Source organism: Pseudomonas sp. 32A (assembly GCF_052682255.1).
Genome location: NZ_JBQYLY010000001.1, coordinates 4,793,977 through 4,851,647, shown reverse-complemented (window position 1 = coordinate 4,851,647; position 57,671 = coordinate 4,793,977). Strand labels below are relative to the sequence as shown.

Genomic DNA, 57,671 nt, shown 5'->3' with positions numbered 1-57,671 from the left:
CCCTCACTCCGGCTTTGGACCGTGGGCCGCCGTCATGGGCCATCCCTGGCCCAGGACGGCTAACCTGGCGTCCTGCCAGGTTACCCACGCTCCAAAGCCTGCGTTCGGCCAGCGTGGTTTAACGGGGCGCCTAAGATCAAGATCAAAAGCAGATCAAGAGCACAGCGGCCTCCCGGCCGGCTTGAGTGTTAAAAGCCAAAGCAAAGACCAGAGCGAAAACAGATCTGCTTTTCTGTGGGAGCGGGCTTGCTCGCGAAAAACCTGAGGTCGCCGCGCTGAATCAGAATGCCCGCGTCATCGTTAACGACCTTCGCGAGCAAGCCCGCTCCCACATTTGGACCGTGCCCGCTTTAGATTTTGCTTTTAACACTCAAGCCGGCCGGGAGGCCGCTGTGCTCTTGCTTTTGATTTTGATCTGCGGGCCCCGTCAACCACGATGGCCGCAAGTAGGCACGGTGGAGCGGGTAAATCGGCAGGGAAGCCGATTTAGCCGCGCCGGGCCATGGATGGCCCGTCGCGGCGGCCCGCGGAGGCGTGCCGGAGTGCGGGCATGCCGAGCCTAGGCGAGGCACCGAGTGGTGGGGCAAAGACCTTTTGGTTACTTTTGGGGCGTTTGCCAAAAGTGACCCGCTGTAAGAGCGGAACCATAAGCGGCCGTTACCTAAATAACGGATATGTACCCAAAACCAAACCCAAACCCAAACCCAAACCCAACCTTAAGGATTCCGAACACTCAAAAGACTCATCAACCCCGCCAACGGAAAATCCCCCTCCAACTCCGCCAAACTCGCCGTACTCATAGCCTGCGGCTGCCGAAAATGCCCATGCTGCAAATAACTGATCAGCCCCCCCACAAACGGCTGATGACTGACCAACAACACATCATCGTCATTATCCAGATGCTCGAGCACCTCCAGCGGATTACTCTCGGGCGTCAACCAAGGCACAGTGCGGATCTCAGGCTCAAACCCCAACGCCTCCCGCACCAACTGCGCCGTCTGCTGCGCCCGCACATACGGACTGGCAATAATCGCCCGCACAGGCTGCCCAATCAGATGCCCCGCACTGCGCAACACCTCATCACGCCCATGGGCCGTCAAATTACGCTCAGCATCCGTACGCGCATGCCCCTCGGCCTCACCGTGACGCAACACCCACACCTTCATAGCTTGGGTTCCTCATCACGCACAGGATGCGGCGCCGGCGGCACGCTGTGAGCAGCCTCACCTTCCGGTGCACGGGGCGTCGGCCAATCAGCAAACGGCCAAGGCTTCTGATCACTGTGAAAACTGCCAAACCGCCCAATCTGCGCCAGGAACTGACTCAGGCTGTCACCAAAATTCATCAGCCCCAGGTTCGGCGCGCCGTACACCAACCGGTAAACCAGTTGCACTACCACCAGCGCGCCCAGCAGGAACTGCGCCACTTGCCACACCAGGGCAAACACCAGCATCCACAGCACACGCAGGCCAATGGATTCGTACTTGGGAGCTGCTTTCGGATCGTTCATGACGCGTTCCTCAGTTGAAACCACTGGTGGAAATAAAGTCGACATCGGTCTTCGGCTCGGCCCGCATCAGCAACTCGATGACCTGGTTCAAGGTGCGCCCTTCAAACAGGATCGCGTGCAAACCGGCGACCAGCGGCATGTACACGCCGACTTCCTGAGCCTTGGCCTTCAGCACCTTCAGGGTGTTGACGCCTTCGGCCACTTCGCCCAAACGCGTGACCGCGTCTTCCAGGCTCAGGCCCTGGCCGAGGGCGAAACCCACCTGATAATTGCGGCTTTTCGGTGACGAGCAGGTGACGATCAGGTCGCCCACGCCAGCAAGTCCGAGGAAGGTCATCGGGTTGGCACCCTGGTTGACCGCAAACCGGGTCATCTCGGCCAAGGCACGGGTGATCAACATGCTCTTGGTGTTTTCACCCATGCCCAGCGCAACCGCCATGCCGGCGATGATCGCGTAGACGTTTTTCAACGCCCCGCCCAACTCGACGCCGAAGCGGTCGGCACTGGCGTAAACGCGGAAGGTGCGACCGTGCAGCACTGCCTGCACTCGTTCGCAGAGCTTTTCGTCTTCACTGGCGATCACGGTGGCGGTCAGGGCATGCTCAGCCACTTCCCGCGCCAGGTTCGGGCCGGATAACACGCCAATGCGTGCCTCGGGGGCGATCTCTTCAAGGATTTCGCTCATCAACTTGAAGGTGTGCGCCTCGATGCCCTTAGTCAGGCTGACCAGCAGCTTGCCCGCCAACCGCTCGGCGTGGGGTGCGAGCACCGAACGCAAGGCACTGGATGGCAACGCGACGAAGCACAGGTCGCACTCGGTCAACGTCGCCAGCAAATCTGTCACTGGCTCAACAGCCGGCAGAATCTTGATGCCTTTAAGGTAACGGGGGTTTTCCCGGTTGACCCGGATGGCCTCGGCTTGCTCGGGGTCACGCATCCATTGACGCACCCGGTGACCATTTTCAGCCAGCAGATTAGCCACGGCGGTACCAAAACTTCCGCCTCCCAGGACCGCAATAGGGCGCTGTTCAGTCATATGCAATCCGTTAATCCATAGCAGTGGCGATGGCCGCATTATACGGAGCGACCCGCTTGCGGCCAGCCCCCGCGTCAATTCAAACGCTGGTCGGAAAATGCGACATTTGTGCGAAGTAATTACGGGGCCGACGACTGGCAAAAGGCCCCACCTCAGTTAACATGGGCGGCTATCCGTAATTATCAAGGCCGTGCCGTGTATTTGGGCCCTCCTCCTCGCTCATCCCTGCTGTTGACGCTGTTGTGCATGCCATGGTGCAGTGCGCCGTTGCTGGCCGACGATCTGTTTCTCGACAGCCAACCGCTGCCGCAGGTGCTGACCGCTACCCGGCTCAAGCAATCGGCCGCCGCCGTGCCCGGCAGCATGACGGTGATCGACAGCGAGTTGATCAAGGCCAGCGGTGCGCGGGATATCCCGGAACTGCTGCGGTTGGTGCCCGGGATGATGGTCGGCTACACCACCGGCAACCAGGCTGCTGTGAATTACCACGGCACCCAGGCCGGCGACGCCCGGCGCATGCAGGTGCTGATCGATGGTCGTTCGGTGTACCGCGCAGGCCTGGCGACTGTGGACTGGAGCGATATTCCGGTGGCCCTGGAAGACATCGACCGCATCGAAGTCTTCCGCGGCCCCAACACCGTCAGCTACGGTGCCAACGCGCTGATGGCGGTGGTCAACATCCTTACCCGCTCGCCAGCCAACAGCCACGGCACCCGGATGAAGCTCACCCAGGGCGGCCGCGGAATCAACGACTGGTACGCCAGCCAGGGCATGGGCTGGGAAACCGGCGATTTGCGCCTGTCGCTTTCCGGTCAACAGGACGATGGTTTTGACAGCGACCGCGTGGGCGCCGACCGCCGCGACAGTCGCCGCCTGAGCCGCTTCAGCCTGGCCGTGAGCCAGACCCTGAACGCGCAACAAAGCATCGACTGGCAACTGGACGCCAAGGAAGGCACCAACCAACGCCCGTACACCTACCAACCGGTGTTCGACGGTATTACCGAAGGCGGTACAAATTCTGACGTCAGCGCCAAGGATTACGCCGGCTCCCTGCGCTGGAACTTCGACTTCAACCCCGATCACAGTCTGTATATCCAGGGTTCGGCCCAGCAGTGGGATCGTCGGCAGATCTGGCGCGCCTGCGATGCCAAGGTCTCCTTCAGCCCGGAGCTGACCCAACTGTGGCAGCTCAATCCCAACTATGCCGAGCGGCTGGCCCGGCACATGAACAACTTCAACCCCGACAACCTTCCACCCGGCAGCCCCGCCGAACAGGCGCTGGCCCGGCAGGTGCTCCAGCAGTGGGGTAACGGCGGCAAGGACCCGGTTTGCGGCAACATCGACCAAAGCACCAAGGAAAGCCGCTACGACCTGGAGATTCAGGACACCCTCAGCCTGTCCGACAGCCTGCGCCTGGTCAGCGGCATGAACTACCGCTACGACCGCGCCGACTCCGACACCTACTTCAACGGCACCCTGGACGACACCACCTGGCGCATGTTCGGCCATCTGGAATGGCGCGCCAGCGAACACTGGCTGCTGCAAGGCGGCGCAATGTATGAAGACACCCACCTGAGCGGCAACTCGCTGACGCCCCGGGTGGCCGTCAACTACCTGATCAACCCGCGCCACGGCCTGCGCGCGGTGTACTCCGAAGCCATCCGCTCGCCGGACATGTTCGAGAACAACGTCAACTGGAGCTACCGGGTCACCAACCTCAGCTCACCGGTCTACGGCCAGAATTCCGGTCAATATTTCGTGGTGACTCGCGGCCCGGGCAACCTCAATAAAGAGCTGATGCGCTCCCGGGAACTGGGCTACAACGGTTTTTTTGCGGATATCGGGCTGAACGTGGACGTGAAGCTGTTCTACGACGAAATCAGCGACATGGTCAGCGAGCCGCTACGCAACAACCAGTACATCGCCAGCAACACCAACAGCTCGCGCTTTACCGGCACTGAAACCCAGCTCGACTGGCACATGAGCACCGCCGACCGGCTACGGCTGACCTATGCTTACGTAGACGCCAGCGCCACCAACCCTCTGGACAGACAGCAAACCGCCCGCAACAGCGGCTCGGCCGGCTGGATGCGGGAATGGGGCCATGGCTGGTCCAGCGCGGTGTTCTACTATGGCGACGATGCGCTCAACCAGTATCGCTTCGAACGGGTCGACCTGCGGGTGGCCAAGCGCATTGCCCTGGGCAAAGCCAACGTGGAGCTGGCCGGCATGTTGCAACAACGGCTCGACAATCAGCCCACCACCTGGCCCGACAACAACTATGACCAACGCCACGTGCTCTACTTCAGTGCGGAGTTAGAGTTCTAGTGGACAGCGACTTGTCACGGATGACCCTCTCCTTTACCGCCCGACTCTGGCGGCGCTGTGTGTTGTTTGGGGTTTTACTGTTTGCCGCACCCACATGGGCGGCGGAAATCCTGCTGACCGCCGACGAAGACGGCCCGGGGGTACAAACATTCGTCCAGGCCCTGAGCGAACAGCGCCCCGAAGACCATGTGCAGTTCACCCCGCTCAAAGACCTTCCCGCCCCCGCGCACTTGCCGGCCAGTACCCGCCTGATCCTGCTGGACCTGCCCAGCCTCGACTGGCGCCTGCAGGACACCCAGGGCCCGCCGACCCTGGTGCTGCGCATCAGCCGCCTGCAAGCCCGGCAGCGCCTGGGGGACAGCGTGCCCTCGAAGATCAGCCTGTTGTGGAGCGACCCGCCACTGGACCGCCAACTGCGCCTGATCACCGGCATCCTGCCCCAGGCCCGGCGCATCGGTGTGCTCTATGGGATCGACAGCGAATTCCTGCTCCGCGAGCTGCGCCAGCATGCGGCGCCGATGGGGCTGGAGATCGTGCCCCAGCTCTGGGACAACACTAACGACAGTCGTCCGCTGCAAAACCTGTTCAAGAGCAGCGATGTCTTGCTGGGGCTGGATGATCCCCAGCTGTACAACCCGAAAACCGCGAAAAACCTGCTGCTCAGCAGCTACGCCAGGCAATTGCCACTGGTCGGGCCCAACGCCGGGTTCGTCAAGGCCGGCAGCCTGGCCAGCACCTACAGCGATCAGGCCGACTGGCTGGATGTACTCGACCGGCTACTGGACCATGCGCCCGCCAACTGGCCGCGCTCGTTGTACCCGGAACGTTTCAAAGTCGTGGGCAACCCGCAGGTTGCGCGCTCACTGGGGATCGAACAGGTGGACGAAACCAACGTCGCCGCCCGCCTGGCCGAAGGAGAAAAACGCCCATGACATTTCGTCGCCGTTGGGACATCAACACCCGAACCCAGCTCATCACCCTGGGCCCGGCACTCCTGTTGACGCTGCTGTTGATCAGCTTCTTTACCTTCGTGCGGATCCAGGACTTGCGCCAGGAACTGGACCACACCGGCCAATTGATCGCCAACCAACTGGCACCGGCCACCGAATACGGGGTTATTTCCGGCAACAACGACGTGCTCGAAAGCCTGTTGCGGGCCACCCTGGCCACGCCCCATGTGCGCTTTCTGGAGATACAGGACAGCACGGAAAACATTCTGGTGTATGTCGAACAACCGTCGGAAAAGCACGACCGTTCGCTGTCGGTGAAAGTGTTTCAGGCGCCGATTCGCCTGCAACATATCCAGCTGGGCAATGACTTCTTCCAGGACAACATCGCCGAGCCCAAGGCGCCCCGTGCGGATTACCTGGGCCGGGTGATTGTGGGTATGTCCAACGATGCGTTCAGCCAGCGCCAGCAGGAAATCCTGTTCAAGGCCGGGATTCTCGCGCTGTTCGCCCTGTTGTTTACCTTCTTATTGGCACGGCGCCTGGCCGCCAGCCTGTCGCAGCCGATCAGTGCCATGGGCAATGCGGTCAAGGCAATCCAACAGGGCGATTATCAGACGCCACTGCCCATTGTCGATGACTCGGAACTGGGCGACCTGTCGCGCCACATCAATAACCTCGCCGACGGCTTGAACCAGGCCAGTCGCGAACAGCACCAGGCCATGGCCCAGTTGATCCAGACCCGTGAAGAAGCCGAGCGGGCGAACAATGCCAAGTCGGATTTCCTGGCAATGATGAGCCATGAACTGCGCACGCCGATGAACGGGGTGCTGGGCATGCTGCAACTGCTGGAAACCACCGACATGACCGAGGAGCAGACCGAATACGCGGCGCTGGCTTCGGAGTCCACCGAACACCTGCTCAAAGTGATCAACGATATCCTCGACTTCTCACGCATCGAGCGCGCGGCCCTGGAGCTGGAGCACATTCCGTTCGACCTGATGGAGCTGATCAGCAGCTGCGCCCAGGCCTTCCAGCATGCCGCCCAGCAACGGGGGCTGGCGCTTGAAGTGCCGATCCCGCAGGGCCTGGACTCACTGCAGGTGCAGGGTGACCCGACGCGTATCCGGCAGATTCTGGTGAACCTGATCGGCAATGCCCTCAAGTTCACCGAGCACGGCACCGTCACCGTCGAACCGCACTGGCAGACCCTGGACCATGAACTGTTGTGGTTCACCTGCACCGTGCGCGACAGCGGGATTGGTATCTCGGCCGAGCGCCTGGAATTGATGTTCGATGCGTTCCAGCAAGCTGACAGTTCCATTTCAAGACGTTACGGCGGCACCGGGCTGGGCCTGCCTATTGCACGCACCCTGGCCGAACGCATGGGCGGCACCCTTCGCGCCCAGAGTGAAGAAGGCCAAGGCTCGGTATTCACCCTGGAAATTCCGCTGGCGATCTACCAGCAGAGCTTGCCGGTGATCGTGCCGAACACCGAAGGCAGTGCCAGTGCGGGCGAAGGCCGTAACGTGTTGCTGGTGGAGGACAACCCGGTCAATCGCACCGTGGTTGAAGCCATGCTGCGCAGCCTCGGATTTGAAGTCAGCATTGCCACCGACGGCGCCGAAGCGATTCGCAGTGCCGAGAGCCTGATTTTTACCGCGATCCTGATGGATTGCCGACTGCCGGGCATCGACGGTTACGAGGCCACCCGGCAGATTCGCCAGTTGCCCGGGTGCGCCGACCTTCCGATCATTGCCTTGACCGCCAATGCCTTACAGGGCGACCGCGAAGCCTGTCTGGCAGCCGGAATGAACGATTACCTGGCAAAGCCGTTCAAACGCACGGATTTACAGCAAATCCTGCAGCGATGGGTGCAGTAACAGGGTGCCATCGGCCAACTGCGACTGGCGTGAAAGACGAAAGTGCGGCAGTCTTAGGCACCCGAACGGGCCCGTAAACCGGCCCGGTTTATAATTTCAGTGCACAAGTGTACATTCATGACCTTGACGCTGTGACTTTCACTACAACGCAATAGTCTATGTGTAGGCTGCCGATATGAGGCATGAACGCTTCAGTCGGCCGGGAAGATTTGCCCTGCCCTGCCGCATGGGATTATTGAGGAGCTCGCATGACCAAACAAAACGCCTTTACTCGGGAAGACCTGCTGCGCTGCAGTCGCGGTGAGCTGTTCGGCCCAGGTAACGCGCAACTGCCCGCCCCGAACATGCTGATGGTGGATCGCATCACCCATATCAGTGAAGAGGGTGGCAAGTACGGCAAAGGTGAATTGGTCGCCGAGCTGGATATCACCCCTGACCTGTGGTTTTTCGCCTGCCATTTCGAAGGCGATCCGGTGATGCCGGGCTGCCTGGGCCTCGACGCCATGTGGCAGCTGGTCGGTTTCTACCTGGGCTGGCAAGGCCTGCCGGGCCGCGGTCGCGCCCTGGGTTCGGGCGAAGTGAAGTTCTTTGGCCAGGTCTTGCCGACCGCCAAGAAAGTCACCTACAACATTCAAATCAAGCGCGTCCTCAAGGGCAAGCTGAACCTGGCCATTGCCGATGGTTCGGTGACTGTCGACGGTCGCGAGATTTATACTGCCGAAGGCCTTCGGGTCGGCGTATTCACTTCCACTGACAACTTTTAAGGGTTATCCGCATGCGCCGCGTCGTTATCACTGGTCTGGGCATCGTTTCGTGCCTGGGCAATGACAAAGAGACCGTCTCCGCTAACCTGCGTGCAAGTCGCCCTGGCATCCGCTTCAACCCGGAATATGCCGAAATGGGTCTGCGTAGCCAGGTTTCCGGCTCCATCGACCTGCCCCTCGAAGAGCTGATTGATCGCAAGATCTATCGCTTCGTCGGCCACGCAGCCGCTTACGCCTACCTGGCCATGAAGGACGCGATCACCGATTCCGGCCTGAGCGAAGACCAGGTGTCCAACGTACGCACCGGCCTGATCGCCGGTTCCGGTGGCGCGTCAACCTTGAACCAGATGGAAGCGCTGGACATCCTGCGCGAGAAAGGCGTCAAGCGTGTTGGCCCGTACCGCGTCACGCGGACCATGGGCAGCACCGTTTCCGCCTGCCTGGCCACGCCGTTCAAGATCAAGGGCGTGAACTACTCGATCTCCTCCGCGTGCGCCACCAGTGCTCACTGCATCGGTACCGCTGTAGAGCAGATCCAGCTGGGCAAGCAAGACATCGTGTTTGCCGGTGGCGGTGAAGAAGAACATTGGAGCCAGTCGTTCCTGTTCGACGCCATGGGTGCCCTGTCGACCCAGTACAACGAAACCCCGGAAAAAGCCTCCCGCGCCTATGACAAAAACCGTGATGGTTTCGTCATTGCCGGCGGTGGCGGCATGGTGGTGGTCGAGGAGCTGGAACACGCCCTGGCCCGTGGCGCGAAGATCTACGCGGAAATCGTCGGCTACGGCGCGACGTCCGACGGCTACGACATGGTTGCGCCAAGCGGCGAAGGCGCCATCCGCTGCATGCAGATGGCCATGGCTACCGTTGATACCCCGATCGACTACCTGAACACCCACGGTACTTCGACTCCGGTCGGCGACTCCAAGGAAATGGAAGGCGTGCGTGCGGTATTCGGCGACAAAGCTCCGGCGATCAGCTCTACCAAGAGCCTGTCGGGTCACTCCCTGGGCGCCGCTGGCGTTCACGAAGCGATCTACTGCCTGCTGATGATGGAAGGCAACTTCATGGCAGGTTCTGCCAACATTGAGGAACTGGACCCGGACGTGGCTGACATGCCGATCCTGACCAAGACTCGTGAAGATGCGACCATCAACACTGTGATGAGCAACAGCTTTGGCTTTGGTGGCACTAACGCTACTTTGGTGCTGAAACGCTGGCAGGGTAAGTAAAAGCCCTCGCGGCTTGATCGTCTGAAACGCCCCGACTGGTTCGGGGCGTTTTTTTTGCGGTGGTTGTTGGGTGTATATCCATTATTTGGGTGATGGCCGCTTATGGTTCCGCTCTTACAGCGGCTCACTTTTGAACAGCGCAAAAGTAAGCAAAACGCTCTTGCCCCACCACTCGGCACCTCGCCTAGGCTCGGTGTGCCCTCACTCCGGCTTTGGACCGTGGGCCGCCGTCATGGGCCATCCCTGGCCCAGGACGGCTAACCTGGCGTCCTGCCAGGTTACCCACGCTCCAAAGCCTGCGTTCGGCCAGCGTGGTTTAACGGGGCGCCTAAGATCAAGATCAAAAGCAGATCAAGAGCACAGCGGCCTCCCGGCCGGCTTGAGTGTTGAAGAGCAAAATCAAAAGCTAAAGCGGGCACGGTCCAAAAAATGTGGGAGCGGGCTTGCTCGCGAAGGTCGTTAACGATGACGCGGGCATTCTGGATGAACGCGGCGCTCTCAGGTTTTTCGCGAGCAAGCCCGCTCCCACATAAAAGCAGCTCTGTTTTCGCTCTGGCTTTTGATCTGGCTTTTAACACTCAAGCCGGCCGGTAGGCCGCTGTGCTTTTGCTTTTGATTTTGATCTGACTGCCCCAATAAGCCCGAGGCCGAACGCAGGCAGTGCGGAGCGGGTAAACCGGCAGGACGCCGGTTTAGCCGCGCCGGGCCATGGATGGCCCGTCGCGGCGGCCCGCGGAGCAATGCCGGAGTGAGGGAACGCCGAGCCTAAGCGAGGTGCCGACAGGCGGGGCAGAGCCCTTTGCTTACTTTGGGGCTTTTCCAAAGTGAGCCGCTGTAAGAGCGGAACCATAAGCAGCCGTTACCGAAGAAACGGATATGTACACCGCCCAGCAACCTAAACCGAAAACCTAGCCACCATCGTGTTGAGATCCACCGCCAACCGCGACAACTCCTGGCTCGCCGCACTGGTCTGATTCGCCCCCGCCGACGTCTGCTGCGCCAAATCGCGAATATTCATCAAATTGCGATCCACCTCCCGCGCCACCGCCGCCTGCTCTTCCGAGGCACTGGCAATCACCAGGTTACGCTCGTTGATCAGCGTAAACGCCGAAGCAATCTCCTCCAACGCCGTCCCAGCCGACTTGGCGATATCCAGCGTCGACCGCGCCCGTGTATTGCTCTGCTGCATAGAGCTCACCGCCTGATCAGTCCCTTGCTGAATCCCACTGATCATCTGCTCGATTTCCTGGGTCGACTGCTGCGTGCGATGGGCCAGCGCCCGCACCTCATCCGCCACCACCGCAAACCCACGCCCGGCATCCCCAGCCCGCGCGGCTTCAATGGCAGCATTCAACGCAAGTAAATTGGTCTGCTCGGCAATCGAGCGAATCACATCCAGCACCTTGCTGATGCCATACACCTTCTGCGCCAGGTCCTCCACCTGCGTCGCATTGGCCGTCACATCATCCGCCAGGGACTCAATCGACAACACCGTCTGATGCACCTGCTCGCGACCATGCTGGGCAATACGGTCCGACTCGCGGGACGCCTGTGACGTGGCCACCGCATTGCTCGCCACCTCCTCCACCGCCGCCGTCATCTGGTTCACTGCAGTAGCCGCCTGCTCAATTTCCTGACTTTGCTGATGCAGCCCACGGGTGGCATCTTCCGTCACACAACTGAGTTCTTCCGACGCCGACGCCAACTGGCTCGACGAATCAGAAATACGCCGAATGGTTTCCCTCAGACTCTCCTGCATGCTTTTCAGCGCCTGCTGCAAACGCGCCGGTTCATCCTTGCCGTTGACGGTAATCACGCCGGTAAGATCGCCACTGGCCACGCCCTGGGCGACTTTCAGCGACTGGGATAACGGCAGCACGATGCTGCGGGTCAGCAGCAGCGCCAGGCCAATGGTGATCAGCGCCGTCACGGCTATCATGCCCACCACCCAACTGCGCGATTGGGTGAATACGCTTTGCGCCAGGCTCGCCGCCTGATTGGCGCTGAGCTTGTTCAGCGTCACCAGCTCACGCAGGGTGCCGGCCAACACATCGGCCAACTGGTTCATCTCGCCGTTGACTACCTTGATCGCGTCTTCCAGCTGATTGGCCCGGGAAAAGGCCAGCACTTGCTCTTGACGTTGCAGGTAGCGCGCTTCCTCGGTCTTGAAGCGATCAAACAGCACCCGCTCTTCCGGCAGCACAATCAAGCTTTCATAGAGCGACTGAGCCTTATGCAGGCCGTTTTTCAGTTCGGTGATTTTCTGTTCATTCTGCGTGATCGCCTGGGGGTCGCGGTTAAGCAGCAGGCGCAGCGTCAGGGCCCGCACCCGCAGCAGGTCCTGATTCATCTCGCCGACCGCCATCACGCTGGGCAGCCAGTTGTTTTCCACCTGGTCCGACTGCTGGCGCATATTGCCCATCTGCGACAAGGCAAACCCGCCCAGGGCAAACACCATCAGCGCCAGCAAACCAAACCCCAGGCCGGCGCGAGGGGCGATATTCAGACTTCTGATATTCATGTTCGGAATCCTTCCAAAAGCGCTGCATCCACCTGCAGCGGGCTCTTGAAAGGTATCGGCGAAGAATGAAGTTTGCCTAAGACGAAAACGCGATATCAAAACGCCTTATGATCGCCTCGCCCCTGCTATAGCGATTCAGCGAACGGTAAAGCTCTTTTGCGTGAGCAGACGATCACCCTGGAACACCATGAAACGCCATTCGCCCGGCACCACTTCGTGGTTTTCGGTGAACTCATAGGCCATCACGTCCTGTGGGGCACCGGGCACCAGCTTCTGGGTTACCTCGAATTTGTCATGACGCACGCCATCCGGCGTACGAACGCCTGGGGTGAAGTAGAGCAAGGTCAGCGGCGTACCTTCGGCGGCTTTGCCAAGCAGTTGATAACGCAGGCCGAATTTGGTGCCCAGCTTCGCCGGCACCAGGGTGGTGGACTGAATCTGTTCGTTGCTGCGGCGCAGCACGCGCTCTCCGGCCTGCAACTCGGCTTTCGGGCCATCAAACACGCCGTACTCCACCGGGCCTTCAATACGCACTTCGGCACTGGCCAGGCTGCTGATCATCATCAGCGCCGCCAAGGCGCCTGAACGGGTGAATTGCATGCTGCACTCCTTGTTTAAGAAGGCCGCAGCTTATGACGCAGGGATGACGACAGGATGACAAAAGCCATCACCTGGGCTTGGGCAGAATCGCCAGGAAATTGTCCCGTGCGACCTTTCTGGCCACGTCTTCAGGCAGCGCATCAAGGAACGGGTCAAAGCTGCGCATTTCCTTACCCAGCTTGTTGAAGCGTCCTACCACGTCTGAGCCAAGCATGAAGCGGTCCGGGAAGCGCTCTACCAGCTTTACCCATTCAGGGCGTGGCGTTCCCGCCTCATCCAGCAAGTAAGGTGTGAGCACGCTCCAGGACAGGTCTACGTACAGGTTCGGATAAGCCTCCAGCATGCGCGCCAGGGTCGGCAGCAAAAAATCCATCTGCGTCTGGTGCCGATGGATTTCCATGCTGCTGCCCGCGTGGGCCCAGATAAACCGAGTGTGCGGATGGTTGCGCAGTGGCTCTTCCATTTCCGCCAGGTACAGCGGATTTTTCTCACGCTTGGAGGTGATGTTGGAATGCACCATCACCGGCAGATCGTTCTCCGCCGCCAAGTGATAGATGCGCGTCATCGCCTCGTTGTTGGCTCTTGGGGTGTCGCCGGAGGTCAGTGCCGTCAGGTCGTCGTGACGGGTGAAGACTTCACCGATGCCTTGCCACAGCCCTGGATTGAGGTCGAGCATGCGCTGGATGTGGGACGCGGCGTTTTTATCGTTGGGGTTGAAACCGCTGAGGAACGGGTGAAAGCGCTGGCGTTGTTCCGGGGTGAGCTTATTCACCGCATCGGCGACAAACACGTCAGTGGCGCTGTACCAATACGCGTCGGCATCGTCGCCGGCGTAATAACGTGGGCGCTTGGGTTCGTCTTCATGCCATTTCTTTGCCACGGGGATGCCGGAAATCATCACGTGTTCAATCCGATTATCGGCCATGGCCTTGAGCAACTTGTCCATGCCCGCCGACTCCTGGAAGAAATCGACGTAATGCAGGTGCGCATCGCTGTAGGCATAGTCGCGGGCCTGCGCGGCAAGGCTCGCGGCGGCCAGTAACAGGGCAATACTCAGGCGGGTCCGGCGCACGGTGGCATCTCAAACAAGGGCTAATGAAGGTAGACCTCAGGCCGCGCCTGCGGGTTCAGCGGTAAACAATGGGGAACACCCAGGTGCCAGCATGCTCTATAACTGCATGAGCTTCTTCCTGCCACCCTGTGAGGTTTGCCATGCCTGTTACCGTGAATACGCTGAACGCCGAAAACTTTCGCCACAGCGTCAACATCAATAACCATGAGCTGTTTACCGACCTGCCCAAGAGCCTGGGCGGCGACGATTCGGCGCCCTCTCCCCACGATTACTTCGATGCCGCGCTGGCATCGTGCAAGGCGCTGACGGTCAAACTCTATGCGCAGAAAAAAGACATTCCGCTGACCGGCGTCACCGTCGAAGTCACCCACGACAGCACCGAAGAGCAAAAGGGCAAATACAAGCTCAGCGTCAAACTCACCCTCAAGGGCGTACTCACCGACGAGCAGCGCGAGGAACTGCACCGCGTGGCGGATCGCTGCCCGGTGCACAAGCTGATGACCACCGCCGAAGTCACCATCGAGACCAAACTCTCGGAAGGCGCCTTCAGCCAGTAGCGGCAACCTCCCGTCGAGCGGGTTATGCTCATTGCCATCTAACCCGCTCAGACTGGGATGCACCATGACCACAACCACCGTGATTCGCCCGCGTGCCGAAGATGTGGAAGGCCAACCGATCCTGCGCCCGCTGCCGTCCAGGCAATGTCGCAGTGTCGGGCCATTCGTGTTTTTCGACCATATGCTGCAAACCCGCTATGCCCCGGGCACCGGCATGAATATTCGCCAGCACCCGCATATCGGCCTATCCACCCTGACCTACCTGTTTGAAGGCGAACTCCTGCACAAGGACAGCCTCGGCTCCGATCAGGTGGTCAAGGCGGGGGACGTCAGTTGGATGACCGCCGGCAGCGCCATTGCCCACGTTGAACGCAGCCCTGAGGCGTTGAAGGCCAGTGGCTTCAGCCTGCACGGGTTGCAAGTGTGGCTGGCCTCGCCCAGGGATCATGAGCAAGGACCTGGGCATTACAGCCATCACCCCGCTGCCAGCTTGCCGGTGAGTGACAACCTGGGCGTGCAGATTCGCCTGATTGCCGGCAGCGGCTTTTGCCTGAAGTCGCCAGTGCCGGTGTTGTCGCCCACGCTGTATGCCGAGGTGCGGATGCAGACGGCTACGACGCTGCTGATCCCGGATGAGCATGCGGAACGGGCGGTGTATGTGCTGGAGGGTGAGGCGCAGTTGGATGGCGAGGTGCTGGAGGTGCATAGCCTGGTGGTGTTGCCGGCAGGCGAAAGCATGGCGCTGTTTGCCGAGACCGATTGCCATCTGGTGGTATTCGGCGGCGCGGCGCTGGATGGGCCGCGGCGGATTAACTGGAATTTTGTGGCGAGTGACCCGGCGTTGATCGAGCAGGCTCGGCAGCGTTGGGCGGCTGGGGATTGGCCGACAGTGCCGGGGGAAAGTGAGCGGATTGAGTTGCCTGGAGGCAAGGCTTAAGCGCTTTATTGCCGATGAAATAGCCTTCGCGAGCAAGCCCGCTCCCACATTTTGACCGCGTTCCTTCAAGGCGTACACGGTCAAAATGTGGGAGCGGGCTTGCTCGCGAAGGGGCCAGCTCAGGCAACCGAACTATCAGCCCTTGAACGCTTCATCCAGCAAGTTATGCATCGACTGGAAGGCCCGTGCAGCGGTCTTCGCGTCATACATCATCTTGCCCGGCACGTTCGCGTGCGGATCGGTAAACGAGTGCACCGCACCGCCGTAGCTCAGCAATTGCCAATCCACACCAGCGGCGTTCATTTCATCTTCAAACGCCGGCAGTTGCTCTTTCGGCACCAACGGGTCGGAAGCGCCGTGCAACACCAGCACGGAACCCTTGATGTTTTTCGCATCGGCCGGGTTCGGTGTGTCGAGGCTGCCGTGGAACGAAACCGCCGCTTTCAACGGCGCACCGGTACGCGCCAGCTCCAGGGAGCAGCAACCACCGAAGCAGAAACCGAAGGTTGCCAGCTTCGAGGTATCCACCGCGGCTTCGGTTTGAGTTTTCAAGTGATCAAGCGCGACCTGCATGCGCTTGTTCAGCAGCACCCGGTCATTCTTCAACGGCATCATCGCCGCACCCGCTTCATCGCCATTCGACGGGCGAACCGTTTGCCCGTACAGGTCGGCGAGCAGCACCACGTAGCCCTTGCTGGCCACGCTCTTGGCGATCTCTTCAGCGCCAGCACTGACACCCATCCAGTTCGGCGCCATCAACAACCCTGGCAGCGGGCCCTTATGACTGGCATCAAATGCCAGGCGACTTTCATAAGACTGGCCATCAATCTGATAGACCACGGAACGCACGGTGATTTGGCTCATCATTTACTCCAGGTGAAAGGCTCTAAAACGAAAAAACCCGCCGAAGCGGGTTTTTCTACAACGGTGTTAAACCGACAGTTCAACCAACAGCTTGTTCAGTCGGCGCACATAGGCGGCCGGGTCTTTCAGGCTGTCGCCGGCAGCCAGGGCTGCCTGGTCGAAGAGGATGTGCGACAGGTCGCCGAATCGCTCTTCGCTCTGCTCGCCGTCGAGTTTCTCGATCAGCGGGTGAGCCGGGTTGAATTCGAAGATCGGCTTGGAGTCCGGAACCTTCTGGCCGCTGGCTTCCAGGATCTGACGCATCTGCATGCCCAGGTCCTGCTCGCCGATGGCCAGGATCGCCGGGGAATCGGTCAGACGGTGGGAAACCCGCACTTCGCTGACAGCATCGCCCAAGGCGGTCTTGATTCGCTCAACCAGGCCCTCTTTGGACTTGGCCACTTCTTCAGCGGCTTTCTTGTCTTCTTCGGAATCCAGGTTGCCCAGGTCCAGGTCGCCACGGGCGACATCAACAAAGCTCTTGCCGTCGAAGTCGCTGAGGTAGCTCATCAGCCACTCGTCGATCCGGTCGGTCAGCAGCAGCACTTCGATGCCTTTCTTGCGGAAGACTTCCAGGTGCGGGCTGTTCTTGACCTGAGCGTAGGTTTCGCCGGTCAGGTAGTAGATCTTGTCCTGACCTTCCTTGGCGCGCGCCAGGTAGTCGGCCAGGGAAACGGTCTGCTCACCGTCGTCACCGTGGGTCGATGCGAAACGCAGCAGGCCGGCGATCTTTTCCTTGTTGGCGAAATCTTCTGCCGGGCCTTCTTTCATGACCTGGCCGAAGTTTTTCCAGAAGCCCTTGTATTGCTCAGGCTCGTTTTTCGCCAGCTTTTCCAGCATGTCGAGGACACGCTTGGTCAGCGCCGACTTCATCGAGTCGATGATCGGGTCTTTCTGCAGGATTTCCCGCGACACGTTCAGCGACAGGTCGTTGGAGTCGACCACGCCTTTGATAAAGCGCAGGTACAACGGCAGGAACGATTCCGCCTGGTCCATCACGAACACGCGCTGCACGTACAGCTTCAGGCCTTTCGGCGCTTCACGCTGGTACAGGTCGAACGGAGCACGGGCCGGTACGTAGAGCAGCGAGCTGTATTCCAGCTTGCCTTCGACCTTGTTGTGGCTCCAGCTCAGCGGGTTCTCGTAGTCATGGGCGATGTGCTTGTAGAACTCCTGGTATTCCTCGTCTTTGACTTCAGTACGAGGACGGGTCCACAGAGCGCTGGCACGGTTGACCACTTCCCATTCCTGGGCAGGCGCCTCTTCGCCTTCGGCCGCCACTTGTTCTTTCGGCAGTTCGATCGGCAACGCGATGTGGTCGGAGTACTTCTTGATGATATTGCGCAGGCGCCAGCCATCGGCGAACTCGTCTTCACCGGACTTCAGGTGCAGCACGATGCGGGTACCACGGTCAGCCTTGTCGACGGTGGCGATTTCAAATTCGCCCTCGCCCTTGGACGACCAGTGCACGCCTTCGCTGGCCGAAAGGCCGGCGCGGCGGCTGAATACTTCAACCTTGTCGGCAACGATGAAGGCCGAGTAGAAGCCCACGCCGAACTGGCCGATCAGGTGCGAATCTTTCTTCTGGTCGCCCGACAGGTTTTTCATGAAATCGGCGGTGCCGGATTTGGCGATGGTCCCCAGGTGGGTGATCGCATCGTCGCGGCTCATGCCGATACCGTTGTCTTCGAGGGTGACGGTTTTCGCGTCTTTGTCGAAGCTCACACGGATTTTCAGTTCCGCGCCGCCTTCCAGCAACTCAGGCTTGGACAGGGCTTCGAAACGTAATTTGTCGACAGCGTCAGAGGCGTTCGAGATCAATTCGCGAAGGAAAATTTCCTTGTTGGAATACAGCGAATGGATCATGAGGTGCAGCAGTTGCTTCACCTCGGTCTGGAAGCCCAGGGTTTCCTTTTGAGTTTCCACACTCATGGTCATCAAACTCCAATTGGATGGCAGTGGCCGCGCCCTTGAGGGTTGGCGGCGGGTTGTCATCAAAGTTGGGGGCTAAGACCAGGATTTCAAGGGCGGGCCGGTTCCTCAATCTTGAAATGCGCGCGGGCGGTGGCAATCGGTTCGGCCGGGGTGCTTTGCCAGGCGGTAATCGCCACATTGGCCACCCGTCGGCCCTGGCGCCACACCTGGCATTTGGCGTAGGTGTCGCGTAACTGGCCGGCGCGCAGGTAATCCAGGGAGAAGTCGATGATTTTGGGGACGCCAGGCGCACCGGTAAAAACCAGCAAATGCAAGGCTGCGGACAGCTCCATAAAGCCTGCGATCACCCCACCATGGATCGCCGGTAATATCGGGTTACCAATGTTGTCCTTGTTGGCCGGCATGCGAAACAGCAATTCATCCCCCAGCCGCGTGCACTCGATGCCAATCAGCTTGGCGTAGGGAATCAGGTTGAGCAGCGCCTCATAGTTGCCCCGTTCGTGGGCTTGCTGCAGACGGGTCTTGAACTGATGTTTCATGCCTGTTCTCCCTTGATTGCATTGCCCAGGCCCTGGCTGCCCTTGAGGCGCTTGCCCATGCGCATGAACGTGCCCACCACATGGGCAATCGGTTGCTGTGGATCGTCCTGGTAGGCGAAGCCGCGGGTGAAGATCACGTCGGTGGTCACCCGGTAGCACTGGGCAAAACCGAATACCGGCTTGTGGGGCTCGGCCGGGTGCATGTAGTCGACACGCAGGTCCAGGGTCGGGCAGACCTCGAACTCCGGCAACACACACAAGGTGGCCATGCCGCAGGCGGTGTCCATCAAGGACGTGAGCGCGCCGCCATGGATCACCCCGGTCAGCGGATCCCCCACGATATGCGGACCATAAGGCAGCATCAGGGTCATGCCGTCTTCACTGGCAGCATGGACCTGGATACCCAGCACCTGGCAGTGGCGCAAGGCTGAAACGAAGCGCGTGGCACGGGATAAAAGAGGATTTTCGGTCATTCAGTCTGGACTCTTATTAGTGTTGACCCGCGGTGTAGACAGTGCGGGTGAAAGTTCCTTGGCGGCTGTGGTTTATATATCTGTGTAATAAAAGGAACTAATGCTGAACCCCTATGCTCGAAAGGCCAGTAGATATCTTCAATAAGGAGAAACACCCCATGCGCAAGACTTTAGCTATTTCCATGATGCTGGCCGCTGCCCTCGGTCTGGCTGCCTGCGACAAGAAATCCGAAGACAAAGCCCAAGATGCCGCGGCACATTCTGAGCAAGCTCAGAAAGACATGGCGAAGGCTCAGGATAAAGTGAATGACGCTGCGAAAGAAAACGCCGATGCTGCCAAAGCTCAGGCCGAATCGAACGAAGCCGCTGCAAAAGAAGCAGCACCTGCAACCGGTTCTTGAGTCTGACGACTTGAACACCGTGGCTTGAAAAGCCAATGTTGCAAAGTAAAGCCCGCCAAGTGCGGGCTTTACTTTGCCTGCTGTTTTTATCCGCGTAGCAAAGTGCAAAAGGTTGGACTAAGCCTCAATTGGCCCGAGGAACCAGCCCCACACTTTGAATCACTCAATGGACGCCCCGAAGGTACGGAGCTCCGCCATCGTTGGAATAGAAGGGAACACCATGCTACTTCTGAGATAGAACCCTCATGCTCTCGCCCTCCAAACTCTCCAGCCCGGCCTCCACCCCACTCCTTGCCCCGCCGCCCACCCACAAACCAACGGCGCCCGCTCGGCCGCCAGCGCGACACATTACGCAGCCTCATACAGCGGGCTTGAATCACAATGATTTCGTCACCCCCACAGTGCGCGGCATAACGCCGGTCGTCGCGAATACCAACCGCCCCGCCTCCGTCACCGCCCAATCCCAATTGATTGATCAGCACCGGAAACTGAACAAACAAATCACTGACCTGCTAAGCCACCAGACAACATTTCATCGATTTATCCAGGTCCAGTTGAGAAAAGCCTTTCCCGAGCTCGACTCAATTGACCCGAATTCCATTCACGTCAAAACCTACGGTCAAAAGCCCGGCGCAGAGCGCATCCTGACGTCTACACAAACGCTGTCCCAGGCACTGTTTGACAAGATCATGGAAGTGAACCTGAACGCGCTCACCGGTTCGCCTGACAAAGAAGTTGAGGCCGCCTTTTACGTTGATGCGCCAGACGGTGGTGCTCAGCGCAAGCTCGAACCCCATTGTTCATTGCTCACGATCGCCCAAAATATTGCGACCCGGCTTCCAATCGCGCTCAGCAGCTACTGGAAAAAACCACCCTCAGGCACCGGGTCCCAAGCCCCACGACAAGAACAGTTGCTGGCCTTGCACCGGCAGATGCTCTCCACCGAGGCGGCGCTACGTGTTGAAGACGGGACACTCAGCCACCCCGGCAAACAGCTGATTGACGCGGCGTTTCAGTACCCCACCCTCGCAGCACGCGAAGCTGCATTTGCATCAGGCAGTCGCCCTGGGGTGTACCCCATCAGGATTGATGACAACACCCCCAATGGGGCCCTGCTAGCCGGCTGCTTCCTTATCACCAACAAAGACGGATCGTCGGCTGAAGCGCCCTACTCAGCAACGGACATCCGAAATATAGGGCTCGATGCGCCTAACGGGCCCGTTGTGCTTTACACCCCCTGCGACGGTTTCGAGGAGTTCGCGAGCCCGGCTGACGCCCGTGAAGCCTTGTTACGCAGGATCAACGGTGATGAGGAGAAAGCAAACGTACTGCTCAAAAGCTTGCCGCTGTCGGTGCAGCACAGTCGCAACCCACAATGGGGCGACGACTTGATGCTGGGGTTCGCGCCGGTATCGGGAGACGTGGTGGCCCAGGCATTGCCCTTGTTGCTGAAGCGCCAGGCAGATGAGGTCAAGGAAACACTACAGTTCGCCTTCACCGCCGAGCCCGGCAAGTATGGCACCGGGAATTTGCTGGCTCCCGCAATCGCCACGGGCATCAATGACGCCGCCGACCTGTCGCTGCAATTTGATGGCAGCAATGCGATGCTCGCACGCAACGAAAAGCTAATGGAACAACGCCAGCCGCAATGGCTAAAAGAACTGACCCCGGAGCAGGAAGCCCGCTACCGGGAGCTTGAGCAGGCGGAGCAGACCAGTTTCTCCCGCCTGCAACCGCTGCTGGAGAAACTGCCCTCCCTGGGAGATTTTGCAAAAAAACTGCTGCTCCAGGCACTGAAAGACAAACTGCAAAAGCGCTACCCGAAGGATGACGTCGACCCCGACAAACTGATGGTCCGGGTCACGACAGAAAAATCCATAAACCTTCGTCAAATTGTGCTGCCCCGTATCCCTTTGCCGCCTACCAGCGAAATGATATCGCTGACCGACCTGGCCCTGCGGAACACCTTGGCCTGGGATTCTGGCGTCTCACTGCTGTCCACCAAAACAACTTGGGAAGCACACTTGGTCGGCGCCGACGGAAAACGCGTAACGCTGGATACGCAATGGCTTGAAGAACTGATCAAGCCAGCCGATGTGGGTGGCAAATACCTGAGGCTGCTGGGTGAGAAGCTGGACCCGAGCGCCACATCGGGAGAGGCTGCGGCGTTGCGCAACGCTTGGAAGCATAACCAACAGGCGAGGCTGGCCAAGGACGCTTTTTTGACATCCCTCGATCCGGATGCCTATCTGAACAAACAAAAAATCGCCGAGCAGTGGATCAACGCAACGATAGCGCATGCCGACCCCACCACATGGCCGATTGTGAATGGGTCCTCCATCATCTCCCACCGTGTCGCAAGGGATGGAAAACCGGTTCAAGGCATGCTGGTCATCAAGCCGGTCGACCATCCATCGTTGGTGCTATACAGCCCCGACGCCCCCGACGGACGTCCCTTCAGGGAAATAGTCGGCCAGGGGCAACTGGACACTCTGCTGGCCAAACCTGAGTGGCAAACCTATATGGACCAGCGGGTTTCACCTGCAGATAAGTACTCGATTCACGACAAACTCTTCATACACCCGGTCAACATGATTCTGAAGCAGCTGGCAGTCGACCATGAACGCGGCATTGCGCTCAAACCGATCAAAGGCTCCATCGGCGAGCATCTCTATGCGCAAAATGTGGCCTTGATGGCCGCCAAAGCCGGTGCCCAATTCATCACGAGTACTGAAGTAGCGGCCCAAAGCGCCACCAACCAGCTGATATTTGCCGGTGAGGTGGCCATGTTGGTACTGGACTTGATCCCTGTCACCAAAGGACTGGCCGCCGTCAGCAGGCTCTCAAAGGCCGCCTTGAAGGCCTTGCGCGCTCCCGGGCGAAGCTTGCCTAAACTACTCACCCAGCCAGGCCAATGGGGCGCCGTCTATTCGGACTTTTCCATGGTCGCAGCAGGCCTTCCATTGCTTAGAAGAACACCGTTACGCCCGGTGTTCAGGGCGCCCGCGCGCACACCTCAACAGCGCCTGCCAATCGCGGCTGGCAAAGCTATTGGGCCAAACCGTCCCGTCTCGCCGGCTCCGAGTACGTCAGTCTCGGCGGGGCGCCCCTCCAGCCTCCCGTTGTCAAACCCGGCTCGCTCCCCACAGCCGTTGAACCGTGGGAATCTCGTCGCTCATGCGCTGGATAATCAACTACGGGCAGGAAAACCGCTGAACGCCATCGGGCCACAGCAAGTCGGTAAAAACGGGTTGATCCGTTACACCGATAACTCAGGCGCGAGCAGCACGTTCAACTCCGGTAGTGGGCAATCAACGCCGTCGGGGCAAAAACCACATCCCGTGCTGGTCAATACCAAAGCTCGTGACCTGAATGCCGAGAAACACCTGGCCGGCGCGGCATTGAACCCCAGGGCTCCTCGAGCGGAACTGGTGCCGATCACAAAGCCGGAGGACCTGAACGTGGTATCGAAACCCAATACCGTCAGCAAGTTCGTGTTCACCCAAGACAAGCAATTGATCGTCGGTAACATCGACAAAGATGCGCCGCCAAAATGGTTATCCCATCCTGCCATCGCGGAAATCGGTGCCGGCAGTGGTCAATCAGGACAGGTGGTCAGCGCAGGCTACATCAGGAAAGACATCATGGGGAAAATCCACCTTTCCAATGTATCTGGACACTATCTACCTAAACAAAACGATTTGAAGCCTGCCCAGGAATTTTTGAAGAACCTGGGCGTGGACTCGACGAAGAGCATGTTGCCGATGCCCTGAAACAGGGAGCTTTTCCTGAGACCGCGCATAAAAAAGCCCCGGAGCATTTGATCCGGGGCTTTTCGATTACCGCGTAGACCGAAAGCTTTAAGCGATCGCTTCGCTGCGCTTGCCCAGCACGCGGTCAACCACCACAGCCACCACCAGGGTCATCACCGAAGGCACCAGCCACGCCAGGCCCTGCTCGCTCAGCGGCAGGTGAGCCAGTTGCGATGGCATCCAGTCCGCCAGACCAGCGCCCTTCAGCGCGTCAATGCAGCCGAAGATGAACGACACCAGCATCACCGGGCCGACGATCCGGCCCTGTTCCTGCCAGAAGTCCTTACAGAAGCTCAGGCCCACCAGCACGATGCACGGCGGGTAGATCGCGGTCAGTACCGGGATCGAGAACGCGATCAACTTGGTCAGGCCCAGGTTGGACACAAACAGCGAGAACACCGCCAGGATCACTACCAGAGTCTTGTAGGACAGCGGCAACACACGGCTGAAGTACTCGGCGCAGGCGCAGGTCAGGCCTACGGCGGTCACCAGGCACGCCAGGGAAATCAGCACGGCGAGGAAGCCGCTGCCCAGGGAGCCGAAAGTGTGCTGGACGTAAGCGTGCAATACGGCCGCGCCGTTGGCAGCACCGGCGGCCACTTCATGGCTGCCCGAACCCAGGCGGAACAGGCTGATGTACACCAGCGCCAGGCCCACGCCGGCAATCAGCCCGGCAATGATCGCGTAGCGGGTAATCAGCTTCGGCGACTCGACGCCACGGGAACGAATCGCGTTGACGATCACGATGCCGAACACCAGAGCGCCGAGGGTATCCATGGTCAGGTAACCATTGATAAAGCCTTGGGAGAACGGTGCAGCCACGTATTCAGGAGTGGCGACACCCACATCACCTGCCGGCAAGGCAAAGGCGGCAATGCCCAATACGGCCAGGGCGATGATCTTCAACGGTGCCAGGAAGCGACCAACCGTATCCAGCAGGCGGCCTGGGTACAGGGAGATGAAGAACACCAACAGGAAGTACACCGAGCTGTAGAGGAACAGCGCCAGCGGGCTTTCACCGGTCAGGGGCGCCAGGCCCACTTCAAACGACACGGTCGCGGTTCGCGGGGTAGCGAACAACGGGCCAACTGCCAGGTAGGCCGCCGCTGCCAGCAAGCCACCGGCGATCTTGCCAATCGGGCTGCTCAACGCGTCCATGCCGCCACCGACTTTGGCCAGGGCGACAACGGTGATCACCGGCAAACCGACGGCGGTGATCAGGAAGCCCAGCGCCGCCATCCAGACATGAGGCCCGGACTGCAAACCGACGATAGGCGGGAAGATGATGTTGCCGGCGCCCACGAACAGGGCAAAGGTCATAAAGCCCAACGCCAGGATGTCCTGGCTTTTCAACACTTTCATTTGAGGAAATACCACACTACTGAATCGGAATTTAGAGAGGGCTTCCCTATGGATGAGGGAAATACTGCCGGTCCTGATGGGGACCGACCGGTCTGGCGCGAGGCTTCCTTTTGGGATGCGTACGCATAAAGAGGCGGCTAGCCTAACGAATTTGCGGGTCAAACGCACTGTTGCGGGGCGAACTGTCCGATAAGCGACATTTTTATGTCGCGTTTTTATATTTAAATTTTGAAATGCGATGGAATGTGGGAGCGGGCTTGCTCTCGAACGCGGTGTATCAGCCACTCATGAGCTGACTGACACACCGCTTTCGCGAGCAAGCCCGCTCCCACAAGTTGATCTCCACCCACCTGCAGAAAGCACAAAGGCCACCCGAAGGTGGCCTTTGTGGGGTGAAGCGTCAGTTAAGCGCGAGGCTTACTTGACAGCCCAACCAGTCAGCTCGGACAAAGCCTTGCCGATGTCTGCCAGCGAACGCACGGTTTTAACGCCTGCGTCTTCCAGGGCAGCAAACTTCTCGTCTGCAGTGCCCTTGCCGCCAGAGATGATTGCGCCAGCATGGCCCATGCGCTTGCCAGCAGGGGCAGTCACACCAGCGATGTAGGAAACAACCGGCTTGGTCACGTGTGCCTTGATGTAGGCAGCCGCTTCTTCTTCAGCCGAACCGCCGATCTCACCGATCATTACGATCGCTTCGGTCTTCGGGTCTTCCTGGAACAGCTTCAGGATGTCGATGAAGTTCGAACCCGGGATCGGGTCACCGCCGATGCCGACGCAAGTCGACTGACCGAAACCGGCGTCAGTAGTCTGCTTGACAGCTTCGTAGGTCAGGGTGCCGGAACGGGAAACGATACCGACTTTACCTGGCAAGTGAATGTGACCTGGCATGATGCCGATCTTGCATTCGCCTGGAGTGATCACGCCTGGGCAGTTAGGGCCGATCAGGACTACGCCCAGCTCGTCGCACTTAACTTTAGCGTCCAGCATGTCCAGGGTAGGAATGCCTTCGGTGATGCAAACGATCAGCTTGATGCCGCCGAATGCTGCTTCCAGGATGGAGTCCTTGCAGAAAGGAGCTGGAACGTAGATCACGCTGGCGGTGGCGCCAGTGGCAGCTACAGCATCTTTCACGGTGTTGAACACTGGCAGACCCAGGTGCTCGGTGCCGCCTTTACCAGGCGTAACGCCACCGACCATCTTGGTGCCGTATTCGATGGCTTGCTGGGTGTGGAAACTACCTTGCGAACCGGTAATACCCTGGCAGATAACCTTGGTGTCTTTATTGATCAGGACGCTCATTATTTGCCCTCCGCAGCTTTGACGACTTGTTGAGCAGCGTCGGTCAGGCTGGTAGCAGCGATGATGTTCAAACCGCTTTCTGCCAGTACTTTAGCGCCCAGTTCAGCGTTGTTACCTTCAAGGCGCACAACAACCGGGATTTTAACGCCGACTTCTTTCACTGCACCGATGATGCCTTCGGCAATCATGTCGCAACGAACGATGCCGCCGAAGATGTTGACCAGTACTGCAGCGACGTTGGAGTCGGACAGGATGATCTTGAACGCTTCGGTAACGCGTTCTTTGGTGGCACCGCCGCCTACGTCGAGGAAGTTGGCTGGTTTGCCGCCATGCAGGTTGACGATGTCCATGGTACCCATGGCCAGGCCAGCACCGTTGACCATGCAACCGATGTTGCCTTCCAGGGCTACGTAGTTCAGTTCGAACTTGGCAGCGTGCGCTTCGCGCGGATCGTCTTGCGACGGATCGTGGAAAGTCTTCAGCTTAGGCTGACGGTACATGGCGTTGGCGTCGATGTTGATCTTGGCGTCGAGGCAATGCAGATCGCCGTCAGCCTTGATCACCAGCGGGTTCACTTCCAGCAGGGCCAGATCGTGATCCTGGAACAGTTTGGCCAGACCTACGAAGATCTTGGCGAACTGGGCAACTTGCTTGCCTTCCAGACCCAACTGGAATGCCAGCTCGCGACCCTGGAATGGCTGAGCGCCAACCAGTGGATCGATAGTGGCTTTCAGAATTTTTTCTGGGGTTTCTTCGGCGATCTTCTCAATGTCCACGCCACCTTCGGTGGAGGCCATGAACACGATGCGACGGCTCGAACGGTCAACGACAGCGCCCAGGTACAGCTCTTTAGCGATATCAGTGCACGATTCAACCAGGATCTTGGTGACTGGCTGGCCATTGGCATCAGTCTGGTAAGTCACCAGACGCTTGCCCAGCCACTGCTGAGCGAAGGCCTTGGCGTCTTCTTTGCTGCGAACCAGCTTAACGCCGCCCGCTTTACCGCGACCACCAGCGTGAACCTGGGCTTTGACAACCCACTCGGTGCCGCCGATTTTGTCGCAAGCTTCTGCTGCTGCTTCCGGGGTGTCTACTGCGTAACCCTTGGATACTGGCAGGCCGTATTCAGCGAACAGCTGCTTACCCTGATACTCGTGAAGATTCATGCTTATTACCGTCTTCGTTAGGTACTGCGCATTCGGCGCTGCGCTCTTTATTGAGTGCCGCGCCACCTGTGACTGCTGCTTGCACAGTCAAACCACCAAAGGCCTGAACCCTGGGTGGTGAAACTGCGCAAGACTGCGTCCAGCGGATATTCCGCGGTGAGTCTTGCGCACAAGGCTCACGACGGGCAACCGCCGTGGTTTCTTATTATCTCGCTTAGCGCTTCTTCTTGTTGGCGATGTGGATGGCATGGCCATTCACTGCCAACGCGGCTTCGTGCAGCGCTTCAGACAGGGTTGGATGGGAGAAAACCATCATGCCGATGTCTTCGGCGCTGGTGCCGAATTCCATACCGATTGCGCCTTGCTGAACCAGTTCTGCTGCGCCTGGGCCAATCACGTGGACGCCCAATACGCGGTCAGTCTTGGCATCAGCGATGACTTTGACAAAACCACCGGTGTCGTTGGCTGCCATGGCACGGCCAGAAGCGGCAAACGGGAAGGTGCCGACGTTAACTTCAACGCCTTCAGCTTTCAACTGCTGTTCGTTCTTGCCGACCCATGCAATTTCCGGGTGGGTGTAGATAACCGACGGGATCAGGTCGTAGTTCATCTGGGTCTTGTGACCCTTGATGCGCTCGACAACCATGATGCCTTCTTCGGAAGCCTTGTGCGCCAGCATCATGCCGCGAACCACGTCGCCAATGGCGTAGACGCCCGGCACGGTGGTAGCGCAGTGATCGTCAACGTGGATGAAACCACGCTCGTCGATGTTCACGCCGCTGTCGGAAGCCAGCAGATCAGTGGTCACTGGACGGCGACCAACGGCTACGATCAGCTTGTCGAAAGTGATGGTCTTTTCGCCATCCTTGTCGGTGTAGGTCACGACGACTTCTTCGCCGTTAACCTTGGAACCGGTAACGCGAGCGCCCAGCTTGATGTCCAGACCTTGTTTGGTCAGGGTTTTCAACGCTTCTTTGGACACTGCGGTGTCGGCAGCCAGCAGGAACGTATCCAGGGCTTCCAGCACGGTCACTTCGGAACCCAGACGGGACCAGACCGAACCCAGTTCCAGGCCGATCACGCCAGCGCCGATCACGCCCAGACGTTTTGGAACCGATTGGAATTCCAGGGCACCGGTCGAATCGACGATCACCTTCTGGTCAACAGGAGCCGGTGGAATGTCGATTGGACGCGAACCTGGAGCCAGGATCACGTTCTCGGCTTCGATGACTTCTACCGAACCGTCAGGCTTGGTGATTTCAACTTTCTTGCCGGCCAGCAGTTTGCCGTGGCCCTGCAGGGAAGTAACGCCGTTGGCCTTGAACAGGGTTGCAACGCCGGAAGTCAGGCCTTTAACGATGTTGGCCTTGCGGCCGACCATTGCTGGCACGTCCATGGTCACGCCAGCGTGGTTGATGCCGTGGATGGCAAAACCGTCTTGCGCTTCGTGGAACTTCCAAGAGCTGTCCAGCAGCGCCTTGGAAGGAATGCAACCAACGTTCAGGCAAGTACCGCCCAGCGCCAGTTTGCCTTCCTTGTCGGTGTATTTTTCGATGCAAGCAGTCGAGAGGCCCAGTTGTGCGGCCTTGATGGCGGCAACGTAGCCGCCAGGGCCTGCGCCAATCACTACAACGTCAAATTTCTGCGACATGAAAAAAAATCCTCTTTAGCTAAAAGCTTCAAGCCGTGAGCCGCACTCCGGCCTGCCTCGCGGCAGACCGGGTGGTACGGCGCACCGCCGCTTTATCAGATATCCAGCAGCAGACGAGCCGGGTCTTCCAGCAGGTTCTTGATGGTCACCAGGAAAGTCACGGCTTCTTTACCATCGATCAGGCGGTGATCGTACGACAGCGCCAGGTACATCATCGGGCGGATAACCACTTGGCCGTTGATCGCCATAGGACGCTGCAGAATGTTGTGCATGCCCAGGATCGCAGCTTGTGGCGGGTTGACGATCGGAGTCGACATCATCGAACCGAAAGTACCACCGTTAGTGATCGTGAAGGTACCACCGGTCATCTCGTCGATGGTCAGCTTGCCGTCACGGGCTTTCTTGCCGAAGTTGGCGATGCCGCCTTCGATTTCAGCCAGGCTCATCAGCTCGGCGTTACGCAGAACCGGTACCACCAGGCCACGGTCGCTGGATACGGCAACGCCGACGTCAGCATAACCGTGGTAAACGATGTCGCCGCCGTCGATGGAAGCGTTGACTGCCGGGAAGCGCTTCAGCGCTTCGGTGGCCGCTTTCACGAAGAACGACATGAAGCCCAGGCGCACGCCGTTGTGGGACTTCTCGAACAGATCCTTGTACTTCGAACGCAGGGCCATGACTTCGGTCATGTCGACTTCGTTGAACGTGGTCAGCATCGCCATGTTCGACTGTGCTTCAACCAGGCGCTTGGCCACGGTGGCACGCACGCGGGTCATCGGTACGCGCTTCTCGGTGCGGTCGCCAGCGGCGAACACAGGAGCAGCGGCAGCCGGGGCAGCAGCCTTGGCAGGTGCGGCAGCTGGAGCGTTTTTCTTGGCTTCAACAGCGGCAACCACGTCTTCCTTGGTCACACGGCCGTCTTTGCCGGTGCCCTTGATGGAAGCCAGGTTGATGCCGTTTTCGTCAGCCAGCTGGCGTGCAGCCGGTGCAGCGATTGGATCTTCGCCGCCCGCAGCCGGTGCAGCAGCTGGAGCTGCGGCAGCAGCGGCCGGTGCAGGAGCGGCGGCAGCAGGAGCAGCGGCAGCAGCGCCGCCCTCTTCGATCGAGCCCAGAACCTGGTTCGACAGAACGGTAGCGCCTTCTTCGGCAACGATTGCGCCCAGCACGCCGTCAGCTTCAGCCAACACTTCGAGCACGACCTTGTCGGTTTCGATGTCGACGATCAGGTCGTCACGCTTGACGGCCTCGCCTGGTTTCTTGTGCCAGGTGGCAACGGTGCCATCGGCAACCGATTCCGGGAATGACGGGGCTTTGATTTCGATAGCCATTATCTGTGGGTCCTTAAAATTCGGTTTCAGTCAGCGCGAAGGCGTTAAACAGTGAAAGCATCTTGCAGCAGTTTTTCCTGCTGTTCGGCGTGCATCGACGCATAACCACACGCAGGTGCAGCAGAAGCATCACGACCGGCGTACTCCAGGCCCAGGGCCTGTTTGTGGTTGCCGATGCTGCGACGCAGATGATGCTGACTGCTGTACCAAGCGCCCTGGTTCATCGGTTCTTCCTGACACCACACCACGTTGGTGAGGTTGGTGTAAGGCGCGATGGCCTCCATCAGGTCGTCTTCCGGGAACGGGTAAAGCTGCTCGATCCGCACGATGGCGATGTCTTCGCGGCCTTCGGCACGGCGTTTTTCCAGCAAGTCGTAGTAAACCTTGCCGCTGCACAGGATTAGGCGAGTGACCTTGGCCGCGTCCAGGGTGTCGATTTCTGAAATAACGGTCTGGAACGAACCATCCGCCAGATCTTCCAGGGTCGAGATGGCCAATTTATGACGCAACAGCGATTTCGGGGTCAGCACTACCAGCGGCTTGCGCAGCGGGCGGATCACCTGGCGACGCAGCAAGTGGTAGATCTGGGCCGGGGTAGTCGGCACGCACACCTGGATGTTGTGCTCGGCGCACAATTGCAGGTAACGCTCCAGACGGGCCGAGGAGTGTTCCGGACCCTGACCTTCATAACCGTGTGGCAGCAGCATGGTCAGACCGCACAGACGGCCCCACTTGTGCTCGCCGCTGGTGATGAACTGGTCGATAACCACCTGGGCACCGTTGGCGAAGTCGCCGAACTGGGCTTCCCAGATCACCAGCGCCTGAGGCGTGGTGGTCGAGTAACCGTATTCGAACGCCAGTACGGCTTCTTCGGACAGGAACGAATCGTACAGGTCGAAACGTGGCTGGCCTTCGTACAGGTTCTGCAACGGGATGTAGGTGCCCGCGTCTTTCTGGTTGTGCAACACAGCGTGACGGTGCGAGAACGTACCGCGGCCGATGTCCTGGCCGGTCATGCGAATCGGGTGACCTTCGAACGCCAGGGTCGCGTACGCCATGGTTTCAGCGTAACCCCAGTTGATCGGCAGGCCGCCGGCTTGCATCTTCTGACGGTCTTCGTAGATCTTCGCAACCTGGCGCTGTACGACGAAACCGTCTGGGATTTCCAGCAGCTTGGCCGACAGTTCCTGCAGGGTTTTCAGATCGAACGAGGTGTCGTGACGCGCAGTCCAGGCGTGGCCCAGGTACGGACGCCAGTCAACGAACAGCTCTTTATTCGGCTCTTTAACCAGGCTTTTTACGACATGCAGGCCGTTGTCCAGCGCGTTGCGGTATTCATCGATCTTCGCCTGAACACGTGCATCGTCCACCACGCCGGCCTTGATCAGGCTATCGGCATACAGCTCACGGGTGGTGCGCTGCTTGGTGATTTGCTGGTACATCAACGGTTGGGTGCCGCTAGGCTCATCCGCTTCGTTGTGACCGCGACGACGGTAGCAGACCAGGTCGATGACCACGTCACGTTTGAACTGCATGCGGTAATCGATGGCCAACTGGGTCACGAACAACACGGCTTCCGGATCATCACCATTCACATGGAGGATCGGCGCCTGGATCATCTTGGCAACGTCGGTCGCGTACTCGGTAGAGCGCGCGTCCAGCGGGTTGCTGATGGTGAAGCCCACCTGGTTGTTGATGACGATGTGAACCGTACCGCCGGTCTTGAAGCCGCGAGTCTGCGACATCTGGAAGGTTTCCAGGACCACACCCTGACCGGCGAATGCCGCGTCACCGTGGATGGAAATCGGCAGGACCTTCTCACCGGTGGAATCGTTACGACGATCCTGGCGCGCACGTACCGACCCCTCGACCACTGGAGAAACGATTTCCAGGTGGGATGGGTTGAACGCCATGGCCAGGTGAACTTCACCGCCGGTGGTCATTACGTTGGACGAGAAGCCCTGGTGATATTTAACGTCACCGGAACCCAGCTCGACCTTCTTCTTGCCTTCGAACTCGTCGAACAGCTCGCGCGGGTTCTTGCCGAAGGTGTTGACCAGCACGTTCAAGCGGCCACGGTGGGCCATGCCGATCACGATTTCCTTGGTGCCGTAGGAACCGGAACGCTGGATCAGCTCGTCGAGCATCGGGATCAGGCTTTCGCCGCCTTCCAGGCCGAAACGCTTGGTGCCCGGGTATTTGGTGCCCAGGTATTTTTCCAGGCCTTCCGCTGCAGTGACGCGCTCGAGCAAGTGGCTCTTGACGTCCGCAGACAGCACCGGGCGACCACGCACGCCTTCAAGGCGGTGCTGGAACCAGTGGCGCTGCTCGGAATCAGTGATGTGCGTAAATTCGGCACCGATGGTGCGGCAATATGTCTGCTGCAACGCTTCGTGAATTTCGCGTAGGCTCGCTTCCTCTTTGCCGATGAACAGGTCGCCGGCACGGAAGGTCGTATCAAGATCGGCATTGGTCAAGCCGTAATGATTGATCGACAGGTCTGCAGGTGCAGGACGCTGCCACAGCCCCAGCGGGTCAAGCTGGGCTGCCTGGTGGCCACGCATACGGTAGGCCTGGATCAGTCGCAGTACTTCAACTTGCTTCTTCTCGTGCTCACTGCTCACGCTTGCGGCAGAAACCGGCTGGGCGCGGCGCTGGTTCTTTGCCAGCAGCACGAACTGATCGCGAATTGTTGCGTGCGATACATCGGTGGCAGCGTTGCCGTCTGAAGACAACGTCTGAAATTTGGTGCGCCATTCTTCTGGCACAGCGTTAGGGTCGTGCAGGTAGAGCTCATAAAGCTCTTCCACATAGGCAGCGTTACCACCTGAAAGATAGCCGCTGTTCCACATGCGCTGCATCACGCTTTCTTGCATGCTTGGTCACCCTCGATTTGGGGACACCACCGGCGAAAACACCGAGTTTGCTTGCAAAAGGCCAAGTGCAGCGACCAAAACAAGCCACTTAGGATCACGCTGATAGTTCGGGTACCAACCCGAATGCCCCTGCTTGTCTCATTTCTTCAAAATAAGAGCCGCGTCTTTGTAAGTCGCTGCTCAAGTTAAAACTACGGCGCCGGTTGAAGCCTGCGCCGTAGCATCTACGGGCACAACGGTCCTGCTTTTACTACAACGTCGGTTACACGCCGCTTTGCAGCAGCATGCTACGTACGTGACCAATGGCCTTAGTCGGGTTCAGGCCTTTGGGACATACGTTGACGCAGTTCATGATCCCGCGGCAGCGGAATACGCTGAACGGGTCATCCAGCGAAGCCAGACGCTCGGCAGTCTTGGTATCACGGCTGTCTGCCAGGAAGCGGTACGCTTGCAGCAGGGCAGCTGGGCCCAGGAACTTGTCGGGGTTCCACCAGAAAGACGGGCAGGAAGTCGAGCAGCAAGCGCACAGGATGCACTCGTACAGACCGTCCAGCTTCTCGCGCTCTTCCGGAGTCTGCAGACGCTCGATGGCCGGAGCCGGCGTGTCGTTCTGCAGGAATGGCTTAACCTTCTCGTATTGCTTGTAGAAGATGCTCATATCGACGACCAGGTCACGGATAACCGGCAAACCTGGCAGCGGACGAACAACCAACTTGTTGCCTTTCACCACGGAAGACAGCGGCGTGATGCACGCCAGGCCGTTCTTGCCGTTGATGTTCATGCCGTCGGAGCCGCAGACACCTTCACGGCAAGAGCGACGATAGGAGAAACCCTCGTCCTGCTCTTTAACCAGGGCCAGCACGTCCAGCACCATCAGGTCTTTACCACCGGTATCGACCTGGAATTCCTGCATGAACGGCGCAGCGTCCTGATCAGGGTTGTAGCGATAAACACTGACTTTCAACATGGCAGCCACCCTTAGTAAGTCCGAATCTTCGGTTCAAACGTCGGAACCGTCTTCGGCGAGAAGTTCACGGCACGCTTGGTTACGCGCTTGTCACCCGGGAAGTACAGGGTGTGGCACAACCAGTTTTCGTCGTCGCGGTCTTCATAGTCTTCACGAGCGTGAGCACCACGGGATTCTTTACGAACCTCGGCGGCGATCGCAGTCGCTTCAGCCACTTCCAGCAGGTTTTGCAGCTCAAGGGCTTCGATTCGAGCGGTGTTGAACGCCTGGCTCTTGTCGTTGATCTTGACGTTGGCGATGCGCGTACGCAGGTCAGCCAGCTGGGCGATACCTTTCTGCATGTATTCGCCGGTACGGAACACACCGAAGTAGTTCTGCATGCAGCTTTGCAGCTCTTTGCGCAGGGAGGCGACGTCTTCGCCATCGGTACGCGAGTTCAGGCCATCCAGACGTGCCAGGGCAGCGTCGATGTCGGACTGGCGTGGACGCGCGTAATCAACGCCTTCCTTCAGGGTCTGTTCCAGGAACAGGCCGGCGGCGCGACCGAATACCACCAGGTCGAGCAGCGAGTTGCCGCCCAGACGGTTGGCACCGTGAACCGATACGCAAGCCACTTCACCTACCGCGAACAGACCAGGGATGATCTGGTCAACGCCGTCGGCGTCCTGGGTGATCGCCTGACCATGAATGTTGGTGGCAACGCCGCCCATCATATAGTGGCAAGTTGGAACAACCGGGATCGGCGCAACAGCCGGGTCAACGTGGGCAAAGGTCTTGGACAGCTCCATGATGCCTGGCAGACGGCTGTGCAGCACTTCTTCACCGAGGTGATCGAGCTTCAGCATTACGTGGTCGCCATCGGGACCACAGCCGTTACCGGCGATGATCTCTTTAACCATGGAACGGGCTACAACGTCACGACCGGCAAGGTCTTTGGCGTTCGGAGCATAACGCTCCATGAAGCGCTCGCCGTTCTTGTTGATCAGGTAACCACCTTCACCACGGCAACCTTCTGTAACCAGTACACCGGCGCCGGCGATGCCGGTCGGGTGGAACTGCCACATTTCGATGTCTTGTACCGGGACGCCTGCACGCAGGGCCATGCCGATACCGTCACCGGTGTTGATCAGGGCATTGGTAGTCGAAGAGTAGATACGGCCTGCACCGCCGGTCGCCAATACGGTGGCGTTAGCCCGCACGTAAGAGGTTTCGCCGGTTTCGATGCAGATAACGATCATGCCTACAAAGGCACCGTCTTCGTTCTTCACCAGGTCGACACCGTAGTATTCGTTGAGGAATACGGTGCCGGCCTTCAGGTTGGCCTGGTACAGGGTGTGCAACAGCGCGTGACCGGTACGGTCGGCTGCGGCACAGGTACGAGCGGCCTGGCCACCCTTACCGAAGTCTTTCGACTGACCGCCGAACGGACGCTGGTAGATGCGGCCCTGTTCGGTACGGGAGAACGGCAGACCCATGTGTTCCAGCTCGAAGACCGCTTCCGGGCCTACGGAGCACATGTATTCGATAGCGTCCTGGTCACCGATATAGTCGGAACCCTTGACGGTATCGTACATGTGCCAGCGCCAGTCATCGTTTGGATCGGCGGAGGCGATGGCGCAGGTGATGCCACCCTGGGCCGAAACGGTGTGGGAACGGGTCGGGAACACCTTGGTGATCACGGCAGTCTTGTGACCGCCCTGGGCCAGTTGCAGCGCAGCGCGCATGCCGGCACCGCCGCCGCCAATGATGATGGCGTCGAATGAAAGCGTATTAACTGTGTTAGCCATGAATCAGATACCCCAAAGAATCTGCACACCCCAGACGAAGTAAGCGAACATCGCGACGCCGCATACTGCCTGGAAGAGAAACCGTACTGCTGTCGCGGACTTGCCCAACGCCATCGGCGTCAGGTAGTCGGTCGCGATGGTCCACATGCCAACCCAGGCGTGAGCGCCCAGGGCTACAAGGGCCAGCAGACTGAAGATGCGCATCCCGTTATGAGCGAACAGGCCGTGCCATTGGGCGTAGCCAATGCCAGGGTTCGCCGCGAGGTACCCGATCAGGAAGATGAAATAAGCCGCGAGAACAACCGCAGACACACGTTGCGCCATCCAGTCATAGAGGCCCGAACGCGACAGGTTCGTAACGCTGGTTACCATATCCAAACTCCCGCCAGAACGATCAGCACCACGGAAATGGCGATGACGATTTTCGAGCCCAGCTTGCCGCCTTCCAGCGTCTCACCGATACCCATGTCCATGATCAAGTGGCGAATACCGGCCACAAGGTGATAAAGCAGAGCGGACAGGAGGCCCCAGGCGACGAATTTGGCCAGCGGACTGGTCAAGCATGCCTTCACCTCGGCGTACCCTTCTTCCGAACCCAGGGATTTGCTCAATGCATAAAGCATGATGCCCAGGCCAAGAAACAGGATGATGCCGGATACACGGTGCAGGAATGACGTTACGCCGGTGATGGGGAGTTTGATGGTCCTTAGGTCTAGGTTTACAGGTCGTTGGCTATTCACGGCTTTTTTTCACACTGAAGAGCCCCTAACAATCAGGGCAAAGTTGTTGGGGAGTGCACTGGTCAGGTAACCACCACCCAGGGAGTGCGACCCCCATCAAAACGGGCCCAAAAGCCCCTGGCGGTCGGAGGCCGAGTATAGACAGTTAGGCAACTAATGACAACGCGCACTCCTCACCCTAATAGCGCATTGCGCTGGCGGCATAAAAGGCGTAAACGGCAGGTAATTTCGAGGAAAAAGTACGGTTAAAGCCTTCTGGAGCAAGACTTTAGGCAAATTGACATCTGAATTTATCTCACTATAGTGGTGCGGGCCCTGCGTGGGGGGTCTGTCTGATGATTTGAAGCATAAATAGGAGGCCACATGGCTGACAAAAAAGCGCAGTTGATCATCGAGGGCGCAGCCCCCGTCGAGCTGCCCATTTTAACCGGCACCGTTGGTCCCGATGTTATCGACGTACGGGGCCTGACGGCCACGGGCCGTTTTACATTTGACCCAGGCTTCATGTCGACCGCCTCTTGCGAGTCGAAGATCACCTATATCGACGGTGATAACGGTATCTTGCTGCACCGCGGCTACCCGATCGAACAGCTTGCTGAACAGTCGGACTACCTGGAAACCTGCTACCTGCTGCTTAATGGCGAATTGCCAACAGCTGAGCAAAAGGCCCAGTTTGTCAGCACCGTGAAGAACCACACCATGGTTCACGAGCAGTTGAAGACCTTCTTCAACGGCTTCCGTCGCGACGCCCACCCAATGGCCGTCATGTGCGGCGTAGTCGGCGCCCTGTCGGCCTTCTATCACGACTCCCTGGACATCAATAACCCGCAGCATCGCGAAATCTCCGCGATCCGCCTGGTTGCCAAGATGCCTACCCTGGCCGCAATGGTTTACAAGTACTCCATGGGTCAACCCATGATGTACCCGCGCAACGACCTGACGTACGCGGAAAACTTCCTGCACATGATGTTCAACACCCCGTGCGAGATCAAACCGATCAGCCCGGTGCTGGCCGCCGCGATGGACAAGATCTTCATCCTCCACGCCGACCACGAACAGAACGCCTCGACGTCTACCGTGCGCCTGGCGGGCTCTTCGGGTGCCAACCCGTTCGCCTGTATCGCCGCCGGCATCGCCGCACTGTGGGGCCCTGCCCACGGCGGTGCGAACGAAGCCGTATTGACCATGCTCGATGAAATCGGCGATGTGTCCAACATCGACAAGTTCATCGCCAAGGCCAAGGACAAGAACGATCCGTTCAAGTTGATGGGCTTCGGTCACCGGGTCTACAAGAACCGCGACCCGCGCGCCACCGTGATGAAGAAGACCTGCGACGAAGTGCTGAAGGAACTGGGGATCAAGAACGATCCGCAACTCGAACTGGCCATGCGCCTGGAAGAGATCGCCCTGACCGACCCGTACTTCATCGAGCGCTCGCTGTACCCGAACGTCGACTTCTACTCGGGGATCATCCTCAAGGCGATCGGCATTCCAACCAGCATGTTCACCGTGATCTTCGCCCTGGCGCGGACCGTGGGCTGGATCTCCCACTGGAAAGAAATGCTCTCCAGCCCGTACAAGATTGGCCGCCCGCGCCAGCTGTACACCGGCTACGAGTCGCGTGACATCACCAAGCTGGAAGACCGCAAGTAAGCTAACCGCTACTTGGCTACACCGAAAACGGCCTCCTTTGATAGGGAGGCCGTTTTTATTTGTGCCGGTTTTGAGAAACAGTTTTGTCGTATTCGTTACCAATATAAAGGCAAAAAAAGCCCCGATCTCACGACCGGGGCTGTTTTTGTAACGGTTACAAGCTTAGTGGCTTACCGCCCCACTCGCCCCCAGGCCAGTTTGCGAACGCACAAACTGCGGGAAGTACAGCGCACGTTCCTTCTCTGCCGCCGCCGATTTGTCGGTGATGGAGAAGAACCAGATACCGACAAACGCAATGATCATCGAGAACAGCGCCGGGTACTCGTAAGGGAAGATCGCCTTCTCATGGTGCAGGATCGAGACCCAGATGGTTGGGCCGAGGATCATCAAGCCAACGGCACTCACCAAGCCCAACCAGCCACCAATCATTGCGCCGCGGGTGGTGAGGTTTTTCCAGTACATGGAAAGCAGCAGCACCGGGAAGTTACAGCTCGCCGCAATGGAGAACGCCAGGCCCACCATGAACGCGATGTTCTGGCTTTCAAACAGGATGCCCAAGCCAATCGCCAGCACTGCCAGGGCGATGGTGGTGATCTTCGATACGCGAATCTCATCCTTCTCGTTGGCCTTGCCTTTCTTGATCACGCTGGCGTACAGGTCATGGGACACCGCCGAAGCACCCGCCAGGGTCAAACCGGCAACCACTGCCAGGATGGTGGCAAACGCCACGGCCGAGATGAAGCCCAGGAAGATACTGCCGCCCACCGCGTTGGCCAGATGCACCGCCGCCATGTTGTTACCGCCGAGCAAGGCACCTGCAGCATCCTTGAACGCCGGGTTGGTGCTGACCAGCAGGATCGCGCCGAAGCCGATGATGAAGGTCAGGATATAGAAGTAGCCGATGAAGCCAGTGGCATACAGCACGCTCTTGCGAGCTTCCTTCGCGTCACTCACGGTGAAGAAGCGCATCAGGATGTGCGGCAGGCCAGCGGTACCGAACATCAGTGCCAGACCGAGGGAGAACGCCGAAATCGGGTCTTTCACCAGGCCGCCCGGGCTCATGATCGCTTCACCTTTAGGGTGAACCTTGATCGCCTCGGCAAACAGCATGTTGAAGTCGAAGTTGACGTGTTTCATCACCATCAGCGCCATGAACGAGGCACCGGACAGCAGCAGCACTGCCTTGATGATCTGTACCCAGGTGGTCGCCAGCATGCCGCCGAACAACACATAGAGGCACATCAGGATGCCCACCAGGATCACCGCAACATGGTAATCAAGGCCGAACAGCAACTGGATCAGCTTGCCCGCGCCGACCATCTGCGCGATCAGGTAGAACGCCACCACCACCAAAGAGCCACAGGCCGACAGGCTGCGGATCTGGGTTTGCCCGAGGCGGTAGGACGCCACGTCGGCAAAGGTGTATTTGCCCAGGTTACGCAGGCGCTCGGCGATCAGGAACAGAATGATCGGCCAGCCCACCAGGAAGCCGATCGAGTAGATCAGGCCATCGTAGCCGGAGGTGAACACCAGCGCGGAAATCCCCAGGAAGGACGCCGCCGACATGTAGTCACCGGCAATCGCCAAACCGTTCTGGAACCCGGTGATCTTGCCGCCGGCCGCATAGTAGTCGGCCGCCGACTTGTTGCGCTTGGACGCCCAGTAGGTGATGCACAAGGTCGCGCCAACAAAGGCCACGAACATCAGGATCGCTGCGATATTCAGCGGTTGTTTATGCACTTCGCCGGTCAATGCATCGGCCGCCCAAACGGCAGGTGCAAAGGCCGAAGCGCCGAGTACAGCCAATAGACGACGGATCATTGCGCAGCCTCCTTGAGAATCGCATTGTTCAGGTCGTCGAATTCGCCGTTGGCGCGTCGTACATAGATGCCGGTGAGGACGAAGGCCGACACAATCAGCCCGACCCCGATAGGGATCCCCCACGTGATGGACGAACCGGGGCTGATCTTGGCCCCCAGTACTTGCGGCCCATAGGCAATCAGAAGAATGAAAGCGGAGTACAGCCCAAGCATGATTGCCGAGAGAATCCAGGCGAATCTTTCCCTTTTACTAACCAGCTCCTTGAAACGCGGGCTGTTTTGAATCGAGAGGTAAATGCTGTCGTTCATTGTTTTTATCCTCGCAGCACAGCTTTTTATTATTGGAACATATCCACTGTATGCGGCTGAGGAACAGGTTCCAGACGACCTTAGTAGTAGAAGGAGTGTAGCGAGGGATTGCGAAGGTGCAGAAACAATTGTAGGAGCGAGCTTGCTCGCGAAAAACGTCAACGGTAACGCGTTCATTCTGGATGATCGCGGTGCCCTTGCGTTCTTCGCGAGCAAGCTCGCTCCTACAGTTTTAACGCCTTATTTAGCGGTCCACTCGGCGACACGTTCAGGGTGCTTGGCCACCCAGTCCTTGGCCGCCGCTTCAGGCTTGGCGCCCTCTTGGATCGCCAGCATGACTTCGCCGATTTCATCCTTGGAGGCCCACTGGAATTTCTTCAGGAACGCCGCGACTTCCGGGGCTTTCTTTTCCAGGCCTTTGCTGCCGATGCTGTTGACGGTTTCAGCAGCACCATAAATTCCTTTTGGGTCGTCCAGGAAACGCAGTTTCCACTTGGCGAACATCCAGTGTGGCACCCAACCGGTCACCGCAATGGATTCCTGTTTGTCTTCGGCACGGGTCAGCTCGGCGATCATCGCCGCGCCCGAACTGGCTTGCAGCTTGTAGTCCAGGCCATAGGCCTTGATCGCTTCATCGGTCTTGAGCATCACGCCTGAACCGGCGTCGATGCCGACGATCTTGTTCTTGAAGGTGGTGTCGGTCTTGAGGTCTTCGATGGATTTGGCTTTCACGTACTCAGGCACGATCAGGCCGATCTTGGCGTCCTTGAAGTTGGGGCCGTAGTCGACCACCTTGTCCTTGTTCTTGGTCCAGTATTCACCGTGAGTCACCGGCAGCCAGGCGGAGAGCATGGCGTCGAGTTTGCCGGTGGCCACGCCTTGCCACATGATCCCGGTGGCGACCGCTTGCAGTTTCACGTCATAACCGAGCTTTTGCTTGATCACTTCTGCCGCCACGTGGGTGGTGGCGACACTGTCCGACCAGCCATCCACATAGCCGATGCTCAGGGTTTTGCTGTCGGCGCTGGCCAGTGTGGAGCTCATCGCAACTACCAGAGTGGCAGCTGCGCCCAAGAGTCGTCGCATCTTCATAGTGCTTCCCCGAAAGTGCTGCGCCCGACGGATGCCGAGCGACGTCAACCTGTTGTTATGTGGTGCACCGCGCCCCCTTCACGCGCATCGATCACGTGGGTGCCTCATCAGTGGAGGGCTGACACTTCGATCATCAACCTGCTGCCGCAAGCGACCTGCTCTGACTGCGACCTCAGGTAAGCAAGAAACGACATCACATCGCCAGCAGGACGATTTGTAGGATATTCACCGACGATCCCGCCCGAACTTTGCATGTCAAAACTATGCGGCTCCACTGGGACGGCACAAATCCGGGTAAGATGCGCGCCTTTGCCCCCAGACGGCCTGATCATGCCCGCGACTGCCCGCTTCCCGCTCCTGCCCTATTTATTTGCCCTGATCCTCGGTGTGTTGGCCCTCGGCGGCTATTGGTATGGCCTTGGCCAACCGATGGTGCTGCCGGACGTGGCGAGCGCCAGCCACAAGCTGCAATGTGCGTCCTACACGCCCTTCGACAAAGACCAATCGCCATTCGACCAGCCGTTCAAACTGCGCCCCGAGCGCATGGACGCTGACCTGGCGTTGCTGGCCACCCGTTTTGAGTGCATCCGCACCTACTCCCAGACCGGCCTTGAAGCTTTGCCGGAACTGGCGCGCAAACACGGCCTGAAGCTGATGAGCGGCGCGTGGGTCAGCAGTGATCCGGTGGCGACGGCCAAGGAGGTCGATGCGCTGATCGCTTCGGCCAACGCCAACCCCGACGTCATCACGTCGGTGATCGTGGGTAACGAAACCCTGCTGCGCAAGGAAGTTACCGCGGCGCAATTGGTCAGGCTGATCCAGCAGGTTAAAAGCCAGATCAAGCAGCCGGTCACTTATGCCGATGTCTGGGAGTTCTGGTTGCAACACCCGGAAATCGCCCCGGCGGTGGACTTCCTGACCATTCACTTGCTGCCGTACTGGGAAGATGACCCGTCGGGCATCGACCAGGCGCTCAAGCATGTGGGCGATGTTCGCCAGACCTTCGGCAACAAGTTTGCGCCCAAGGACGTGATGATCGGCGAGACCGGCTGGCCGAGCGAAGGCCGCCAGCGGGAAACCGCGGTGCCGAGCCGGGTCAACGAAGCCAAGTTCATGCGCGGGTTCGTGGCCATGGCTGAAGCCAATGGCTGGCACTACAACCTGATCGAAGCGTTTGACCAGCCGTGGAAACGCGCCAGCGAGGGTGCTGTGGGGGGTTACTGGGGTCTGTTCGATGCAGATCGCCAGGACAAAGGCGTGCTGGCAGGGCCGGTGAGCAATGTGCCGTACTGGCCGGTTTGGCTCGGGGTTGGCGGGATTATCCTGCTGGGTACGCTGCTGCTGGGCGGCCGCGTGCGCACCACCCGTGCGGCGTTGGTGTTGCCGTTGCTCGGCGCCGTGGCCGCCTGCTCGATCGGCACCTGGGCCGAATTGAACCGGGTTACAGCGCGCTTCGCCGATGAGTGGGTTTGGGCTGGATTGCTGGTGGCCTTGAACCTTGCGGTACTGGCTCACGCCGCCCTGGCATTGAGTGCACGTGAAGGCTGGCGTGAACGCGCCTTCAACTGGATCGAGCAACGCGCTGGCTGGCTGGTGGCACTCGCCGGGTTCGCCGGTGCGGTCATGATGCTGGCGCTGGTGTTTGACCCGCGTTATCGCAGCTTCCCGAGTGCCGCGCTGGTGTTGCCGGCGCTGGTGTACCTGGTGCGTCCGGTGAGCGGGCTGCGTCGGGAGATTGCGTTGCTGGCGTTCATCATTGGTGCCGGCATTGCGCCGCAGTTGTTCCGAGAAGGGTTGATGAACCAGCAGGCGTGGGGTTGGGCAGTGGTTAGCCTGCTCATGGTCGTAGCATTGTGGCGTTGCTTGCGGGTGCGCAAGGCTTAAGACCGCTTTCGCAGGCAAGCCAGCTCCCACATTTGGATCTGTGAACACGGTCAAATGTGGGAGCTGGCTTGCCTGCGATGGGGCCCTGTCAGGCTGCCCGAGGCGCCCTGACCAACCGCAACCCCGCAATCACCACCGCAAACACCGCAAAGGTCGTGTTGTACAACGCCAACGCCGGAAACCCGAACACCAGTGCCAACACCGCCAATCCCCACCCGGCCCGGCCCGGCACAAAAAACGCCAGCACCGACGTGATCAACGCCGCCCAGCCCAGCACCTTGAAGTGAATCATCAACCCCAGGTTGGAACGCACCTGGCATTCCCAGCGGCTGGCCTCATCAGCACAAATGCCCACCCAGCGGCCATCCTCCATGAATCCATAACGCGCGCCATAACTGGCGGCCAGCCAAAGCGGCAGGGCAATAAGCAACAGAATCAGCGGAAAACGGCGGGACATGGGGCACTCCGATAGGCGAAAACGGCGCCCAGCTTAATCCCCCGGTGGCCGTTAGCAAGTTTTGCACACAGATAAGTATTCATTAAGGCGTGGCAAAGTGTATCGTCTCGCTACTATTACCCCGATTCCGACGTTTTTTCCGACTTTTAGTGCCGAAGGCTGGCACTTCGGCAGCAACGCGGTGGTCATAGCCTGCGAACTCCACTTCAGCACGTTTTCCTCTTAGGGATTTAGTCATGCTCCGTTCCTTGCGCTGTGCGGCCCTGTTGGGCAGCCTTTTTCTGAGTGCGTCAGCACTGGCGGTCGATATCGACCAGGCCAGCTATGGCTACCCTTTGACCAACCCGTTTGAAGCGACCATCGCGACCACCCCGCCGAACCTGCGGCCGGAACTGCCGTCCGACGATGAAATCAATCAATCCGACTACACCCTGACGATGCGCCCCGAGCGCGAGTTCAGCCTGCCCGACAACTTCTGGGCGGTGAAGAAACTCACCTACCGCATCGCCAAGCAAGACCGTGCCGCACCGCTGATCTTCCTGATCGCCGGCACCGGCGCACGCTTTGACAGCACCATCAACGAATACCTGAAAAAGCTGTACTACAAGGCCGGTTACCACGTCGTCCAGCTGTCGTCCCCCACCAGCTTCGACTTCATCGCCGCCGCCTCGCGCTTCGCCACTCCCGGCATCAGCCAGGAAGACGCCGAAGACATGTACCGCGTGATGCAGGCCGTACGCGCGCAAAACCCGACGCTGCCCGTAACCGACTTCTACCTCACCGGCTACAGCCTCGGCGCCCTCGACGCAGCCTTCGTCAGCAAGCTGGACGAAACCCGTCGCAGCTTCAACTTCAAGAAAGTCCTGCTGCTGAACCCGCCGGTCAACCTCTATACCTCGATCACCAACCTCGACAAGCTGGTGCAGACCGAGGTCAAGGGCATCAACAACAGCACCACCTTCTATGAGCTGGTGTTGAACAAACTGACCCGCTACTTCCAGCAAAAGGGCTACATCGACCTGAACGATGCCCTGCTCTACGACTTCCAGAATTCCAAGGAACACCTGACCAACGAACAGATGGCGATGCTGATCGGCACCTCGTTCCGCTTCTCGGCGGCCGACATTGCCTTCACCTCGGACCTGATCAACCGCCGCGGCCTGATCATCCCGCCCAAGTACCCGATCAGCGAAGGCACCAGCCTCACCCCATTCCTCAAGCGTGCGCTGCAGTGCGACTTCGACTGCTACCTCACCGAACAGGTGATCCCGATGTGGCGCGCCCGTTCCGACGGTGGCAGCCTGTTGCAACTGGTTGACCAGGTCAGCCTGTATGCCCTCAAGGACTACCTGCACGACAGCCCGAAAATCGCCGTCATGCACAACGCCGACGACGTGATCCTGGGCCCGGGCGACCTTGGCTTCCTGCGTAAAACCTTCGGCGATCGCTTGACCGTCTACCCCCTGGGCGGCCATTGCGGCAACCTCAATTACCGCGTCAACGCCGACGCCATGCTGGAGTTCTTCCGTGGCTAAATATCTTCTGCTGCTCGCTGCCCTGATGTGCGCGGGCGTGGCCAATGCCGACAACAGCAAGGCTCACACGCCGACCGTAGTGGACTCCGACGGCTTCAAGGAGCCACTGAGCCATCTCAAGTTCAACCCCGGCCTGGACCAGCGTGAGTTTGAGCGTTCGTCGGTCAACGCCCTGAATGTCTACGACCCGCTGGAGTCGTGGAACCGCCGGGTCTACCACTTCAACTACCGCTTCGACCAGTGGGTGTTCCTGCCGGTGGTGGACGGTTACCGTTATGTCACCCCAAGCTTCCTGCGTACCGGCGTCAGCAACTTCTTCAACAACCTGGGGGACGTGCCCAACCTGTTGAACAGCCTGCTGCAACTCAAGGGCCATCGTTCCCTGGAAACCACCGGCCGCCTGCTGCTCAACACCACCATCGGCATCGCCGGTCTGTGGGACCCAGCCACCGCCATGGGCCTGCCGCGCCAAAGCGAAGACTTCGGCCAGACCCTGGGCTTCTACGGTGTACCGGGCGGCGCCTACCTGGTGCTGCCGCTGTTTGGTCCGTCGAACCTGCGGGACACCACCGGCCTGCTGGTGGACTACGGCGCCGAGACCGAGATCAACTTCCTGAACGTGTCCAAGGTCAGCGAAAACCACCCGGAAATCTGGGCCCTGCGCGCAGTCGACAAGCGCTACCAGACCAGCTTCCGCTACGGTCAGATGAACTCGCCGTTCGAGTATGAAAAGGTGCGCTACGTGTACACCGAGGCGCGCAAGTTGCAGATCGCCGAGTAATGCCTCCTGTAGGCGCTGGCTTGCCAGCGCCTACATCCCCCGCCGACACCACTTACGCCACGTAAACCGCAATTGCAGCACGGCCGCCCTGGCCATTTCCCGATCCTGTTCCGTCAATGCCGAGGGCTGCTCAAGCGCCTCAAGCATCGCAACGCTGGCCGCGTCCATCAGCGACTCATTCGCCACGCTCGGTCCACCCTCCTCCAGCGCCGCCTCCAACGCCCGCAAATAGCGATCCCGTTCAATCGCCAACGCGCCCCGGCTGCCCGCCAGGCAGGCACGCAATTCCAGCAACTCATCCCCCAGGTCCAGCCCGAGCAATCCATTGTCCCAATGCGCGCGGCGATCAGCAGGCAAGGTTTCGCTGTAGCGCGACAAGCGAATCAGCCGGTCCGCCATGCGCCCGCCAAACCAGCTTTCAGCCTGTTCCAGCGGGCGCGAGGTCAATTGCGCCAGGTCGAACAACGACGCCTTGAACATCCGCCGATAGTGATGCTCACCCGGATTGAGCTGGATCAGCCGAAACACCACCACGGCAATCCCGACACCCACCAGCGTCGCGATGGCCTTGTTGAGGAAGGCGGCGAAGTCGTAGGTCATCACATTGCTGGGCCCGACATTGTTGACGAAAAAGATGCAGAACGCCGAGGCCGTGGCCGCCAGTTTGAGGCGGCTCATGCACAGCGAGGCGAAAAACAGCGGTACCCCCAACGCCAGGCACAACAAGGGAAAGCCATCGAAGCCGGGCAACAGCACGAAGCACACAACCCCCGCCACCGGGATCGAAAGCGCAATGCCCTTGAGGAAATTCAGGCTTGAAGCCGACGGGTTTTCCCGTGCCGCAAACAGGCTCAGCACCACGCCACAAATGGACACCGCGCCCAAACCTGAAGGCCATGCTGTAAAGATCCAGAACGCCGCGACCGCCAGGAACGCCAAGGCACTGCGCAACCCACCGAGCACACCCTGCTCAATATCCCGATGCCAGGACATCGCCCCCGGCGCGCCGGGCGGTACCCTGCCCTGTTCGACCGCGTCCAGGGTCAATCCCCCCAGCTCAATCAGACGCAGTACTCGAGCCAGTTGCATCAGGCAAAAGTGCACCTCCTGGCCAAGATGCGGAGCCTGCAACGCCAGGCCAAGCCGCCGCGACAAGTCAGGCAGGTCATGGAGACGCTCCTGCTGCAACACAGCCGCCACCTCTTCAATCAATGGCACCACTGCAGCCGTCTCATCGAGCATCATCCGCTGGCGCGCCACACCCCGCGCCGTCCGCAGCAGGCTGAGCAGGTCACGGCTGAGCACGCGCAAGGCCTGGGAACGGCGTCGGCCCTTGGGCCCTTCAAACCAGGCGTGGTCGCGCTGGCTATCCACCGCCACCAGGCGGCTCAACGCTTCGAGCAACCCCTTACGCTGATCATTACCCAACAGCTCCGAAGCCGCGGCGCGCACCCCGGCCTGCCACGCGGCCCGCGCTTGAACCGCCAGCACCTGCTCGACCCGGCGTGGCCATAAAATCGTGCTAGCGATGGAAGCGCAGAGGATCCCCAGGCTGATCTCCTGACAGCGTGCCACCGCCTCATCGAACACTCCCAGCGGTGCCGCCGTAGCGGGCAGCGCAATAATCGCCGTGGTGTAACCCGCCAGCACAAAGCCATAGGACGCGTGATTGCGCAGCAACGAAGCCCCGGTGGTACAGAACGCCAGCCACAGCGCCATGCACAGCAGGAACAACAACGGCGCCTGGCCAAACACGCCGATCATCGCAATGGAAACCATGGCCCCGACAAACGTGCCCACCAGCCGATAGGCGCCTTTAGCCAGGACCATGCCGCTGGTGGACTGGCCCACGATAAATACGGTGGTCAGAGCCCATTGCGGCTGCTGCAAGTCGAAACAGAAGGCCAGGTACAACGCGACCCCGCCGGCGATCATGTTGCGCAAGGCAAACAGCAGATCGTTGCGGGAAGGGGTCAGCGTCGCTTGCCAGAAATCAGGGAGCTGAAAGGTGGAGGATTTCATGGAACCCGCATATAGATAGCAAGCTAATGATTAGCATCGTATCTATATTTCTCGCGAATGCCAATGTCGCGGTTATTTGACCAACCGCTTTTCCTTGGACGGCCTGTAGCCAAAGTAGGCGCTGTAGCACTTGCTGAAATGGCTCGGCGAGACAAACCCGCAAGCCACCAGCACATCGACCTGGGACAGCTCGGTGTGCTGCAGCAGCCGACGGGCCTCGGTGATGCGCAGTTCCAGGTAATAACGCTGGGGCGTGGTGCCAAGCTGCTCCTTGAACAAACGCTCCAGCTGGCGCCGGGAACGGCCCGCATAAACGGCCAGTTGCTCAAGTTCCAGAGGTTCTTCGAGGTTGGCGTCCATCAGGTTGACCACCTCACGCAACGGCGCGCTCAAGCAGATGTTCTCGGTCGGTTTCACCCGCCGGTAGCGCGACTCCTCAAACGCCAGGATGTCCTCGATCCCCTCCACCAACGCTTTGCCGTACAGCCCCTTGATCCAGTCCAGCGCCATATGAAACGCACCGGAAGGGCTCGATGCCGTCAGCCGGTCGCGATCAATCACATAGGGTTCGCTGCTGACCTGCGTCGCCTTGCAGAAGTCCGCCAGGGCCGGGCGATGTTCCGGGTGCACGGCGCAGCGGTAGCCCCCCAGCAAACCCGCACGCCCGAGGAACCAAGCACCATTCCACAAACCGGCGAAGTGCACACCCTGCTCCGCAGCGCTTTTCAGCAGATGGATGAATTCGTCCGAGGCCTTCAGTTCGGTGCGGTAACCACCGCAAATCACCAGCAGGTCCAACTCTTTAAGCACCGAAGACTCAAGCCGCGCATCGGGCCGAATCACCAGCCCCAGGTCGCTGGTCACCTCGCCTTCCTGCAAGCCGAAGGTCGAGGTAGAAAACGACGCAGGTCGCAGCAGGTTCGCGGTGATCAGCGTGTCCAGCGCCTGGGTAAACGCCGGCAGCGAGAAATGTTCGAGCAACACAAATCCCGCACGCACCGTCTGACGGGCCTCGCCGGGATTTTCATTCAGGTAACGGAGGTTCTTGCCTTTCATGCCCCCGCTGAACTGCCGTCGCTCGATCAATTGCCTACGCCCTCGCCCGCTTCCAGAGGTTACCCACCACGCTGACCACCGCCAACACCACGGCCCCGGCAATGATCCCCGCTACCGCATTGAGCAACGTCGGCATCAACCACGCCAGCCCGCCGGTGCTCTGGCTCACCGTCTCGATCCAGTGATGCACCACCGGCACACCGTGGGTCAGGATCCCCCCGCCGACCATGAACATCGCCGCCGTGCCGATCACCGACAGGCTTTTCATCATGTACGGTGCCGCCCGCAAGATCGCCCCACCAATGCTGCGCGCCGCCTGGCCGGGCTTCTGGGTGAGCCACAGGCCCAAGTCATCGAGTTTGACGATACCGGCCACCAGGCCGTAGACGCCGATGGTCATGACGATGGCGATACCCGACAACACGATCACTTGCTGCATCAGCGGCGCATCGGCCACGGTGCCGAGGGTGATGGCGATGATTTCGGCGGAGAGGATGAAATCGGTACGGATCGCGCCCTTGATCTTGTCCTTCTCGAAGGCCACCAGGTCCGTGGCCGGATCCGCCACGGCTTCCACCAGGTGCGCCTGCTCTTCGGTGCGCTTGTGGAAGAAGCTATGGGCGAGTTTTTCGAAGCCCTCAAAACACAAATAAGCGCCGCCCAGCATCAACAGCGGTGTCACCGCCCACGGCGCAAATGCGCTGATCAGCAAGGCAGCCGGCACCAAAATCAGCTTGTTGACGAACGAGCCCTTGGCCACCGCCCACACCACCGGGATTTCCCGCTCGGCGCGCACCCCGGAGACTTGCTGGGCATTCAACGCCAGGTCATCCCCCAACACGCCGGCGGTTTTCTTCGCGGCCATCTTGGTCATCAACGCTACATCGTCGAGCACCGCAGCGATGTCGTCGATCAATACCAGCAAACTGCTTCCTGCCATGGCTCAGGCTTCCCGTGATTCAAAGTGTGCCGAGAATAACGCGGCGCACACCGGGTTAGCGAGCCGTTCAGTGCTGAGGGGTTTGCCAACCACCACCCAGGCTCTGAATCAACGCCACACTCCCCTGGCTGAGCTGGCCCTGGGTGTCGCGAAGATTCTGCTCGGCTTGCAGCAACACCAGTTGCTGGGTCAGCACGGCCTCCTGGCTGACGGTGCCGGCGCGCAGCTGCGCTTCCTGGCTGCCGAACAGTTGCTGGTTGCGCTGATAGACCTGCTGGAACGCATCGGCCTGGGTTTGCAGATGGTTGATCGCCGAGAGGTTGTCTTCGACGTTCTGCAAGGCGCTGAGCACGGTGCCCCGGTAGTTGGCGGCGATCTGGTCGTAGCTGGCCTCGGCCTGCCTGACCGCCGCTTCACGGGCGCCGCCGTCGAACAGGGTTTCCGCCAGGGCCGGGCCCAGGGTCCAGATGCGATTGGGCAGCGAGAATAGCCCGCCAAGGGCACTGCCCCGATAGCCGGCCTCAGCGGTGAGGTCCAGGGTCGGGAAGAATGCGGCTTCAGCCACGCCGATTTTCGCGTTGGCCGCCGCTGCCGAACGCTCCGCCGCAACCACATCGGGACGCCGTTGCAGCAAGGTTGAAGGCAAGGTCAAAGGGGGGCGCGGCAGCACGAAGCGGTAGTCATCCCGCACAGCCACGGCAAACTCACTCGGCGCCACGCCCACCAGCACGGCCAGAGCATGTTCGTATTGCTCGCGGTCGCGCAGCGAGGTCTGCAAGTCGGCAATCGAAGTGGTCAGTTGATCCTGAGCCACCAGTAACTGGTCGTTGGTGGCGACGCCCTGGGTGAATTGCACCTGGATCATGTCCAGCAGTTGCTGGTTGATCTTCTGCTGTTGCTGCAACAGGCGCACGTCGATATCCATCTGCCGCAGGGCGAGGTAGTTACTCGCCACGCTGGCGCTGATGGACAGCCGCACCCCGGCCAGCAATGCGTCGGATTGCTGGGCCGTGGCCTGGCTGGACTCTATCCCGCGCCGCACCAGGCCCCACAGGTCCGGTTCCCAACTGGCGGTCAAGGTTGCGCTGACGCTGTTCGCGACGCCGCCCGTCGTGGTGCCGGTAGTCGACGTACCGCTGCCGCTGCCCGCCGTTCCCCGCGAACCCGACAACCCTACGCCCACCGTCGGCCACAAACCGGCCCGACTGGACGCCACCTGCGCCTGGGCCAGACGATAAGCCGCCTCCGCCGCGATGATCGACTGGTTGGCCTTGGCCGAGCGCGTCACCAAATCGTTCAGTACCGGATCCTGATAAGCCAGCCACCACTGACTGTCCATCGCCCCTTGGGGGTTGGCCGCCGCGCGCTGCCACTGCGCGCCTTCCTTGAACGACTGCGGCAGCTCCATGGTGGGCTTCTGGTAATCGGGCCCGACCATGCAGCCACCGAGCAGCAGGCTGATGCAAAGCACGCTGTGTTTCACGTTCATAACCTTGCTTCCTTACGCCGACCCAGGCGCTGTGACGCCCGGTCGAGCCACAGGTAGATCACCGGGGTGGTGTACAGCGTCAGCACCTGGCTGAACAGCAGGCCACCAATAATCGAAATCCCCAACGGCCGGCGCAACTCAGAGCCATAACCGGTGCCGAGCACCAGCGGCAGCGCGCCAAGGATCGCCGCCAGGGTGGTCATCATGATCGGCCGGAAACGGATCAGGCACGCCCGGCGAATCGCTTCCTTGGCCGTGAGGCCGAACTCCCGCCGCTCGGTGATCGCGAAGTCGATCATCATGATCGCGTTCTTCTTCACGATGCCAATCAACAGAATCACCCCCACCAGCGCGATGATCGACAGCTCGGTGCCCGTCAGCAACAAGGCGATCAACGCACCGACACCGGCCGAGGGCAAGGTCGAGAGAATGGTCAGCGGGTGCATCAGGTTTTCGTAGAGGATGCCCAGCACGATATACACCGAGAGCAGCGCGGCGACGATCAGCAACGGTTCGCTGGCCACCGACGACTGGAACACCTGGGCCGTACCGGCAAACTGGCCCACCACACTGGCGGGCATGCGCAGCTGCTTCACCGCGTCGTCCACCATCGCCGTGGCCTGGCCGATGGACGTGCCGGGAGCCAGATTGAACGAGATGGTCACCGCCGGGAACGTGCCCTGGTGGCTGATGGAAATCGCCGTGCGCGCCACCGTGTTATCCGCCAGGGCCGACAGCGGCACCAGGGTCTGTTCGGTGGTCAGGTTGGGCGCTGCCGTGGTGCCTTTGGTGGTCGTGGCCTGGGTGCCCGTCGGCACGTAAATGCCCTTGAGCGCTGAAGGGTCGGTCCAGTATTCCGGGGCGATTTCCATCACCACGTGGTACTGGTTGGCCGCGCGATACAGGGTGGCGACCTGACGCTGGCCAAAGGCGTCGTACAGCGCCTGGTCGACCGCCGAGATACTCACCCCGAGGCGTGCCGCCGTGTCGCGGTTGATCTGCACATTGGCCAGCAGGCTGTTGTCCTGCTGGTCGGTATTGAGGTCGGTGAGTTGCGGCAACTTGTGCAGCACCGCCACCACCTTGGGCACCCATTCATCCAGGGATGCCTGGTCATCGGCGGTCAGGGTGTATTGGTATTGCGCGCCACTTTGCCGGCCACCCACGGTGATGTCCTGGGCCGACTGCAAATACAGCTTGGTGCCGGGCAGGTCGCCGAGGCTGCGACGGATTTGCCCGATGACTTCGGTAGCGCTGTCCTTTCGCTCCCCCAGCGGCTTGAGCAAGACAAACATCTGCGCGCTGTTGACCGCCCCGCCGCCACCTCCTCCGCCACCAACAAAGCCGGCCACGGTTTCGATATTCGGGTTCTTCATCACCTTGCGGTTGATCTCGGTGAAGTCCTTCTGCATCGCCCCGTAGGAAATGCTCTGGTTCGCCAGGATGCTGCCCTGCAAGCGTCCGGTGTCTTCCTGGGGAAAAAAGCCCTTGGGCACCAGTACATACAGGACGCCAGCGAGGACGATCACCAACACCGTGACGAACCCCATCAGCACCGTATGCTCGATCACCCAGCCGAGGGTGCGATCGTAGAAGCGGTGAAATCGCGAATCCGGGTGTTCGTTGCCTTGGTGAATCTCCTTCGGCGCCCGCAGCAGCACGCTGGCGAGCATCGGCGTGACGGTCAGGGAGATCAGCATCGAGATCACGATGGCCACCGACAACGACACCGAAAACTCACGGAACAGCCGCCCGACAATCCCGCCCATCAGCAGCAGCGGAATAAACACCGCCACCAGGGACACACTGATGGTCAGTACCGTGAAGCCGACTTCCTGGGCCCCGGCCAGCGCGGCCTCCACCCGGGTCTTGCCGCGCTCCAGGTGGCGCATGATGTTTTCCACCACCACGATGGCATCGTCCACCACAAAGCCGGTGGAAATGGTCAGCGCCATGAGGGACAGGTTGTTCAGGCTGTATCCGAGGAAGTACATCGCGCCGAAGGTGCCAAGCAACGACAGCGGCACCACAATCGCCGGCACCAGGGTGCTGCGCCAGTCGCGGAAGAAGCCGAATGTCACCAGGGTCACCAGCAGGATCGACACCAGCAACGTGATCTCGACGTCATGCAACGAGGCGCGAATGGTGGTGGTGCGGTCCATCAGCAAGTCGAGCTTGATCGTCGCCGGAATCGAGCTTTGCAAAAACGGCAGCGAGGCTTTCACCGCGTCCACCGTTTCGATCACGTTGGCCCCCGGCTGCTTGAACACCACCAGCAGCACCGCCGGCTTGCCGTTGGACAGGCCGAAGTTGCGCAGGTCCTGCACGTCTTCACGCACGTAGCCCAGGTCGGAGATATGGATCAGGTCGCCGTTGTGCGCCTTGACTACCAGCGGCCCGTAGTCCTCTTCGTTGAGCAACTGGTCGTTCGCCGCAATGCCGTAGTTACGGTCGCCGATGGCCACGTTGCCCTTGGGCAGGTTGACGTTGGAGGCGTTGATCACCTGGCGCACCTGCTCCAGGCTGACGCCGTACTGGTTGAGCCGGTCGGGGTTCAACTCCACCCGCACCGCCGGCAGCGCGCCGCCGCCCACCGTCACGTCACCAACGCCGGTGGTCTGCAACAACTTCTGCTCCAGCAGGGTCGAAGCCACGTCATACATCTGCCCCGGCGTGGCGCTGTCGGAGGTCAGGCTGATGATCAAAATCGGCGAGTCGGCCGGGTTGACCTTGCGGTACGTCGGGTTGCCGGACAGGTCGCTGGGCAGGTTGCTGCGGGCGGCGTTGATCGCGGCCTGCACGTCCCGGGCGGCGCCGTCGATGTCGCGGTTCAGGTCGAACTGCAGGATGATCCGCGCCGAGCCGAGGCTGCTGGACGAAGTCATCTGCGTGACCCCGGCGATCTGCCCGAACTGGCGCTCCAGGGGCGTGGCCACTGAGCTGGCAACCGTGGTGGGATCGGCACCGGGCAACGAGGCGCTGACGCTGATGGTGGGGAAATCCACCTCCGGCAGCGGCGCCACCGGCAGCAGCATAAAGGCCAGCGCGCCAAACAGCGCGAGGCCGGCCGCCATCAAGGTGGTTGCAATGGGGCGGCGAACAAACGGCGCGCTGAGGTTCATCGCCATCAGACCGCTTCAGCCGGATGGCGGCTGAAGCGCTGCCCCAGGCTGTGCATGGCAAGGAAGATCACGGGTGTGGAAAACAGCGTCAGCAACTGACTGAGCAACAACCCGCCGATAATCGCGATGCCCAGCGGATGCCGCAGCTCCGAGCCAATCCCCGTCCCCAGCGCCAGCGGCACCGCACCGAACAGCGAGGCCATGCTGGTCATCAGGATCGGCCGGAACCGCAGCTCCGCCGCCTGACGGATCGCAGCCGCCGGGCTCAGGCCGCCCTCGCGTAATAACTCCAGGGCAAAGTCGACCATCATGATGCCGTTTTTCATCACGATGCCGATCAGCAGCACAATGCCGATCAATCCGATAATGTCGAACTGCGTGCCGGTCACCAGCAGCGCCAGCAAGGCCCCGAGCGCCGCCGAGAGCAGCGTCGAAAGGATCGTCACCGGGTGCACGAAGCTCTCGTACAGAATCCCCAGCATCAGGTACACCACCACAATCGCCGCCACCACCAGGAACACCTGGTTGGACAGCGACTGCTCGAACGTCGCCGCCGCACCTTCGAGGTTGGCCTGCACCGACAGCGGCAAACCGACCTTGGCCTCGATGTCCTTGAGCCGCGTGACCGCCGCGCCAAGGGTTTGGCCGGGTGCCAGATTGAACGACACGTCGGCATAGGGAAACTGGCCCAGCCGGTTAATGGTGACGGGCGCCCGCACCACCTGCAGGGTCGCCATGCTCGACAGCGGCGCGACGCCGCCACCCGGGATGTCCACGTACAAGCCCGTGAGCAAGTCCGACAGGTTGCGCGGCGGATGGTCGGTGGCGATTACCACGTGGTACTGGTTGAGCTGGGTGTAGATCGTCGAGACCTGGCGCTGGCCGAAGGCGTCGTACAGCACGTCATCGATTGCCTGGGGCGTGATGCCCAGCCGCGAGGCCGTGGCGCGGTCGAATGTCAGCTGGATCTGGTTGCCGAACTGCATCGCCTGGCTTTGCACATCGGTGAACATCGGGTCTTGCTTGATCGCGGCCAGCAGCTTGTTGGTCCACGTTTCCAGTTCGTCCGGGTCGGTGGCTTGCAGGCCCAGGCGGTAACTGGTGGTGGATACCGTGGCGTCGAGGGTCAGGTCCTGCACCGAGTGCAGGTACAGGCGGATGCCGGCGTCGTCGGCGTTGGCATCGGAGAGCCGGCGGATCACTTCGGTGGCGCTGTCACGTTCACCCCGCGGCTTGAGGTTGATCAGCAGGTTGCCCTGGTTGATGGTCGGGTTGGTCTGGTCGATCCCGACAAAGGACGACAGGCTTTGTACGGCCGGGTCCTTGAGGATTCGGGCGGCGAGACGTTGTTGTTCGGTCTGCATCTGCTGGAACGAAACCGTCGGCGCCGCCTGGGAAATGCCCTGGATCAGGCCGGTGTCCTGGTCGGGGAAAAAGCCCTTGGGCATGATCACCAGGGTCAGCAGGGTCAGTGCGGCGGTGAGCACCACCGAGATCAAAGTCAGGGTGCGGTGCGCCAGTACCCAGTCGAGGCCACGCACGTAGTGGGTGTTGATGCGGTCGAAGAAATCCGCGCGGCGCTCCTGGTGCTTATTCTTCAGCATCCGCGCGCACATCATCGGCGTCAGGGTCAGCGATATGAAGGCCGAGATAACGATGGTCACGGCCACGGTCATGGCGAATTCGCGGAACAATCGGCCGACCACATCCCCCATGAACAGCAGCGGGATCATCACCGCAATCAGGGCAATCGACAGCGAAATAATCGTGAAACCAATTTGCTCCGAACCCTTGAGCGCCGCCTCCAGCGGTGAGTCGCCGGCCTCGATATAGCGCGTGATGTTTTCGATCATCACGATGGCGTCATCCACCACAAAGCCGATAGCGATGGTCAACGCCATCAGCGTCAGGTTGTTCAGGGAGAAGCCCAACGCATAGGCCACCGCCAGGGTGCCCACCAGCGTCAGTGGAATGGTGACGGCGGGGATGATCGTGGCCGGCACATTGCGCAGGAACGCAAAAATCACGATCACCACCAGCACGATGGCCATGGCCAACTCGTACTGCACATCAGTGACCGAGGCGCGGATGGTTTGCGTGCGGTCAGTCAGCACATCGACCTTCAAGGTGCCCGGCAAACTGGCCCGCAGCTTGGGCAGCAATTGCTGCACGCGGTCGACCACCTGAATCACGTTGGCGCCGGGTTGGCGCTGGATATTCAGCACAATCGACGGCGTGCTGTTGGTCCACGCGGCCTGGCGCGGGTTCTCCGGGCCCTGGGTGGAAGTGGCGATCTGCGACAGGCGAATCGGTGCGCCGTTCTTATAGGCAATCACCAAGTCGCGGTATTCCTCGGCCGACTGCAGCTGGTCGTTGGCACCAATGGAATACGCCTGGAACTTGCCGTCGATATTGCCCTTGGCCTGATTGACGTTGGCGGTGCCGAGGGAAGTGCGCAGGTCGTCGATGGACAGGCCAAGACTGTTGAGCGCCGAGGTATTCGCCTCGACCCGCACCGCCGGGCGCTGGCCGCCGCTGATGGTCACCAGGCCGACGCCGGTGATCTGCGAGATCTTCTGCGCCAGCCGTGTATCCGCCAGGTCTTCGACCTTGGTCAGCGGCAATACGTCGGAGGTCAGGGACAGGGTCAACACCGGTGCATCCGCCGGGTTGACCTTGCTGTACACCGGCGGGTACGGCAGGTTGGCCGGCAGGAAGGTACCGGCGGCGTTGATCGCGGCCTGCACTTCCTGTTCGGCGACGTCCAGGGACAGCGACAGGTCGAATTGCAGGGTCACCACCGAAGCGCCGTCGGAGCTGGTGGAGTTCATGGATTTGAGGCCCGGCATCTCACCGAGTTGGCGTTCCAGCGGCGCGGTAATCGA

The 57,671-nt window shown here is 60.0% G+C and carries 43 protein-coding genes and 1 pseudogene (1 of these 44 running past the window's edge); 13 read left to right on the top strand and 31 right to left on the bottom strand.

Translation table 11 applies throughout. From position 1 onward, the window contains the following. Positions 1 to 716: 716 nt before the first annotated feature. Genes sixA through ACUN0G_RS22435 form a run of 3 tightly spaced genes read right to left on the bottom strand, consistent with a single transcriptional unit; the run spans position 717 to position 2,546 of the window. Positions 717 to 1,166 (bottom strand): phosphohistidine phosphatase SixA, encoded by a 450-nt coding sequence (gene sixA / locus ACUN0G_RS22445; protein ID WP_421553863.1) that lies wholly within the window; start codon positions 1,164 to 1,166, stop codon positions 717 to 719. Next, positions 1,163 to 1,510, bottom strand: a complete 348-nt coding sequence (locus tag ACUN0G_RS22440) for a DUF4389 domain-containing protein (RefSeq protein ID WP_063028225.1) — start codon at positions 1,508 to 1,510, stop codon at positions 1,163 to 1,165. The genes sixA and ACUN0G_RS22440 overlap by 4 nt, the downstream gene beginning before the upstream one ends. A gap of 10 nt (positions 1,511 to 1,520) precedes the next feature. Continuing rightward, positions 1,521 to 2,546, bottom strand: a complete 1,026-nt coding sequence (locus ACUN0G_RS22435) for an NAD(P)H-dependent glycerol-3-phosphate dehydrogenase (protein ID WP_445574292.1) — start codon at positions 2,544 to 2,546, stop codon at positions 1,521 to 1,523. 195 nt (positions 2,547 to 2,741) lie between these two features. On the opposite strand from ACUN0G_RS22435, the gene ACUN0G_RS22430 reads away from it, so the two are divergent. The 5 genes from ACUN0G_RS22430 (at position 2,742) to fabB (ending at position 9,700) form a co-directional block, all read left to right on the top strand. Next, the gene (locus ACUN0G_RS22430; RefSeq protein ID WP_445574291.1) at positions 2,742 to 4,874 is read left to right on the top strand and encodes a TonB-dependent receptor plug domain-containing protein; all 2,133 of its coding nucleotides are present in this window, start codon (positions 2,742 to 2,744) and stop codon (positions 4,872 to 4,874) included. Positions 4,875 to 4,894: 20 nt separating this feature from the next. Then, positions 4,895 to 5,806: an ABC transporter substrate-binding protein gene (locus ACUN0G_RS22425; RefSeq protein WP_445574290.1), complete on the top strand. Its 912-nt coding sequence runs from the start codon at positions 4,895 to 4,897 to the stop codon at positions 5,804 to 5,806. After that, the gene (locus ACUN0G_RS22420; RefSeq protein WP_258347099.1) at positions 5,803 to 7,704 is read left to right on the top strand and encodes an ATP-binding protein; all 1,902 of its coding nucleotides are present in this window, start codon (positions 5,803 to 5,805) and stop codon (positions 7,702 to 7,704) included. The genes ACUN0G_RS22425 and ACUN0G_RS22420 overlap by 4 nt, the downstream gene beginning before the upstream one ends. Positions 7,705 to 7,952: 248 nt before the next feature. Next, entirely contained in the window at positions 7,953 to 8,468 is a 516-nt protein-coding gene (gene fabA, locus ACUN0G_RS22415) for a 3-hydroxyacyl-[acyl-carrier-protein] dehydratase FabA (RefSeq protein WP_003210552.1), read from the top strand. 11 nt (positions 8,469 to 8,479) lie between these two features. Continuing rightward, a complete protein-coding gene (gene fabB / locus ACUN0G_RS22410; protein WP_258347100.1) occupies positions 8,480 to 9,700 on the top strand; it encodes a beta-ketoacyl-ACP synthase I in 1,221 nt (406 codons plus the stop codon). An 895-nt stretch (positions 9,701 to 10,595) separates the two neighbouring features. Here the strand turns inward: fabB and ACUN0G_RS22405 are convergent. The 4 genes and pseudogenes from ACUN0G_RS22405 to ACUN0G_RS22390 all read right to left on the bottom strand — a co-directional run bounded on the left by ACUN0G_RS22405 (position 10,596) and on the right by ACUN0G_RS22390 (position 13,893). After that, positions 10,596 to 11,459 (bottom strand): methyl-accepting chemotaxis protein, encoded by an 864-nt coding sequence (locus ACUN0G_RS22405; RefSeq protein ID WP_404942412.1) that lies wholly within the window; start codon positions 11,457 to 11,459, stop codon positions 10,596 to 10,598. Continuing rightward, positions 11,451 to 12,221 (bottom strand): annotated as a pseudogene (locus ACUN0G_RS22400) (MCP four helix bundle domain-containing protein); the annotation flags it as partial. The gene ACUN0G_RS22405 and the pseudogene ACUN0G_RS22400, both read right to left, overlap by 9 nt. 135 nt (positions 12,222 to 12,356) lie before the next feature. Further along, the gene (locus ACUN0G_RS22395; RefSeq protein WP_445574289.1) at positions 12,357 to 12,821 is read right to left on the bottom strand and encodes a DUF3859 domain-containing protein; all 465 of its coding nucleotides are present in this window, start codon (positions 12,819 to 12,821) and stop codon (positions 12,357 to 12,359) included. A gap of 67 nt (positions 12,822 to 12,888) precedes the next feature. Then, complete coding sequence (locus ACUN0G_RS22390) at positions 12,889 to 13,893, bottom strand: amidohydrolase family protein (protein WP_421524272.1); 1,005 nt, start codon at positions 13,891 to 13,893, stop codon at positions 12,889 to 12,891. A 140-nt stretch (positions 13,894 to 14,033) separates the two neighbouring features. Here ACUN0G_RS22390 and ACUN0G_RS22385 point away from each other — a divergent pair, with 140 nt between their 5' ends. Next, positions 14,034 to 14,450, top strand: a complete 417-nt coding sequence (locus tag ACUN0G_RS22385; protein WP_421552590.1) for an OsmC family protein — start codon at positions 14,034 to 14,036, stop codon at positions 14,448 to 14,450. Positions 14,451 to 14,514: 64 nt separating this feature from the next. Next, positions 14,515 to 15,387: a pirin family protein gene (locus tag ACUN0G_RS22380; RefSeq protein ID WP_445574288.1), complete on the top strand. Its 873-nt coding sequence runs from the start codon at positions 14,515 to 14,517 to the stop codon at positions 15,385 to 15,387. A gap of 135 nt (positions 15,388 to 15,522) precedes the next feature. Here the strand turns inward: ACUN0G_RS22380 and ACUN0G_RS22375 are convergent, their stop codons facing one another. The 4 genes from ACUN0G_RS22375 to ACUN0G_RS22360 all read right to left on the bottom strand — a co-directional run bounded on the left by ACUN0G_RS22375 (position 15,523) and on the right by ACUN0G_RS22360 (position 19,237). Continuing rightward, the gene (locus ACUN0G_RS22375) at positions 15,523 to 16,251 is read right to left on the bottom strand and encodes a dienelactone hydrolase family protein (protein WP_445574287.1); all 729 of its coding nucleotides are present in this window, start codon (positions 16,249 to 16,251) and stop codon (positions 15,523 to 15,525) included. A 66-nt stretch (positions 16,252 to 16,317) separates the two neighbouring features. Then, the gene (gene htpG / locus ACUN0G_RS22370; protein ID WP_445574286.1) at positions 16,318 to 18,222 is read right to left on the bottom strand and encodes a molecular chaperone HtpG; all 1,905 of its coding nucleotides are present in this window, start codon (positions 18,220 to 18,222) and stop codon (positions 16,318 to 16,320) included. 89 nt (positions 18,223 to 18,311) lie between these two features. Next, positions 18,312 to 18,764, bottom strand: coding sequence for a PaaI family thioesterase (locus ACUN0G_RS22365; RefSeq protein ID WP_445574285.1), 453 nt, complete (start codon positions 18,762 to 18,764; stop codon positions 18,312 to 18,314). Further along, positions 18,761 to 19,237, bottom strand: coding sequence for a PaaI family thioesterase (locus tag ACUN0G_RS22360; protein ID WP_258347107.1), 477 nt, complete (start codon positions 19,235 to 19,237; stop codon positions 18,761 to 18,763). The genes ACUN0G_RS22365 and ACUN0G_RS22360 overlap by 4 nt, the downstream gene beginning before the upstream one ends. Positions 19,238 to 19,395: 158 nt before the next feature. On the opposite strand from ACUN0G_RS22360, the gene ACUN0G_RS22355 reads away from it, so the two are divergent. Continuing rightward, the gene (locus ACUN0G_RS22355; protein ID WP_017477534.1) at positions 19,396 to 19,638 is read left to right on the top strand and encodes a hypothetical protein; all 243 of its coding nucleotides are present in this window, start codon (positions 19,396 to 19,398) and stop codon (positions 19,636 to 19,638) included. A 371-nt stretch (positions 19,639 to 20,009) separates the two neighbouring features. After that, positions 20,010 to 23,411, top strand: a complete 3,402-nt coding sequence (locus ACUN0G_RS22350; RefSeq protein WP_445574284.1) for a dermonecrotic toxin domain-containing protein — start codon at positions 20,010 to 20,012, stop codon at positions 23,409 to 23,411. Between the two features lie 87 nt (positions 23,412 to 23,498). Here ACUN0G_RS22350 and brnQ read toward each other — a convergent pair whose 3' ends face one another. The 10 genes from brnQ to sdhC form a co-directional block, all read right to left on the bottom strand. Next, on the bottom strand, positions 23,499 to 24,812 hold the full coding sequence (gene brnQ / locus ACUN0G_RS22345; RefSeq protein WP_445574283.1) for a branched-chain amino acid transport system II carrier protein: 1,314 nt from the start codon (positions 24,810 to 24,812) through the stop codon (positions 23,499 to 23,501). Positions 24,813 to 25,229: 417 nt separating this feature from the next. After that, the gene (gene sucD, locus ACUN0G_RS22340) at positions 25,230 to 26,111 is read right to left on the bottom strand and encodes a succinate--CoA ligase subunit alpha (protein WP_003210566.1); all 882 of its coding nucleotides are present in this window, start codon (positions 26,109 to 26,111) and stop codon (positions 25,230 to 25,232) included. After that, a complete protein-coding gene (gene sucC, locus ACUN0G_RS22335; protein ID WP_003210567.1) occupies positions 26,111 to 27,277 on the bottom strand; it encodes an ADP-forming succinate--CoA ligase subunit beta in 1,167 nt (388 codons plus the stop codon). The genes sucD and sucC overlap by 1 nt, the downstream gene beginning before the upstream one ends. Before the next feature lie 214 nt (positions 27,278 to 27,491). Continuing rightward, positions 27,492 to 28,928, bottom strand: a complete 1,437-nt coding sequence (gene lpdA / locus ACUN0G_RS22330; RefSeq protein ID WP_017477531.1) for a dihydrolipoyl dehydrogenase — start codon at positions 28,926 to 28,928, stop codon at positions 27,492 to 27,494. Positions 28,929 to 29,023: 95 nt separating this feature from the next. Further along, entirely contained in the window at positions 29,024 to 30,256 is a 1,233-nt protein-coding gene (gene odhB, locus ACUN0G_RS22325) for a 2-oxoglutarate dehydrogenase complex dihydrolipoyllysine-residue succinyltransferase (RefSeq protein WP_445574282.1), read from the bottom strand. 44 nt (positions 30,257 to 30,300) lie between these two features. Then, positions 30,301 to 33,132 carry a 2-oxoglutarate dehydrogenase E1 component gene (locus ACUN0G_RS22320; RefSeq protein WP_003210570.1) on the bottom strand — a complete coding sequence of 944 codons (2,832 nt, stop codon included), beginning with the start codon at positions 33,130 to 33,132 and terminating at the stop codon, positions 30,301 to 30,303. A gap of 262 nt (positions 33,133 to 33,394) precedes the next feature. Further along, complete coding sequence (locus ACUN0G_RS22315; protein ID WP_003210571.1) at positions 33,395 to 34,099, bottom strand: succinate dehydrogenase iron-sulfur subunit; 705 nt, start codon at positions 34,097 to 34,099, stop codon at positions 33,395 to 33,397. Between the two features lie 11 nt (positions 34,100 to 34,110). After that, positions 34,111 to 35,886 (bottom strand): succinate dehydrogenase flavoprotein subunit, encoded by a 1,776-nt coding sequence (sdhA, locus tag ACUN0G_RS22310; RefSeq protein WP_003210572.1) that lies wholly within the window; start codon positions 35,884 to 35,886, stop codon positions 34,111 to 34,113. Positions 35,887 to 35,889: 3 nt separating this feature from the next. Further along, positions 35,890 to 36,258, bottom strand: coding sequence for a succinate dehydrogenase, hydrophobic membrane anchor protein (gene sdhD / locus ACUN0G_RS22305; RefSeq protein WP_003210573.1), 369 nt, complete (start codon positions 36,256 to 36,258; stop codon positions 35,890 to 35,892). Then, positions 36,252 to 36,626 carry a succinate dehydrogenase, cytochrome b556 subunit gene (gene sdhC, locus ACUN0G_RS22300; protein ID WP_008433998.1) on the bottom strand — a complete coding sequence of 125 codons (375 nt, stop codon included), beginning with the start codon at positions 36,624 to 36,626 and terminating at the stop codon, positions 36,252 to 36,254. The genes sdhD and sdhC overlap by 7 nt, the downstream gene beginning before the upstream one ends. A gap of 363 nt (positions 36,627 to 36,989) precedes the next feature. On the opposite strand from sdhC, the gene gltA reads away from it, so the two are divergent. Beyond that, complete coding sequence (gltA, locus tag ACUN0G_RS22295) at positions 36,990 to 38,279, top strand: citrate synthase (RefSeq protein WP_003210575.1); 1,290 nt, start codon at positions 36,990 to 36,992, stop codon at positions 38,277 to 38,279. A gap of 162 nt (positions 38,280 to 38,441) precedes the next feature. Here the strand turns inward: gltA and ACUN0G_RS22290 are convergent, their stop codons facing one another. The 3 genes from ACUN0G_RS22290 to ACUN0G_RS22280 form a co-directional block, all read right to left on the bottom strand. Continuing rightward, entirely contained in the window at positions 38,442 to 40,100 is a 1,659-nt protein-coding gene (locus ACUN0G_RS22290; protein ID WP_076015222.1) for a cation acetate symporter, read from the bottom strand. Beyond that, complete coding sequence (locus ACUN0G_RS22285; protein WP_445574281.1) at positions 40,097 to 40,408, bottom strand: DUF485 domain-containing protein; 312 nt, start codon at positions 40,406 to 40,408, stop codon at positions 40,097 to 40,099. The genes ACUN0G_RS22290 and ACUN0G_RS22285 overlap by 4 nt, the downstream gene beginning before the upstream one ends. A gap of 240 nt (positions 40,409 to 40,648) precedes the next feature. Beyond that, positions 40,649 to 41,500 (bottom strand): glycine betaine ABC transporter substrate-binding protein, encoded by an 852-nt coding sequence (locus ACUN0G_RS22280; RefSeq protein ID WP_258347113.1) that lies wholly within the window; start codon positions 41,498 to 41,500, stop codon positions 40,649 to 40,651. Between the two features lie 330 nt (positions 41,501 to 41,830). Here ACUN0G_RS22280 and ACUN0G_RS22275 point away from each other — a divergent pair, with 330 nt between their 5' ends. After that, entirely contained in the window at positions 41,831 to 43,384 is a 1,554-nt protein-coding gene (locus tag ACUN0G_RS22275; protein WP_445574280.1) for a glycoside hydrolase family 17 protein, read from the top strand. An 88-nt stretch (positions 43,385 to 43,472) separates the two neighbouring features. Here ACUN0G_RS22275 and ACUN0G_RS22270 read toward each other — a convergent pair whose 3' ends face one another. Continuing rightward, positions 43,473 to 43,841 (bottom strand): hypothetical protein, encoded by a 369-nt coding sequence (locus ACUN0G_RS22270; RefSeq protein ID WP_063028197.1) that lies wholly within the window; start codon positions 43,839 to 43,841, stop codon positions 43,473 to 43,475. Between the two features lie 236 nt (positions 43,842 to 44,077). On the opposite strand from ACUN0G_RS22270, the gene ACUN0G_RS22265 reads away from it, so the two are divergent. Together ACUN0G_RS22265 and ACUN0G_RS22260 are read left to right on the top strand one after the other, a co-directional pair. Continuing rightward, the gene (locus tag ACUN0G_RS22265) at positions 44,078 to 45,376 is read left to right on the top strand and encodes a serine protein kinase PrkA (RefSeq protein ID WP_010166231.1); all 1,299 of its coding nucleotides are present in this window, start codon (positions 44,078 to 44,080) and stop codon (positions 45,374 to 45,376) included. After that, positions 45,369 to 46,157 carry an MlaA family lipoprotein gene (locus ACUN0G_RS22260; protein WP_003210582.1) on the top strand — a complete coding sequence of 263 codons (789 nt, stop codon included), beginning with the start codon at positions 45,369 to 45,371 and terminating at the stop codon, positions 46,155 to 46,157. Before ACUN0G_RS22265 ends, ACUN0G_RS22260 begins: the two co-directional genes overlap by 8 nt. A 30-nt stretch (positions 46,158 to 46,187) precedes the next feature. Here ACUN0G_RS22260 and ACUN0G_RS22255 read toward each other — a convergent pair whose 3' ends face one another. The 6 genes from ACUN0G_RS22255 to ACUN0G_RS22230 all read right to left on the bottom strand — a co-directional run. Then, positions 46,188 to 48,179, bottom strand: a complete 1,992-nt coding sequence (locus ACUN0G_RS22255) for an FUSC family protein (protein ID WP_445574279.1) — start codon at positions 48,177 to 48,179, stop codon at positions 46,188 to 46,190. A gap of 72 nt (positions 48,180 to 48,251) precedes the next feature. Then, on the bottom strand, positions 48,252 to 49,235 hold the full coding sequence (locus tag ACUN0G_RS22250; RefSeq protein WP_445574278.1) for a GlxA family transcriptional regulator: 984 nt from the start codon (positions 49,233 to 49,235) through the stop codon (positions 48,252 to 48,254). Positions 49,236 to 49,269: 34 nt separating this feature from the next. Next, positions 49,270 to 50,175 carry a DUF808 domain-containing protein gene (locus ACUN0G_RS22245; RefSeq protein ID WP_063028192.1) on the bottom strand — a complete coding sequence of 302 codons (906 nt, stop codon included), beginning with the start codon at positions 50,173 to 50,175 and terminating at the stop codon, positions 49,270 to 49,272. Between the two features lie 67 nt (positions 50,176 to 50,242). After that, positions 50,243 to 51,664: an efflux transporter outer membrane subunit gene (locus ACUN0G_RS22240; RefSeq protein WP_445574277.1), complete on the bottom strand. Its 1,422-nt coding sequence runs from the start codon at positions 51,662 to 51,664 to the stop codon at positions 50,243 to 50,245. Next, positions 51,661 to 54,786 carry an efflux RND transporter permease subunit gene (locus ACUN0G_RS22235; RefSeq protein WP_445575584.1) on the bottom strand — a complete coding sequence of 1,042 codons (3,126 nt, stop codon included), beginning with the start codon at positions 54,784 to 54,786 and terminating at the stop codon, positions 51,661 to 51,663. The genes ACUN0G_RS22240 and ACUN0G_RS22235 overlap by 4 nt, the downstream gene beginning before the upstream one ends. A 5-nt stretch (positions 54,787 to 54,791) precedes the next feature. Further along, positions 54,792 to 57,671, bottom strand: the 3' portion of a protein-coding gene (locus ACUN0G_RS22230; protein ID WP_445574276.1) for an efflux RND transporter permease subunit. 183 nt of this gene lie beyond the right edge of the window; 2,880 of the gene's 3,063 nt are visible here — the last part of the coding sequence; the start codon falls outside the window, past its right edge; the stop codon is at positions 54,792 to 54,794.

Excerpts from the sequence above, each read along its gene's own strand:
- sixA (WP_421553863.1), bottom strand. The coding sequence starts at position 1,166 with ATGAAGGTGTGGGTGTTGCGTCACGGTGAGGCCGAGGGGCATGCGCGT.
- ACUN0G_RS22440 (WP_063028225.1), bottom strand. The coding sequence starts at position 1,510 with ATGAACGATCCGAAAGCAGCTCCCAAGTACGAATCCATTGGCCTGCGT.
- ACUN0G_RS22435 (WP_445574292.1), bottom strand. The coding sequence starts at position 2,546 with ATGACTGAACAGCGCCCTATTGCGGTCCTGGGAGGCGGAAGTTTTGGT.
- ACUN0G_RS22425 (WP_445574290.1), top strand. The coding sequence starts at position 4,895 with ATGACCCTCTCCTTTACCGCCCGACTCTGGCGGCGCTGTGTGTTGTTT.
- ACUN0G_RS22420 (WP_258347099.1), top strand. The coding sequence starts at position 5,803 with ATGACATTTCGTCGCCGTTGGGACATCAACACCCGAACCCAGCTCATC.
- fabA (WP_003210552.1), top strand. The coding sequence starts at position 7,953 with ATGACCAAACAAAACGCCTTTACTCGGGAAGACCTGCTGCGCTGCAGT.
- fabB (WP_258347100.1), top strand. The coding sequence starts at position 8,480 with ATGCGCCGCGTCGTTATCACTGGTCTGGGCATCGTTTCGTGCCTGGGC.
- ACUN0G_RS22405 (WP_404942412.1), bottom strand. The coding sequence starts at position 11,459 with ATGCAGGAGAGTCTGAGGGAAACCATTCGGCGTATTTCTGATTCGTCG.
- ACUN0G_RS22395 (WP_445574289.1), bottom strand. The coding sequence starts at position 12,821 with ATGCAATTCACCCGTTCAGGCGCCTTGGCGGCGCTGATGATGATCAGC.
- ACUN0G_RS22385 (WP_421552590.1), top strand. The coding sequence starts at position 14,034 with ATGCCTGTTACCGTGAATACGCTGAACGCCGAAAACTTTCGCCACAGC.
- ACUN0G_RS22380 (WP_445574288.1), top strand. The coding sequence starts at position 14,515 with ATGACCACAACCACCGTGATTCGCCCGCGTGCCGAAGATGTGGAAGGC.
- ACUN0G_RS22375 (WP_445574287.1), bottom strand. The coding sequence starts at position 16,251 with ATGAGCCAAATCACCGTGCGTTCCGTGGTCTATCAGATTGATGGCCAG.
- htpG (WP_445574286.1), bottom strand. The coding sequence starts at position 18,222 with ATGAGTGTGGAAACTCAAAAGGAAACCCTGGGCTTCCAGACCGAGGTG.
- ACUN0G_RS22365 (WP_445574285.1), bottom strand. The coding sequence starts at position 18,764 with ATGAAACATCAGTTCAAGACCCGTCTGCAGCAAGCCCACGAACGGGGC.
- ACUN0G_RS22360 (WP_258347107.1), bottom strand. The coding sequence starts at position 19,237 with ATGACCGAAAATCCTCTTTTATCCCGTGCCACGCGCTTCGTTTCAGCC.
- ACUN0G_RS22355 (WP_017477534.1), top strand. The coding sequence starts at position 19,396 with ATGCGCAAGACTTTAGCTATTTCCATGATGCTGGCCGCTGCCCTCGGT.
- brnQ (WP_445574283.1), bottom strand. The coding sequence starts at position 24,812 with ATGAAAGTGTTGAAAAGCCAGGACATCCTGGCGTTGGGCTTTATGACC.
- sucD (WP_003210566.1), bottom strand. The coding sequence starts at position 26,111 with ATGAGCGTCCTGATCAATAAAGACACCAAGGTTATCTGCCAGGGTATT.
- sucC (WP_003210567.1), bottom strand. The coding sequence starts at position 27,277 with ATGAATCTTCACGAGTATCAGGGTAAGCAGCTGTTCGCTGAATACGGC.
- lpdA (WP_017477531.1), bottom strand. The coding sequence starts at position 28,928 with ATGTCGCAGAAATTTGACGTTGTAGTGATTGGCGCAGGCCCTGGCGGC.
- odhB (WP_445574282.1), bottom strand. The coding sequence starts at position 30,256 with ATGGCTATCGAAATCAAAGCCCCGTCATTCCCGGAATCGGTTGCCGAT.
- ACUN0G_RS22320 (WP_003210570.1), bottom strand. The coding sequence starts at position 33,132 with ATGCAAGAAAGCGTGATGCAGCGCATGTGGAACAGCGGCTATCTTTCA.
- ACUN0G_RS22315 (WP_003210571.1), bottom strand. The coding sequence starts at position 34,099 with ATGTTGAAAGTCAGTGTTTATCGCTACAACCCTGATCAGGACGCTGCG.
- sdhA (WP_003210572.1), bottom strand. The coding sequence starts at position 35,886 with ATGGCTAACACAGTTAATACGCTTTCATTCGACGCCATCATCATTGGC.
- sdhD (WP_003210573.1), bottom strand. The coding sequence starts at position 36,258 with ATGGTAACCAGCGTTACGAACCTGTCGCGTTCGGGCCTCTATGACTGG.
- gltA (WP_003210575.1), top strand. The coding sequence starts at position 36,990 with ATGGCTGACAAAAAAGCGCAGTTGATCATCGAGGGCGCAGCCCCCGTC.
- ACUN0G_RS22290 (WP_076015222.1), bottom strand. The coding sequence starts at position 40,100 with ATGATCCGTCGTCTATTGGCTGTACTCGGCGCTTCGGCCTTTGCACCT.
- ACUN0G_RS22285 (WP_445574281.1), bottom strand. The coding sequence starts at position 40,408 with ATGAACGACAGCATTTACCTCTCGATTCAAAACAGCCCGCGTTTCAAG.
- ACUN0G_RS22280 (WP_258347113.1), bottom strand. The coding sequence starts at position 41,500 with ATGAAGATGCGACGACTCTTGGGCGCAGCTGCCACTCTGGTAGTTGCG.
- ACUN0G_RS22275 (WP_445574280.1), top strand. The coding sequence starts at position 41,831 with ATGCCCGCGACTGCCCGCTTCCCGCTCCTGCCCTATTTATTTGCCCTG.
- ACUN0G_RS22270 (WP_063028197.1), bottom strand. The coding sequence starts at position 43,841 with ATGTCCCGCCGTTTTCCGCTGATTCTGTTGCTTATTGCCCTGCCGCTT.
- ACUN0G_RS22265 (WP_010166231.1), top strand. The coding sequence starts at position 44,078 with ATGCTCCGTTCCTTGCGCTGTGCGGCCCTGTTGGGCAGCCTTTTTCTG.
- ACUN0G_RS22255 (WP_445574279.1), bottom strand. The coding sequence starts at position 48,179 with ATGAAATCCTCCACCTTTCAGCTCCCTGATTTCTGGCAAGCGACGCTG.
- ACUN0G_RS22250 (WP_445574278.1), bottom strand. The coding sequence starts at position 49,235 with ATGAAAGGCAAGAACCTCCGTTACCTGAATGAAAATCCCGGCGAGGCC.
- ACUN0G_RS22245 (WP_063028192.1), bottom strand. The coding sequence starts at position 50,175 with ATGGCAGGAAGCAGTTTGCTGGTATTGATCGACGACATCGCTGCGGTG.
- ACUN0G_RS22240 (WP_445574277.1), bottom strand. The coding sequence starts at position 51,664 with ATGAACGTGAAACACAGCGTGCTTTGCATCAGCCTGCTGCTCGGTGGC.
- ACUN0G_RS22235 (WP_445575584.1), bottom strand. The coding sequence starts at position 54,786 with ATGAACCTCAGCGCGCCGTTTGTTCGCCGCCCCATTGCAACCACCTTG.